This window comes from Streptacidiphilus melanogenes, assembly GCF_000787835.1.
Taxonomy (GTDB): domain Bacteria; phylum Actinomycetota; class Actinomycetes; order Streptomycetales; family Streptomycetaceae; genus Streptacidiphilus; species Streptacidiphilus melanogenes.
Genome location: NZ_BBPP01000040.1, coordinates 1 through 55789, shown reverse-complemented (window position 1 = coordinate 55789; position 55789 = coordinate 1). Strand labels below are relative to the sequence as shown.

60 protein-coding genes and 3 pseudogenes (1 of these 63 cut by a window edge) are annotated in these 55789 nt (G+C 70.6%); 38 read left to right on the top strand and 25 right to left on the bottom strand.

The annotated features are described in order from the left end of the window. The 4 genes and pseudogenes from TR49_RS31170 to TR49_RS31155 all read left to right on the top strand — a co-directional run. A protein-coding gene (locus TR49_RS31170; protein ID WP_042387435.1) for an FAD-binding and (Fe-S)-binding domain-containing protein crosses the window boundary here: on the top strand, positions 1-2035 show its 3' portion. The gene continues 1034 nt to the left of window position 1, outside the view; the window shows 2035 of its 3069 coding nt (coding positions 1035-3069); its start codon lies beyond the left edge, outside the window; the stop codon is at positions 2033-2035. After that, complete coding sequence (locus TR49_RS31165; protein ID WP_042387433.1) at positions 2032-2550, top strand: DUF1360 domain-containing protein; 519 nt, start codon at positions 2032-2034, stop codon at positions 2548-2550. The genes TR49_RS31170 and TR49_RS31165 overlap by 4 nt, the downstream gene beginning before the upstream one ends. After that, complete coding sequence (locus TR49_RS31160; RefSeq protein ID WP_084725624.1) at positions 2547-3674, top strand: enolase C-terminal domain-like protein; 1128 nt, start codon at positions 2547-2549, stop codon at positions 3672-3674. Before TR49_RS31165 ends, TR49_RS31160 begins: the two co-directional genes overlap by 4 nt. Before the next feature lie 345 nt (positions 3675-4019). Beyond that, a pseudogene (locus tag TR49_RS31155) lies at positions 4020-5776 on the top strand (glycoside hydrolase family 15 protein). A 74-nt stretch (positions 5777-5850) separates the two neighbouring features. Here TR49_RS31155 and TR49_RS31150 read toward each other — a convergent pair. Then, positions 5851-6309: an SRPBCC family protein gene (locus TR49_RS31150; protein ID WP_042387432.1), complete on the bottom strand. Its 459-nt coding sequence runs from the start codon at positions 6307-6309 to the stop codon at positions 5851-5853. A gap of 146 nt (positions 6310-6455) precedes the next feature. Between TR49_RS31150 and TR49_RS31145 the strand changes: the two genes are divergently transcribed. From TR49_RS31145 to TR49_RS40475, 11 genes are all read left to right on the top strand, one after another. Beyond that, positions 6456-7538, top strand: coding sequence for an SDR family oxidoreductase (locus TR49_RS31145; protein WP_084725623.1), 1083 nt, complete (start codon positions 6456-6458; stop codon positions 7536-7538). Positions 7539-7540: 2 nt separating this feature from the next. Further along, positions 7541-7864 (top strand): hypothetical protein, encoded by a 324-nt coding sequence (locus TR49_RS31140; protein ID WP_042387431.1) that lies wholly within the window; start codon positions 7541-7543, stop codon positions 7862-7864. Between the two features lie 336 nt (positions 7865-8200). Next, positions 8201-8659 (top strand): hypothetical protein, encoded by a 459-nt coding sequence (locus tag TR49_RS44750; RefSeq protein WP_174501624.1) that lies wholly within the window; start codon positions 8201-8203, stop codon positions 8657-8659. Continuing rightward, positions 8656-8946 carry a monovalent cation/H+ antiporter complex subunit F gene (locus TR49_RS43170; RefSeq protein ID WP_160311662.1) on the top strand — a complete coding sequence of 97 codons (291 nt, stop codon included), beginning with the start codon at positions 8656-8658 and terminating at the stop codon, positions 8944-8946. Before TR49_RS44750 ends, TR49_RS43170 begins: the two co-directional genes overlap by 4 nt. Then, the gene (locus TR49_RS40480) at positions 8943-9251 is read left to right on the top strand and encodes a cation:proton antiporter (protein WP_052434794.1); all 309 of its coding nucleotides are present in this window, start codon (positions 8943-8945) and stop codon (positions 9249-9251) included. The genes TR49_RS43170 and TR49_RS40480 overlap by 4 nt, the downstream gene beginning before the upstream one ends. Further along, on the top strand, positions 9251-9550 hold the full coding sequence (locus TR49_RS31120; protein ID WP_042387428.1) for a Na(+)/H(+) antiporter subunit B: 300 nt from the start codon (positions 9251-9253) through the stop codon (positions 9548-9550). Before TR49_RS40480 ends, TR49_RS31120 begins: the two co-directional genes overlap by 1 nt. After that, positions 9547-10317 (top strand): MnhB domain-containing protein, encoded by a 771-nt coding sequence (locus TR49_RS31115; RefSeq protein WP_236653604.1) that lies wholly within the window; start codon positions 9547-9549, stop codon positions 10315-10317. The genes TR49_RS31120 and TR49_RS31115 overlap by 4 nt, the downstream gene beginning before the upstream one ends. Next, a complete protein-coding gene (locus tag TR49_RS31110; RefSeq protein WP_042387427.1) occupies positions 10318-10665 on the top strand; it encodes a sodium:proton antiporter in 348 nt (115 codons plus the stop codon). Positions 10666-10671: 6 nt separating this feature from the next. Further along, positions 10672-12489: a complex I subunit 5 family protein gene (locus TR49_RS31105; RefSeq protein WP_042387426.1), complete on the top strand. Its 1818-nt coding sequence runs from the start codon at positions 10672-10674 to the stop codon at positions 12487-12489. Between the two features lie 112 nt (positions 12490-12601). Beyond that, a complete protein-coding gene (locus tag TR49_RS31100; RefSeq protein ID WP_236653603.1) occupies positions 12602-12874 on the top strand; it encodes a DUF1801 domain-containing protein in 273 nt (90 codons plus the stop codon). A gap of 610 nt (positions 12875-13484) precedes the next feature. After that, the gene (locus TR49_RS40475; RefSeq protein ID WP_152627539.1) at positions 13485-14330 is read left to right on the top strand and encodes a terpene synthase family protein; all 846 of its coding nucleotides are present in this window, start codon (positions 13485-13487) and stop codon (positions 14328-14330) included. A gap of 12 nt (positions 14331-14342) precedes the next feature. Here TR49_RS40475 and TR49_RS31090 read toward each other — a convergent pair whose 3' ends face one another. After that, a complete protein-coding gene (locus TR49_RS31090) occupies positions 14343-15242 on the bottom strand; it encodes a SigB/SigF/SigG family RNA polymerase sigma factor (RefSeq protein ID WP_236653602.1) in 900 nt (299 codons plus the stop codon). A 103-nt stretch (positions 15243-15345) separates the two neighbouring features. Continuing rightward, positions 15346-15687 (bottom strand): helix-turn-helix transcriptional regulator, encoded by a 342-nt coding sequence (locus TR49_RS31085; protein ID WP_042387425.1) that lies wholly within the window; start codon positions 15685-15687, stop codon positions 15346-15348. 360 nt (positions 15688-16047) lie between these two features. Between TR49_RS31085 and TR49_RS45915 the strand changes: the two genes are divergently transcribed. Further along, positions 16048-16332 (top strand): DUF5808 domain-containing protein, encoded by a 285-nt coding sequence (locus tag TR49_RS45915; protein ID WP_369405349.1) that lies wholly within the window; start codon positions 16048-16050, stop codon positions 16330-16332. Positions 16333-16379: 47 nt separating this feature from the next. Continuing rightward, the gene (locus TR49_RS31080) at positions 16380-16904 is read left to right on the top strand and encodes a DUF6328 family protein (RefSeq protein WP_052434791.1); all 525 of its coding nucleotides are present in this window, start codon (positions 16380-16382) and stop codon (positions 16902-16904) included. 77 nt (positions 16905-16981) lie between these two features. Here the strand turns inward: TR49_RS31080 and TR49_RS31075 are convergent, their stop codons facing one another. Further along, positions 16982-17380, bottom strand: coding sequence for a hypothetical protein (locus TR49_RS31075; protein ID WP_236653601.1), 399 nt, complete (start codon positions 17378-17380; stop codon positions 16982-16984). Positions 17381-18084: 704 nt separating this feature from the next. Here TR49_RS31075 and TR49_RS31065 point away from each other — a divergent pair. Continuing rightward, positions 18085-19356, top strand: a complete 1272-nt coding sequence (locus tag TR49_RS31065; protein ID WP_052434797.1) for a PP2C family protein-serine/threonine phosphatase — start codon at positions 18085-18087, stop codon at positions 19354-19356. A 96-nt stretch (positions 19357-19452) separates the two neighbouring features. Here the strand turns inward: TR49_RS31065 and TR49_RS31060 are convergent, their stop codons facing one another. From TR49_RS31060 to TR49_RS31045, 4 genes are all read right to left on the bottom strand, one after another. Continuing rightward, positions 19453-20910, bottom strand: coding sequence for an MFS transporter (locus tag TR49_RS31060; RefSeq protein WP_042387421.1), 1458 nt, complete (start codon positions 20908-20910; stop codon positions 19453-19455). 490 nt (positions 20911-21400) lie between these two features. After that, on the bottom strand, positions 21401-22231 hold the full coding sequence (locus tag TR49_RS31055; protein WP_042387420.1) for a SigB/SigF/SigG family RNA polymerase sigma factor: 831 nt from the start codon (positions 22229-22231) through the stop codon (positions 21401-21403). Positions 22232-22411: 180 nt separating this feature from the next. Next, complete coding sequence (locus tag TR49_RS31050; protein WP_052434789.1) at positions 22412-23308, bottom strand: Rieske (2Fe-2S) protein; 897 nt, start codon at positions 23306-23308, stop codon at positions 22412-22414. A 404-nt stretch (positions 23309-23712) separates the two neighbouring features. Then, positions 23713-23943, bottom strand: coding sequence for a hypothetical protein (locus tag TR49_RS31045; protein ID WP_152627538.1), 231 nt, complete (start codon positions 23941-23943; stop codon positions 23713-23715). 201 nt (positions 23944-24144) lie between these two features. Between TR49_RS31045 and TR49_RS31040 the strand changes: the two genes are divergently transcribed. Next, positions 24145-24768 carry a TIGR03086 family metal-binding protein gene (locus tag TR49_RS31040; protein ID WP_042387418.1) on the top strand — a complete coding sequence of 208 codons (624 nt, stop codon included), beginning with the start codon at positions 24145-24147 and terminating at the stop codon, positions 24766-24768. A gap of 124 nt (positions 24769-24892) precedes the next feature. Further along, positions 24893-27172 (top strand): SpoIIE family protein phosphatase, encoded by a 2280-nt coding sequence (locus TR49_RS31035; RefSeq protein WP_052434788.1) that lies wholly within the window; start codon positions 24893-24895, stop codon positions 27170-27172. A 115-nt stretch (positions 27173-27287) separates the two neighbouring features. On the opposite strand, the gene TR49_RS31030 is transcribed toward TR49_RS31035, so the two are convergent. Further along, positions 27288-30770 carry a HAMP domain-containing protein gene (locus TR49_RS31030; RefSeq protein ID WP_084725621.1) on the bottom strand — a complete coding sequence of 1161 codons (3483 nt, stop codon included), beginning with the start codon at positions 30768-30770 and terminating at the stop codon, positions 27288-27290. Between the two features lie 335 nt (positions 30771-31105). On the opposite strand from TR49_RS31030, the gene TR49_RS31025 reads away from it, so the two are divergent. From TR49_RS31025 to phoU, 5 genes are read left to right on the top strand one after another with little or no spacing between them, the layout of a single operon-like run. After that, positions 31106-31486 carry an STAS domain-containing protein gene (locus tag TR49_RS31025; protein WP_052434787.1) on the top strand — a complete coding sequence of 127 codons (381 nt, stop codon included), beginning with the start codon at positions 31106-31108 and terminating at the stop codon, positions 31484-31486. A 12-nt stretch (positions 31487-31498) separates the two neighbouring features. Next, positions 31499-31924, top strand: a complete 426-nt coding sequence (locus TR49_RS31020) for an ATP-binding protein (protein ID WP_236653600.1) — start codon at positions 31499-31501, stop codon at positions 31922-31924. A 40-nt stretch (positions 31925-31964) separates the two neighbouring features. Then, the gene (locus TR49_RS31015) at positions 31965-32321 is read left to right on the top strand and encodes a PRC-barrel domain-containing protein (RefSeq protein WP_042387414.1); all 357 of its coding nucleotides are present in this window, start codon (positions 31965-31967) and stop codon (positions 32319-32321) included. Between the two features lie 26 nt (positions 32322-32347). Beyond that, positions 32348-32506: a hypothetical protein gene (locus TR49_RS44390; RefSeq protein ID WP_162484687.1), complete on the top strand. Its 159-nt coding sequence runs from the start codon at positions 32348-32350 to the stop codon at positions 32504-32506. A gap of 42 nt (positions 32507-32548) precedes the next feature. Then, a complete protein-coding gene (gene phoU / locus TR49_RS31010; RefSeq protein WP_042387413.1) occupies positions 32549-33214 on the top strand; it encodes a phosphate signaling complex protein PhoU in 666 nt (221 codons plus the stop codon). Positions 33215-33330: 116 nt separating this feature from the next. Here the strand turns inward: phoU and TR49_RS31005 are convergent, their stop codons facing one another. Further along, on the bottom strand, positions 33331-34827 hold the full coding sequence (locus TR49_RS31005; protein WP_052434786.1) for a CYTH and CHAD domain-containing protein: 1497 nt from the start codon (positions 34825-34827) through the stop codon (positions 33331-33333). Positions 34828-35075: 248 nt separating this feature from the next. Between TR49_RS31005 and TR49_RS31000 the strand changes: the two genes are divergently transcribed. The 4 genes from TR49_RS31000 to TR49_RS30985 all read left to right on the top strand — a co-directional run bounded on the left by TR49_RS31000 (position 35076) and on the right by TR49_RS30985 (position 37495). Then, entirely contained in the window at positions 35076-35426 is a 351-nt protein-coding gene (locus tag TR49_RS31000) for a PRC-barrel domain-containing protein (RefSeq protein WP_042387410.1), read from the top strand. 88 nt (positions 35427-35514) lie between these two features. Continuing rightward, positions 35515-35820, top strand: coding sequence for a WhiB family transcriptional regulator (locus tag TR49_RS30995; RefSeq protein ID WP_042387409.1), 306 nt, complete (start codon positions 35515-35517; stop codon positions 35818-35820). Between the two features lie 239 nt (positions 35821-36059). Beyond that, a complete protein-coding gene (locus TR49_RS30990) occupies positions 36060-36413 on the top strand; it encodes a hypothetical protein (RefSeq protein ID WP_042387408.1) in 354 nt (117 codons plus the stop codon). Positions 36414-36511: 98 nt separating this feature from the next. Then, positions 36512-37495, top strand: a complete 984-nt coding sequence (locus TR49_RS30985; protein ID WP_042387406.1) for a YihY/virulence factor BrkB family protein — start codon at positions 36512-36514, stop codon at positions 37493-37495. A gap of 257 nt (positions 37496-37752) precedes the next feature. Here TR49_RS30985 and TR49_RS30980 read toward each other — a convergent pair whose 3' ends face one another. Then, on the bottom strand, positions 37753-38109 hold the full coding sequence (locus TR49_RS30980; protein WP_042387478.1) for a helix-turn-helix transcriptional regulator: 357 nt from the start codon (positions 38107-38109) through the stop codon (positions 37753-37755). Positions 38110-38269: 160 nt separating this feature from the next. On the opposite strand from TR49_RS30980, the gene TR49_RS30975 reads away from it, so the two are divergent. Continuing rightward, complete coding sequence (locus TR49_RS30975) at positions 38270-38611, top strand: hypothetical protein (RefSeq protein WP_042387404.1); 342 nt, start codon at positions 38270-38272, stop codon at positions 38609-38611. A gap of 107 nt (positions 38612-38718) precedes the next feature. Next, the gene (locus TR49_RS30970) at positions 38719-39087 is read left to right on the top strand and encodes an STAS domain-containing protein (RefSeq protein ID WP_052434785.1); all 369 of its coding nucleotides are present in this window, start codon (positions 38719-38721) and stop codon (positions 39085-39087) included. Positions 39088-39241: 154 nt separating this feature from the next. Here the strand turns inward: TR49_RS30970 and TR49_RS30965 are convergent, their stop codons facing one another. The 3 genes from TR49_RS30965 to TR49_RS30955 all read right to left on the bottom strand — a co-directional run bounded on the left by TR49_RS30965 (position 39242) and on the right by TR49_RS30955 (position 43000). Continuing rightward, positions 39242-40648 carry an IS1380 family transposase gene (locus tag TR49_RS30965; RefSeq protein WP_042387403.1) on the bottom strand — a complete coding sequence of 469 codons (1407 nt, stop codon included), beginning with the start codon at positions 40646-40648 and terminating at the stop codon, positions 39242-39244. Positions 40649-40748: 100 nt separating this feature from the next. Beyond that, entirely contained in the window at positions 40749-42266 is a 1518-nt protein-coding gene (locus TR49_RS30960; protein WP_042387401.1) for a hypothetical protein, read from the bottom strand. Positions 42267-42826: 560 nt separating this feature from the next. Next, a complete protein-coding gene (locus TR49_RS30955; RefSeq protein WP_042387399.1) occupies positions 42827-43000 on the bottom strand; it encodes a CsbD family protein in 174 nt (57 codons plus the stop codon). 609 nt (positions 43001-43609) lie between these two features. On the opposite strand from TR49_RS30955, the gene TR49_RS45910 reads away from it, so the two are divergent. From TR49_RS45910 to TR49_RS30945, 4 genes are all read left to right on the top strand, one after another. Then, positions 43610-43783, top strand: coding sequence for a hydrophobic protein (locus TR49_RS45910; RefSeq protein WP_084725619.1), 174 nt, complete (start codon positions 43610-43612; stop codon positions 43781-43783). Between the two features lie 370 nt (positions 43784-44153). After that, positions 44154-44597 (top strand): STAS domain-containing protein, encoded by a 444-nt coding sequence (locus TR49_RS41865; protein ID WP_160311661.1) that lies wholly within the window; start codon positions 44154-44156, stop codon positions 44595-44597. After that, on the top strand, positions 44594-45070 hold the full coding sequence (locus TR49_RS30950) for an ATP-binding protein (protein ID WP_052434784.1): 477 nt from the start codon (positions 44594-44596) through the stop codon (positions 45068-45070). The genes TR49_RS41865 and TR49_RS30950 overlap by 4 nt, the downstream gene beginning before the upstream one ends. A 510-nt stretch (positions 45071-45580) precedes the next feature. Continuing rightward, positions 45581-45811: a hypothetical protein gene (locus tag TR49_RS30945; protein WP_063770217.1), complete on the top strand. Its 231-nt coding sequence runs from the start codon at positions 45581-45583 to the stop codon at positions 45809-45811. 88 nt (positions 45812-45899) lie between these two features. Here the strand turns inward: TR49_RS30945 and TR49_RS30940 are convergent, their stop codons facing one another. Then, positions 45900-46268, bottom strand: coding sequence for a low affinity iron permease family protein (locus tag TR49_RS30940; protein WP_042387395.1), 369 nt, complete (start codon positions 46266-46268; stop codon positions 45900-45902). 887 nt (positions 46269-47155) lie between these two features. Here TR49_RS30940 and TR49_RS30935 point away from each other — a divergent pair. Further along, positions 47156-48262, top strand: a complete 1107-nt coding sequence (locus tag TR49_RS30935; protein ID WP_236653599.1) for a hypothetical protein — start codon at positions 47156-47158, stop codon at positions 48260-48262. A 67-nt stretch (positions 48263-48329) separates the two neighbouring features. Here TR49_RS30935 and TR49_RS43165 read toward each other — a convergent pair whose 3' ends face one another. The 8 genes and pseudogenes from TR49_RS43165 to TR49_RS30900 form a co-directional block, all read right to left on the bottom strand. Further along, entirely contained in the window at positions 48330-48650 is a 321-nt protein-coding gene (locus TR49_RS43165; protein WP_152627535.1) for a type II toxin-antitoxin system PemK/MazF family toxin, read from the bottom strand. Next, a complete protein-coding gene (locus TR49_RS30925; RefSeq protein WP_084725627.1) occupies positions 48647-48862 on the bottom strand; it encodes a type II toxin-antitoxin system CcdA family antitoxin in 216 nt (71 codons plus the stop codon). Before TR49_RS30925 ends, TR49_RS43165 begins: the two co-directional genes overlap by 4 nt. 325 nt (positions 48863-49187) lie before the next feature. Continuing rightward, positions 49188-49688, bottom strand: a complete 501-nt coding sequence (locus TR49_RS30920; protein WP_042387392.1) for a hemerythrin domain-containing protein — start codon at positions 49686-49688, stop codon at positions 49188-49190. Between the two features lie 359 nt (positions 49689-50047). Next, positions 50048-51411: pseudogene (locus TR49_RS30915) on the bottom strand (transketolase); the annotation flags it as partial. A gap of 129 nt (positions 51412-51540) precedes the next feature. Then, positions 51541-51903, bottom strand: coding sequence for a class I SAM-dependent methyltransferase (locus tag TR49_RS30910; protein ID WP_052434783.1), 363 nt, complete (start codon positions 51901-51903; stop codon positions 51541-51543). Between the two features lie 116 nt (positions 51904-52019). Further along, the gene (locus TR49_RS46835) at positions 52020-52205 is read right to left on the bottom strand and encodes a response regulator transcription factor (protein WP_369405350.1); all 186 of its coding nucleotides are present in this window, start codon (positions 52203-52205) and stop codon (positions 52020-52022) included. 77 nt (positions 52206-52282) lie between these two features. Beyond that, a pseudogene (locus TR49_RS46830) lies at positions 52283-52516 on the bottom strand (HD domain-containing phosphohydrolase); the annotation flags it as partial. A 343-nt stretch (positions 52517-52859) separates the two neighbouring features. Then, the gene (locus TR49_RS30900; RefSeq protein ID WP_369405348.1) at positions 52860-53279 is read right to left on the bottom strand and encodes an integrase core domain-containing protein; all 420 of its coding nucleotides are present in this window, start codon (positions 53277-53279) and stop codon (positions 52860-52862) included. Positions 53280-53503: 224 nt separating this feature from the next. Between TR49_RS30900 and TR49_RS30895 the strand changes: the two genes are divergently transcribed. Together TR49_RS30895 and TR49_RS30890 are read left to right on the top strand one after the other, a co-directional pair. Next, positions 53504-53806, top strand: a complete 303-nt coding sequence (locus TR49_RS30895) for a hypothetical protein (protein ID WP_042387390.1) — start codon at positions 53504-53506, stop codon at positions 53804-53806. Between the two features lie 694 nt (positions 53807-54500). After that, entirely contained in the window at positions 54501-54797 is a 297-nt protein-coding gene (locus TR49_RS30890) for a hypothetical protein (protein WP_042387389.1), read from the top strand. 84 nt (positions 54798-54881) lie between these two features. Here the strand turns inward: TR49_RS30890 and TR49_RS30885 are convergent, their stop codons facing one another. Together TR49_RS30885 and TR49_RS45905 are read right to left on the bottom strand one after the other, a co-directional pair. After that, a complete protein-coding gene (locus TR49_RS30885; RefSeq protein WP_042387388.1) occupies positions 54882-55274 on the bottom strand; it encodes a nuclear transport factor 2 family protein in 393 nt (130 codons plus the stop codon). Between the two features lie 174 nt (positions 55275-55448). After that, positions 55449-55789 (bottom strand): hypothetical protein (locus TR49_RS45905; protein WP_236653598.1); only part of this gene is annotated, 341 nt, incomplete at its 5' end.

Genomic DNA, 55789 nt, shown 5'->3' with positions numbered 1-55789 from the left:
CGACCAGCAGGCCCGCGACCTGCTGCAGTCCCTCGGCCTCTCCGAGGAAGACCCGTCGGTGGCGTTCTCCGACGACCCCGAACGGGAGCAGGAGATGCTCAAGGCCCGGGAAGCCGGGTTGGGCGTGACGGCCCGTCCGCCCGACGGGCGTGAGACGTGGGAGGGCTGGGAGGACTCGGCCGTGGCGCCGGAGAAGCTGGGCGCCTACCTGCGCGATCTGGAGAAGCTGTTCCAACGCTACGGCTACCAGCAGGCGTCCCTTTACGGACACTTCGGGCAGGGCTGCGTCCACACCCGGATCCCGTTCGAGCTGCGCGACGGCAAGGGAATCGAAGCGTTCCGCGCGTTCCTGTTCGACGCCGCCGACCTGGTCTCCTCCTACGGCGGATCGCTGTCCGGGGAACACGGCGACGGGCAGGCCCGCGGGGAACTGCTGCCGCACATGTTCGGGCAGCCCCTCATCGACGCCATGGGCGAGGTGAAGGCCCTGTTCGACCCCGGAGACCGGATGAACCCCGGCAAGGTCGTCCACCCGCACCGCGTGGACCAGAACCTGCGACTGGGCGAGAACTGGCGCCCGGAACCCCAGCCGACGCACTTCGCCTACCCGGACGACGACCACGACTTCACCCGCGCGGTCATGCGCTGCGTCGGAGTCGGGAACTGCCGCACCCACGAGGGCGGGGTGATGTGCCCCTCCTACCGTGCCACCGGTGAGGAGGAGCACTCGACCCGCGGCCGGGCCCGGCTGCTGTTCGAAATGCTCGGCGGCCACGCCGACACCCCGATCCGCGACGGCTGGCGTTCCACCGAGGTCCGCGACGCCCTGGACCTGTGCCTGGCCTGCAAGGGCTGCAAGTCCGACTGCCCGGTCGGGGTGGACATGGCCACCTACAAAGCCGAGTTCCTCGCCCACCACTATCAGGGCCGCATCCGCCCGCGCACCCACTACGCCATGGGCTGGCTGCCCCTGTGGGCTCGTCTCACCCAGATCGCCCCGGGGATCGCGAACGCCGCCCTTCACGCGCCCCTCCTCGCAGGTCTCGGCAAGCGGCTCGCCTGCGTCGCGCCCGACAGGGATGCCCCGCTCTTCGCGGCCAAGACGTTCCAGGAGTCGTGGCAGGCGATCACCCGGAACACGCCCGAGCCCGCTGACCCGCGCACGGTCGTGCTGTGGCCGGACACCTTCACCAACCATTTCCACCCGCACATCGGACAAGCCGCCGCCCGTGTTCTGGAGAACGCGGGCTTCCACGTGGCCGTCCCTGACGCCTCGGTCTGCTGCGGCCTCACCTGGATCTCCACTGGTCAACTAGACACCGCGACACGCATTCTGCGACGCACGACCGCGGCCTTGCGCCCGTGGTTGGAGGCCGGGACCCCGATCGTGGTCCTGGAGCCGTCCTGCGCCGCCGTGTTCCGCTCCGACGCGCCGGAGTTGATGCCAGGGGACCAGGACATCGCCCGACTCGCCGCACAGACCCGCACCTTCGCCGAGCAGCTCGTCAACCACTCTCCCGAAGGCTGGCAGCCACCGCGACTGTCCCGGGCCGCCACCGTCCAGACCCACTGCCACCAGCACGCCGTCCTCGGAGCCGATCCGGACCGCGAACTGATGCGACGAGCAGGAATCGACGCGGACGTCCTGGACGCCGGCTGCTGCGGCCTGGCCGGCAACTTCGGCTTCGAACAAGGCCACCATGACCTCTCGCTGAGAATCGCCGAGCAGGGCGTCCTGCCCGCCGTCCGCGACACCGCTCCCAGCGCCTTCGTCCTGGCCGACGGCTTCTCCTGCCGCACCCAGATCGACCAGGGCGCAACCGGCCGCAGCGCCCTGCACCTGGCCGAGGCCCTCGCCATGGCCCTCGACGGGCCGCCACCGAGCGACCACCCCGAGAAGGCCGCCCCACGTCCTGAACCCCGCCCTATGGCAGGCCGGCTGCTGACAGCGGGCGTCGCCGCGGCCACCGCCTCGGCCGCAGCAGTAGGGCTGGCAGCCCAGCACCGTGCCCGCACCAGGAGGTCCACCCGATGACATCGGCCCTGCACGACCGCATCCACGACGAGGCCCGCGCCTACACGGGCAATGCGGACCGGCCGCTGGCCGCCTACAGCGGCCTCATGGCCCTCTACGCCACCTCCGTGGCCGGCATCAGCGTCGCCGCCCGGCTCACCCGCCGGACCCTTCCCTCTCCCAGCCCGTGGGACCTGATGCTGAACACGCTGGCCACCCACCAGCTCTCCCGCCTGATCGCCAAAGATCCAGTCACCAGCCCGCTGCGCGCGCCGTTCACCCGCTTCGAAGGCACCTCCGGACCCGCCGAGCTGGAAGAGGACGTCCGCGGCACCGGCGCCCGCAAGGCCGTCGGCGAGATGCTCACCTGCCCCTTCTGCATCGGGCTGTGGGCCGCGACCGCATGCACCGCGGGATCAGTGTTCGCCCCGCGCGCCACCCGACTCGCCACCGCCACACTCGCCACCCTCGCCGGGGCCGACTTCCTCCAGTTCGCGCGCGCGGCCGCCCAGCACGCCGCCGAGGAATCCTCATGAGCGCCGCCCAAACCGCCACCGCAGCCCACAGGTCGGCCGTCGATGAGCTGTACGTACAGGTCCTGCGCTTCCCCACCGACACCCCGGAGGCGGACGGCACGCTCGCCTGGGACGAAACGACCATGGTCCTCGTGCAGGCCGGCAGCGGCACCGCATCTGGCCTGGGCTGGACCTACGGCGACCCCGCCACGGCGAATGTGATCACCGATCTACTTCGTGACACGGTCGTCGGCCGTCCGGTCCATGATGTGCCGGCGGTGAACGAGGCGATGAGCCGCGCCGTGCGCAACGCCGGCCGTCCCGGCCTGATCACCGGCGCGATCTCCGCGGTCGACATCGCCCTGTGGGACCTCAAAGCGCGTCTTCTGCAGCTGCCCCTGGCCGATCTCCTCGGCCGTGCGCGCGGCGACGTCCCCGTGTACGGCAGCGGCGGCTTCACCACCTACGACGAGCAGCAGCTCGCCCGGCAGCTGGAAAGCTGGGCGGAGCAGGGCATGAACCGCTTCAAGATCAAAATCGGTGAGGACTGGGGAGGGGCGGAGCACCGTGACCTGGACCGCACCGAACAGGCCCGCAAGCTCGTCGGCGACGACGCCGAACTGTATGTGGACGCCAACGGTGCATACACCCGCAAGCAGGCCGTCCGCATCGGACGGACCCTCGCCGGGCTTGGTGTGAGCTGGTTCGAGGAACCCGTCTCATCCGACGACCTCACCGGCCTGGCCCAGGTGCGCGACGCCATCACCGCCGACGTCACGGCCGGAGAATACGGATACGACCTCCCCTACTTCGCCCGCATGGTCCCGGCGGTGGACTGCCTGCAGGCGGACGCGACCCGATGCGGCGGCATCACGGTCTGGCTGCGCGCCGCAGCCGTCGCCGAAGCCCACGGTCTCCAGTTGTCCGGCCACTGCGCCCCACACGTTCACGCGCACGCGGCCGTAGCGATCCCCAACCTGCGCCACCTGGAGTGGTTCCACGATCACGTCCGAATCGAGAATCTCCTGTTCGAGGGCGCCCTCGACCCCACAGGTGGCGCGCTGCATCCGGGCCAGGACGGGGAACCCGGGCTCGGCCTGACCGTCCGGCCCGACATAGCGGAGCGGTTCCGTGCGCACTCCTGAACTGCGGACGGCAACAAGTGGTCTGCCGCCGGCCCACGGCACACTGCACCTGCTGTGGCCTTGGCGCCAGGGACTGCGGCACAAAAGTGCGGGCTCAGTAGGGCAGCATGCGCCCCGACGGCGTCCGCAGGTCCAGCGGAGGCTGCGGGCGCTGCGGCGCAGGGCGCTTGACCACCTTGACCACCCTGATACCGGCCATCTCCCTCACCTCCCAGGTCACATGAAGCTCTGCCGGGCTTGTTCCCAGACCACCCGGCTTAAACCCTGCCCGGCAGGCCAGTTGAGCCACAGGACGGCCCCTTCCGGACACGGCCGCCTCCCCTACCTGTTCGTGGAGGTGACGCCATGAAAGCCACAGTCAGCGGCGCACCCGCCCCGCACGCCCTGCGGGACTACGCCTTGCTCGCGGACGGGGAACGCGGCGCCCTGGTCGGCCCCCGGGGTGAGATCGTATGGATGTGCGCGCCAGCGTGGGACAGCGACGCCGTCTTCGCGGCGCTGATCGGCGGCGACGGCTGGTACTCCGTCACTCCGGTCACGCCGTTCGTGTGGGGAGGCTACTACGAGCCCGGAGGTCTGATCTGGCGCAGCCGCTGGGTCACCACGACCGGGATCACCGAGTGCCGCGAGGCCCTGGCCTACCCCGGTGACCCGCACCACGCCGTGCTGCTGCGTCGGCTCATGGCGGTCGACGGCCATGCCCGTGTGGAGGTGGTGCTGCGCCTGGTCTCAGGCTTCGGCAGGCACCCCTTGCAGGACATGAAGCGCGACCAGCACGGCATCTGGACAGGCAGGTCTGGTGACCTGTACGTGCGTTGGAGTGGCGTGCCCGACGCGCAACCGGCCGAGGGAACGCTGCGCGCCGCGCTGGCACTGGATCCCGGAACGCACCACGACCTCGACCTGGAGATCTCCGACCGGCCCCTCCCCGAGCGGGAACCCACCGACATGCTGTGGCGGGCCACCGAAACACGCTGGGCCGCCGCCATCCCAGGCCTGGACCAGACGCTCGCTCCACGCGACGCCCGGCACGCCTGCGCAGTCCTGGCCGGCATGTCCGCGGCCGGCGGAGGCACCGTGGCCGCAGCCACCACCAGCCTGCCCGAGCGCGCCGAGCAGGGCCGCCACTACGACTACCGCTACGTGTGGATCCGCGACCAGGCCATCATCGGCCAAGCCGCCGCTGCCGCCGGGGCGCACACTCTGCTCGACAACTCGGTGCGGTTCGTGACCGCCCGCCTCCTCGACCACGGTCCCGCGCTCACACCCGCCTACACCGCCACCGGCAAGCCACTGCCCGACCAGCGCAGTCTCGACCTCCCCGGCTACCCGGGCGGCTTCGACGTGGTCGGCAACCAGGTCAACCACCAATTCCAGCTCGACGGGTTCGGCGAGGCCCTGCTGCTGCTCGCGGCGGCCGCCCGCCACGACCGGCTGGACACGGACGGCTGGAGAGCCGCGGTCACCGCCGTCGACGCGATCGCCGCCCGCCGCCACGAGCCGGACGCCGGAATCTGGGAACTGCACGCCGACCGCTGGACCCACAGCCGGCTCACCTGCGCCGCCGGACTGCGCGCACTGGCCACCGCCGCCCCTCGCGCGGACCGCGGTCGAGCCGCCGGCTGGGAGGCGCTGGCGGACCAGATCGTCGCCGAGACCGCATCCGACTGCCTCCACCCCACCGGCCGGTGGCAGCGCTCACCCACCCAGGCGGGCGTGGATGCGGCCCTGCTCCTGCCAGCCTGCGCGGCGCCCTGTCCGCCGACGACCCGCGCACCCTGGCCACGTTGCGTGCCGTGCATCAGGAGCTGGCGGTGGACCACTACGCCTACCGCTTCCGTCACGACCGACGCCCGCTCCAGGACGCGGAAGGCGCGTTCCTGCTCTGCGGGTTCCTCGTCGCAGCGGCCGAGCACCAGCAGGGCCACCACGTCCCGGCGGCACGCTGGTTCGAACGCAACCGCGCCGCATGCGGGCCCCCAAGACTGTTCGCCGAGGAGTTCGACGTCGCCCAGGGCCAGTTGCGCGGCAATCTGCCGCAGGCCTTCGTCCACGCGCTGCTGCTCGAGACAGCCACCCGCCTCGCCCGCCCGACCGCCTGACGAAGCCGCCCATCCCTGCGTGATGTCAGCGGTGAGGGTGCCGACCACATGGCCGGCACCCTCACATCCGGGGTTCAGGCTGGCGTGATTCGGCCCCGCCACGCCCCGCTTTCCATGCCGCGGTCCTCGACGAAGGACTTGAAGCGCCGCAGGTCACCCTTGACCCGCCGGTCGACCATCCCCATCACGTCCGCCGCCTTCTGCGCCACGCCTTCCGGCTCGAAGTCGATGGCCAGACGGACGGCGGTACGCCGGGCGTCCAGGGGCTCGAACGTGACGACCCCCATCTGCTGGACGTCCCCGCCGATGGTGCGCCAGGCGATCTTCTGATCGGGCATCTGGTCCACGATCTCGGTGTCGAACTCGCGGGTCGCCCCGCCGACGCGGGTCTTCCAGTGGTTGTGCCGGGCGTCGATCTGGGTGACCTCCTCCACACCCTCCATGAACCGGGGGAAGTCCTCGAACTGCGTCCACTGGTTGTAGGCGGTGTGCAGCGGCACCTCCACCTCAACGGATTCCTGCACCATGCTCATGCCGCGCCTCGATTCGCTCGACTTTGCGCTGACGCTGGCGCGTGTGCCCCCGAAGGCCGGGACCTAACACCCTCCGCATGCCGTGCCTTGTCGCACCCTGGGGCAGCGGTGCGTTTGCTGCGGTGGATCCGGGAAAGCCGCCCCTCATGGAATCTGTGGAGATCGCGCCTCGCACCATAGTCGTCACGGGGGCCAGTGGAGGGATCGGGCGGGCCTGCGCGATCGCATTCGGCCTGCGGGGCGACCGGCTCGCGCTGGTCGCCCGGGGCCGAGCTGGCCTGGACGCTGCCGTGCGGGAGGTGGAGACGGCCGGTGCATCCAAGGTGATCGCCATCGAGGCCGACGTCACCGACCCCGACGCGGTCGACGCGGCTGCCGCGCGAGCCGAGGCCGAGCTGGGCCCGATCGACGTGTGGGTCAACGACGCGTTCGCGTCCGTCTTCGCGCCCTTCACCGAGATCACGCCCGACGAGTTCCGGCGGGTCACCGAGGTCACCTATCTCGGCTACGTGTACTCCACCCAGGCAGCGCTGAGGCGGATGCTGCCGCGCAACCGAGGCGTGGTCGTGCAGGTCGGCTCCGCGATCGCCTACCGCGGCATCCCGCTGCAGACCGCATACAGCGGCGCCAAGCACGCCATCCAGGGCTTCAACGAGGCCCTGCGCTGTGAACTCCTGGCCAGCGGCACCCGGGTGCGGACCACGATGGTGCAGATGCCGGCTGTGAACACCCCGCAGTTCGACTGGGTCCGCTCCCGCCTGCCCGAGCGCGCCCAGCCGGTGCCGCCGATCTACCAGCCCGAGGTCGCCGCCCGTGCCGTGCTGTACGCCGCCGACCATCCTGGGCGGCGCGAGTACTGGGTCGGTGCCAGCACCGTGGCGACGCTCGTGGCCAATGCCATCGCCCCGGGCCTGCTGGACCGCTATCTGGCCCGCACCGGGTTCGCCTCCCAGCAGGACGGACACCGGCAGCCGGGAAGGGAAGCGGGCAATCTGTTCGAACCAGTGGACGGTTTCCGGGACTTCGGGTCCCACGGCCGCTTCGATGACCGCGCCCACGGCTTCAGCGCCCAGCAGGAGGCCGCACACGCGCTCGGCACCCTCGCGACGCGGGTACGCCAGGGCGCCGAACGGGTGATAGCCCGTGTGGCGGGCCCCTCCAGCGGGTCCACGTCACCGAGTGGGGGTACACGACGAGTCCCGCAGCCAACGGACACAGACAGGGAGTGAGCATGCCCCGTGGATCATCCCCCAAGCGGGAACAGCAGTACGAGCACATCAGGAATAGCGAGCTCGACCGCGGCGCGAGCGAGAAGGGCGCCGAGGAGATCGCGGCCCGCACCGTCAACAAGGAACGCGCCCGGCACGGGGAGTCGAAGACCGCCAGCCGCACCTCGATCGAGGACATCTCCTCCTCGCGGCGCGGCGGGCTGCGCTCCCACAGCGGAGCCCAGGGGCGCACCAAGGAGCAGCTGTACAACGAGGCCCGGCAGCGCAACATCCACGGCCGCTCGAAGATGAACAAGAAGCAGCTCGAAGAGGCCTTGGGCCGATAGGAGCCAGCGATGGGCACCGTCCCTGTACCGCCCGACCCCGATATCACCCCTGTGCCGCCGCCTGATCCCCCGTCACCGCCCGGCCCGCCGGATCCGGTGAAGCCGCCGGTGACACCGGATCCGCCGGAGCCGCCTGGCCGGCCGGTTCCGCCGCCGGAGCCCCGGGGCCCGGGCGAGCCCGCCCCCGGCCCCGAGCCCGGTCCGGCCCCTGAACCGCCCCGGCCCAGCGAGGCGCACCCGCAGGAGCCACCCGACTGAACCCTCGACGACGGCGCGGCCTGTCGGCCAAGGCGAGGTAGGGCAATGGTCGAGTGTGGTGGGGTTGGGAGGCTTGGGTTGCGTGCGGTGGTCGAGTTCGTGGTGTGGTGGGCGGTGCTGGCCGGGCTGACGGTGGTGTTCATCAGTTCCGTCACGCCGGTCGAGCTGCTGGTCGCGGGTGTGGCGGCCGTGGGCGGGGCCCTGGCGGCGGTACGGATGCGCCGCATCGCCGGAGTTCGCCTCACAGGTGTCCGCGGTGCGGTCGCGGCAGTGCTCGCACTGCCACGCGCGGTCCTGCGCGGCCTGGCCGTACTCGTCGCCGCGCTGGCGAATCCGGCGGATGCGGCTGTGCGCCGTATCAGGTTGCGGCCGGGCGCGGACGCCGGCTGGGCCGGTGTGCTGCTCGGGGCCTCCCCGGACACCTGCGTGGTCGACGTGCCGTGCCCGGACGAGGTGGTCGTGCACACTCTGCGTCCAGGCAAGGGCCCAGTCGAACGCGCCCTCGCGGAAGACCGCGATCCGGGAGGGACTCGGTGAACGCCTGGGCCGCGGCCGCCCTAGTCCTGCTGGCCGTTTCGGTTCCCGCGTGTCTGTGGGTGGTGGCGCGTGGAACGGCGGTGCGCCGTCTAACCGGGGCGTCGCTGCTGTCGACGGTGATCGGCGCCGTGTTCCTGCTGCTGCCGCAGGCCTACGACCGGCCCTCTTACCAGGACCTCGCGTTGATGCTGGGCGTTCTCGCGCCCGCCGGCACGCTGGTCTTCACCCGCTTCGTGATCGGAGCGCGCCGCGACGTCCGCCCCGCTCGTGAAGGAGAACGACAGTGACTGCGCGTCACGATGTTGTCCTGTTCCTCTTGTGGGCGGGAGTGGCGTGCGTGCTGCTCTCCGCGGTGGCCGTGGTGCGGCTACGCGGGACGCTGATGCGGCTGCACGGCCTGGCTCCGGCGTCGGTGGCCGGAGTCCCCCTGATCGCTGCGGCCATCGCAGTCGACCAAGGGGCAGGCCGGTCCGCGGTCAAGACGCTGTTCATCGGGCTGCTCTTCGCCGTCGGAGGCACGGTCACCACGATCGCCATCGCACGTGCCTCCCGCCAGGCCGAAGGCGACGACCAACAAGAGGAGGGGACATAGTGGACCAGTGGCTGATCGGGATAGCTGTCGTCTTCGTCGTACTCGCCGCCACCCTCGCGGTGCTCACACGCGATCCGGCCCGGCAGGCGGTGGTCCTGTCCGCGCTCGGGCTTGGCCTTGCGGTGCTCTTCGCCGTGCTGCAGGCCCCCGACGTGGCGCTGTCCCAACTCGCCGTCGGCACCGCGCTGACCCCGCTCCTGATCCTCCTCAGCGTCCGCAAGGTGACCCGCCGTCCCGACGACGGGAGCAGCGACCTGTCCAGTAATCGCAACGAGGGCTCGGACCCGGAGAGGACGTGACGGCGCGCGCCCGGCTGCTCATGTTCCTGGCCGCCGCCGCGGTGATCGCGGTCTTCTTCGCTGTCGCGTGTGTCCGGCTCCCAGCTTTCGGGTCGGCCAGTCACCCCTACGGCGACCGCGCGGTGGCAGCAGCACTGGAGCACCGGACCGCGAACGTCATCTCCTCGGTCAACTTCGACACCCGGGCCTTCGACACCCTGGGCGAGGAGTCGATCCTGTTCGGGACCGTGCTCGGCGCGACGCTGTTGCTGCGCCGGGCCCGCGACGAACGCCACGTCCGCGCGCAGGCCGAGGATGTCATGACGACCACCCGCCTGTTTGGGGCGCTGCTGCTGCCCGTCGCCCTGATCGTGGGCGTCTACATCGTCGCGCACGGCCAGCTCAGTCCCGGCGGCGGCTTCCAGGGCGGCGTCGTTCTGGCGACCGCCCTGCACCTGGCCTATGTCGCCGCCGACTATCGCGTCCTCAAACGCCTGCGGCCGCTGGCCGTTCTGGACGTCGCGGACTCCATTGCCGCCGCTTCCTACAGCATCATCGGCCTGACCGGGCTGATCGTCGCTGGTGCGTTCCTGAAGAACATCGCGCCGCTGGGCACGTTCAACGAGATCACCTCCGGCGGCACCGTCCCGGTCCTCAACGCCGCGGTCGGCGTCGAGGTCGCCTCCGGCCTGATCGCGCTGCTCGCCCACTTCCTCGACCAGGCCGTCGAAATCGGTGACCCCGAGCAACGAGACACGCCTGACGCCAATGCCCAGGGAGGCACCTGAATGGGCATCGGGCCTTACCTCGCCGCCGGATGGGTCCTGCTCATCGCCCTGTACGGGCTGGTCACCAGCCGCAACCTCATCCACGCCATCGGCTGCCTCGCCGTCGCCCAGTCCTCCACCTACCTCCTCCTCCTGGCGGTCGGCTACCGCAGCAACGGCACCGCCCCCGTCTTCTCGGACCTCACCCCCGGAACCCGGCCCGTGGTCGACCCCGTCGTCCAGGCCCTGGCCCTGACCGATGTCGTCGTCGGCGCCACCGTCACTGCACTGCTGCTCGCCCTGACCATCCAGCTGCGCAAACGCCACCACACCGTCGACCCGCAGGCCCTGACCGGCCTGAAGGGTTGACGGACCGTGACCGCAGCCCATCTGCTGCCGCTGGCCGTCGCGATCCCGCTGCTCGGCGCCACGCTGCTGGCCGTCGTGGGCCGCTGGCTGCCACGGACCGGCTGCGACATCGTCGCGACGACCGCCGCCACCGCCGAACTGGTCTGCCTGGCCCTGGTGTGGACCCGCAGCGGCGACACCGGCGTCTCCGCTCTCGGCGGCTGGCCCGCCAGCGTGGGCATCGTGCTGGCCGCCGACCCGATCGGGGCCGGGCTGGCGGTTCTGGTCGGAGTGCTGGTCCTCGCCGTGATCGTGTACTCCTGGCGGTACTTCGAGGAACCGCGGGGCGAGCACGCCGGCGTCTTCCCTGCCCTGATCCTGCTCTTCGAGGCCGGCATGGCCGGGTTCGCCCTCACCGGCGACCTGTTCAACGCCTTCGTGTTCTTCGAACTCATGGGCGCCGCCGCCTACGCGCTCACCGGCTACCACATCGAGGACCCCCGACCGCTCCAGGGAGCGCTGACCTTCGGCATCGTCACCTCCTTCTCCGCCTACTGCTCCCTGCTCGGCATCGGCCTGCTGTACGCGCGCACGGGCGAGCTGAACCTCGCCCGCCTCGGCCAGCACCTGGCCTCCCACCCCACAGACGTACTCACCGTTGTCGCGTTCGTGCTGATCTGCACCGCGCTGCTCGTCAAGGCGGCCGTCGTGCCTTTCCACTTCTGGCTGCCCGACGCCCACGCGGTCGCGCCGACTCCGGTCTGCATGCTGATGTCGGGCGTCATGGTTGAACTCGGCGTCTACGGCGTCGCCCGCGTCTACTGGACCGTGTTCGCAGGGCCGGGCGGTATCCCGCATACGGCGTTCCGGACCACCTTCGCGGCGCTCGGAGTGCTCACCGCCCTGGTCGGCGCGCTCATGTGCTGGCAGCAACGGCACCTCAAACGCCTGCTCGCCTTCTCCACCGTCAGCCATATCGGCCTCTTCCTGACCGCCGTCGCGCTGCTCACCCCGGCCGGCGTCGCGGGCGCCGCCGTTTACGTCGCTGCGCACGGCTGCGTCAAAGCCGCGCTCTTCGCGCTGACCGGCGTGCTGCTGGACCGCTACGGCTCCGTCGACGAGCACGGTCTGCACGGCAGGGCCCGGGGGCTGCGCGCCGTGGGCGTGCTGTTCGTCGTCGGCGCGCTGGCCTTGGTCGGCCTGCCGCCGTTCGGCACCGGGCTGGGCAAGGCCCTCAGCGAGGACGCGGCCTCACGCTGGCAACCGTGGCTGCCGGTCGTGTTCGTGGTGGCCTCGGCCGTCACCGGGGGAGCCGTCCTTCGTGCAGGCCTGCGGATCTTCTGGGGCGCTGGCCCCGTGCCCGCCGATGCGCCGGACTCGGAGGAGACCACGGGTGAGGGCGAGGAGCCCGAGATCCGGTCCCCCGAGCGGACCCTGCCCGCGACGTTGACCCTCGTCCCGGCGCTTCTCCTGGTTCTCGCTGCCGTGGCCGGTTGCTTGCCGGGCTTCGCCGCCGCGCTCGCGCACGGCGCCGCGGTGTTCACCGACCCTGCCCACTACACAGCTACGGTCACCACCGGGCACGCCGGTCCCTTGGCCGTGCCCGCGCCGGCCACGGGATGGACGGTGGCCGGTGTTCTGCTGGGCCTGCTGTCCACGGGGCTGGCCGTCGCCCTGGCGGCGGCCGCCGTCCACGCGCGCGGCCCTCGTCTGCGCCGCTCCCACCCGGCCGCCCGCACCGTCCGCGCGCTGCGCCGCTTGCACTCCGGACACCTGGGCGACTACCTGGCGTGGCTCGCCGTGGGTGTCGCGGCCCTGTGCGCGGCACTCGCCGTGCAACTGTGACCGCCACAATCTTCAGCTGGCCACGCAGCAGGACGGCCAGAATGGTGGGTATGGACGCTGTGCAGGAGTACATCGACGCCATCGCGCCTGATCACCGCCCCTCTTCGACCGGGTGAGCGGGCTGATCCTGGAGAGCTTCCCGGGGGCGAGCCCAGTGCTGTCCTATGGCATGCCGACCTACCGGGTCGGAAAGCGCAAGCTGCATGTCGGGGCCTGGCAGCACGGCATCTCGCTCTACGGGTGGGGCACGGACCGCGATGGCGGCTTCACCAGACGGCATCCCGAGCTCGTCACCGGGAAGGCAACCATTCGCCTGCGCTCGACGGACGTGGGCGTCACCGACGCCGAACTGCGCGAACTCATCCGGGCCGCGCTGAGGGCGTGAGCCATATCCGTCCCCACGTGCGGACGCCGGTTCACCGGCGCCGACGGCATCCACAGGTTCGCCAGGACAGACTGGAGGCAGGGCCGGCCCGGCGCCGCGATCATGCGGGGATTCTTGCCCTGGCGGCGTGATGGGACTGCCAACAGCAGCCGGGCTTTGATGATGTGCCAGGATGTCCGCCACTTCGAGCCGGCCGCCCCGCTTGAGCGCAGCGGTCTGCCACGGCGCCGCACCCCGTCAGCGTACCTTCGCCTCCTCTGCCGGCGCCCACACCGGAGAGAAGCAGACGGCGCCAGCGCAGGGTGACCTGGCCAAACCGCCTTGTGAAACCGGTCGGGAACACCGCGTGCGCCCCAAGCCGCTCCGCCCGTGCAGTGGCCTACGCTCGTGCCATGCACCCGGCCGCTCTCACCACCGTCCAACTCGACGAACCGGCGGCACGGTCGCAAGGACGCCAGTGGTGACGGGCCATCAAGGTACCGCCGCAGACTCAAACAGCGACCCCACCGACCCGGCAGAGACGCGACGGCAGGTGGGCGGCCCTGCGGTTCTGGAGTCGCTGCAGGCTCGGATCCCGCTCCTGTCCGGGCCCTCGCCCGTGCATGACGACGTGGCGGAGATCGAATCGGCGGTGGGCTCCTGGGCGGCGGACGCCGGCTTGGACGGCACTTCGACCTTCGGCACGCTCGCCTCCTACTGCCTCCCCGACGCTGCTCCCACCGCTGCGGTCCTGTTCGGCCAGTGGGCCGCATGGTCCGCCACCCTGCACCCCGACCGGCAGGCTCTGGCCGCCGACGGCCGGAGCCTGCCGGAACTGTTCGAGGCGTGGCTGGCGGCCTGCTCGGCCGGTGCCGCCTCACGCGACCGGGATCCAGGCCACGCCGCGGGTGGGCTGTGGCAGCGCACCAGGCCGCTCCCCGACGGCATGTGGGCGCGCCGGTTCCGTTACCACCTGCGCCAGCACCAACGGGCACGTGCCCAGCAGGCGCACTACGCGGCGCTGAGGCGGATCCCCGCGCCGGACCGGTACCCGGCGCTGCGGCGTGCGGTGAACTGCCCATGGCTGTTCGACCTGCCCGAGGTTCTCCTGGGCGTGCCGGTGCCGGCGGATGTGTACCGGTCCAATGCCTGGCGGGCCCTGGTCCACGGGGTCAACGACGTCACGGCCTGGTGCCAGGACATCGCCGCGGCCGAGGCCGGTTCTGGTGTCACCTGGGTCGTGAACCACGTGATGGCGGTCGCGCAGCAGGCGAGGTTGCCTCTCGACGCGGCGGCCGAGCGGGTGGTTCGCCGTATCGAGGTCCGTTGCGGACAGATGGAGCGGGAGGCCGAGCGGCTGCCCGAGGTGTTCTCGGTCCAGTCCCTCGCCTCGTCCGAAAGGGACGGCCTCGTACGGCTGGCCCAGGTGCTGCTGGGGTATCCGCGCGCCTATCTGGAGTGGACGACGGTGGTGTGAAGGGTTGCGTGGCTACCGCTCGTCGTCGAGTTGGGCGCGCAGTTCGGCCAGGATGCGGGCGAGGAGCCGGGAGACCTGCATCTGGGAGCAGCCGATGCGGTCCCCGATCTCGCTCTGGGTGAGGTCCTCGGCGAAGCGCAGGGCGAGGATGCGCTGGTCGGTCTCCGGCAGGGTGGGGAGGATCTGCCGCAGCGCGGTGAGGTCGACGATGTTCTCCAGGTCACGGTCAAGTGCGCCGAGGCGACGTTGGAGGGGGCTGTCGCCTTCCTCGTCCCCGGCTGGGGGGTCCAGGGTGCCGGCGGTGTAGGCGTCGCTGGCGAGGAGGCCTTCGGTGACCTCTTCCTCGGTGGTGTCGAGGCGGGCGGCGAGTTCGTGGCGGGTGGGTTCCCGGCCCAGTTCGTGCTCCAGCGCCTCGCCGGCCTTGGCGAGTTGCAGGCGCAGCTCCTGGAGGCGTCGCGGTACGTGGACCGCCCAGCTGGTGTCGCGGAAGAAGCGCTTCATCTCGCCGGTGATGGTGGGCAGGGCGTAGGTGACGAATTCGACCTCTCGGTGCGGATCGAAGCCGTTGATGGCTTTGATCAGCCCGATGACACCGACCTGGAGGACGTCCTCTACCGATTCACGGCGGTGCGCGAACCGCTGGGCTGCGGTGCGGACCAGGCTCATGTTGAGTTCGACCAGGGTGTTGCGGACGTAGGAGTAGGTGGCGCTGCCCTCCTCCAGCTCGCGAAGCCGCAGCAGCAGCACGTCCGTCAGCGCCCGGATCTCCATCACTTCAAGCGTCACCGGGTCGCAGGAGATCGGGGCCGTCCCAGCCACCGCCTCGCGGACTTCGTCCTGGGCGGCAGCGGGCAGCGTCGTGAGCGAGCGGTCGGAGCTGTTGTGTGTCGGATGGGCGGATGCCGTGGACACGGTCTCTCTTCCCTCCTCGATGCTGATGCGGCTCCGCGTGCATGGGCCGCGAAAGTGTGCCCGCCGCCATGGGCTTCATGCCCGTGACGGCTGGTGGCCGGTCTCATGGGTGCCGCGGCGCCAGAACGTCGTCGGGTCGCTGGGCTTGTGCGGTCAGGACAGCCAACAGGTCGTCCACCGTGGGGCCGGCGTCGGCGGGGTGCCGAAGCCTGGTGCCGTGCTGGACCCGGTACCGGTTCCCACGTCCGTTGCGGGCATGGCTGAGGTAGCCGCCCGTTTCAAGGTCGGCGATGATGCGCTGCACCGCCCGCTCGGTCAGCAGACAGCGCGCAGCGATGTCGCGCACCCGGATGCCGGGGTCGCGGGCGATCTGGGCAAGGACCCGTGCATGGCTTGTCAGGAACGTCCACCGGGTCGCCCGAGGCGTGGTGGTCTCCTGCTCCATCCCCCCACAATGACCCGATTATCACGGCATTGCAAACGCGACATCCATTTCGTGTCATGAAGGACGCGCAGACGCCCCTGGCCAAACGCCCCGCCCCCGCCCAGCGATCGGACCTCAATCTTGCATCGAATCCGTGACTAACGCCCGGACCGGAACTGGCCAGGCCTGGGCACGCATGGTGGCTCCACTCCGCTGGCCCCTCCGCCTCATCCGCATGCCTGCGCCAACGCGGCAGGCCCAAGACCACGACCTGGACCGCGCTGTCCGTCCGCCAGGCCAGGCACCGATTCGCGCCGTTCGCCCCTGATCTCCGGTTCGGTCCTGACCGGCCACTCATGGCGCGTCCCCCCGGACGGCGCGGTGATCGGCTTTGCGGCCGGGGAGCAGCATGTGAACTGGGACGACGACCGCTGCTGGAAGGCCGGCCAGTTCTACTTCAACCGAGACGACCGGCGGCTTCTCGTGCCCAAACGGATCGGGTTCGGCCGGACCCTGAACTTCGCGCAGCCTGTGTCGTGGTCCTGTTCGCGCTCCCGATCGTTATCGCCCTTGCGGCCGGCGCACCCAAGGGCTGACCAGGACCCCGAATCCCCTGGGCCTGCAACGGGAGCGGCACGTGGGCGTGGCTTCGGGCTTTCGGGTTAGGAGCCTGTCGTAGCCCGCTGTGACGGGTGGAGTCAGGAGGTTGCGCCGTGAGTGACGAGGAGGTGGGCGCGCGGGAGCGCCATGAGACCCAGGCGCAGTCAGCGGACCGGCGCTGGTCGGATCTGACGCAGGAGGTGCGGATCGCCCAGACCGGATCGCAGATCATGTTCGGCTTCCTGCTCTCGGTGGCCTTCACCGATAGGTTCGCGCGGCTGCATGGTTTCGACCGCGGCCTGTACGTCGTCGTGGTCGTCCTCGGCGCTCTCGCGACCGGCACTTTGATCGCGCCGGTCACCTACCACCGGCTCCTTGCCGGGCACCACGTCAAATCACACATGGTCGGAGCAGTCAGCCGTCTGGTGGCGGTCGGGGTGTGCCTGCTGGCGGCCGCGATCGGGGCGGCGCTGCTCCTGCTGCTTCGCGTCGCCGGGCTGGGCTGGGCCGCCTGGCCGATCGTCGCCGCAGTGCTGGTCTGGTTCGCGCTGTGCTGGCTCGCCCTCCCACTGCACCTGCGCCGGCGCGACGCACCCGGCCGTGACGACGAAGCTCCGCCTGGCGGAGCAAGCCGGTAACCGACGGCGTGCTGGCCAGACGGAGCGCTCATCCCGGCTGCGACCCGGCTCGCGGGCGCCGTCTGCCCGGATCGGGATCAGTGTCCGAACAGATGACGATGCGGACGGTGCGAACGCGCCGGTGTACCGGCAGCCGTCCCGGCCGGGGTCCCGGTCGCTTCGTCGACGGCTACGTCGGTGTCGGCCCGAGCGGTCGTGGCGTGCGGCGTGGCCGCGTGCGCACCGTGCGAGCTGCGCAGCAGGGCGCGGCGTCGACTCGACAGCCGTCCGCCGATGCCCATCAGGGCGAGGGCGAAGCAAAAGATCAGCGCCAGGGCCAGGCCGGAGAGGAAGATCTCCAGGCTGTTCATGGTCGCGATCGTGTTCCCGAGGATCGTGACCGAGTAGTCCGGGCCTCCGGACAGGTTGTCCGCGATGAGCAAGCCGGTGAAGGCCGCGGTGCCGCAGAGCAGGAGTAGGCCGAGCAGGAGCAGCATTCCGGGTTCCTTCCGTCAAAGGTTTTCGAACGGTCCGTCATGACCGCGTGTGACCCGTCGGCGAGAACACAAACCGGGGCGAGGCGGCTCGTGGGAGTGGAGATGTTCGTGTCCCAACGGGCGGGCGGCGGCGGGCGTCGACGAGCGGGGCAGGGACGGTTCATCCATTCCGGTTGGCGGAGCGCCCGCCTCACCTGGCACTACTGCCCTGCCCGCGGCCGTCACGCCGGCTGCGCCGCCGCAGGGAACGCAGCCACCGGGGCCGAGGCAATCGCATGGTGCGCAGTGACTGGTCGAGTTCCTCGTCTTGCTGGAGCTCGCGCTCGATGTCTGTCAGCGCCTGTTGCTCGCGCCGCGAGAGTGCGGGCCCGTCCCTTGCCTCCATGACAGGCCTCCTCATGGTCGGTGTCGCTGCGTCTTCCCTGCGGGCGATCGCGTATGCGTCGATGGCGACGCCCGCACCCCCTACGGTCGGGGGCAGCTGACCAGATGGGTAGCAGCCACGGGCAGGTGCAGAGTCAACGAGGGCACCGGCCATCCACCACGAGGGGGTGCTTCCGTGCTGGTTGTGCCATCGGTGGCGAAGGCCGCAAGCGAGGGTGCCGCCCCGGCCTTCGGCCCGCATGCGATCCCGGGTGCACGACAGCGCGCCGACCGGAAGACTGAAGGGCGAACGTGCGCCCTCACCTGTGGCGGTGATCGAGATGACCGTGGCCGAGACGAACCAGTGGGACGGCCCGGCCCGGCGGATGCTGTCGGGCCTGCTCTCGGCCAGCCACCTGATGCCGCTGGAGACCCTTCCCGAAACTCTGGACGGCTGCGCCGCCCTGGCCGGATTCACGCACGTGCTGGTCTACCTGGCGGACCTGGAACTTCGGCACCTGCGGCTGCTCACCGGCAAGGGCCAGGACGCGGGCCAGGACCCCGGCAGTGATCCCGCCGAGCTGCGGATCGACGGGACCCTCGCGGGCCGCGCCTACCAGGTCGGGGAGATCCTCGCCGCCGGCTCGGAACAGCCCGGCGGCCCGCGCCGGTGGTGGGTCCCCATGCTCAACGGCACCGAGCGCCTGGGTGTCCTGCAGGTCAGCACCGCGCGCGAGGACGATGCTGTCCGCGGGGACATCGAGGCCCTGGCGGCGCTGACCGCCCTGGCCGTCGCGAGCAAGCGCGACCGAAGTGACTCCTATGCCCGCCTGACCCGCACCGCCCCGATGTCGGTCGGCGCCGAGATGCAGTGGCATCTGATGCCCCCGCGCACCTACGCCGACGGGCGCGTGGTCATCGCCGCGGCCCTGGAGCCCGCGTACCAGGTCAGCGGCGACGCCTACGACTACGCCACGGCCGGCACGCACGTCCACCTGTCGATCTTCGACGCCATGGGCCACGACACCGCCGCCGGACTGACCGCGAACCTGGCCATGGCCACCTGCCGCAGCTCCCGACGCCAGGGCTGCTCCCTGGTGGAGACGAGCGAACGGATCGAGGCAGACCTGCTCGAACAATTCCACCGCAGCCGCTACGCCACAGGCATCCTCGCCGACCTGGACACCACCAGCGGCCAGCTCACCTTCGTCAACCGCGGACACCACCTCCCGTTGATCATCCGAGCCGGGCGCTGGACCGCCAGCCTGCGGTGCGAGCCCGCCCACCCCATGGGCACGGACCTCGGCCTGCCCCTCACGCTGTGCCGTGAGCAGCTCGAACCAGGCGACCGGATCGTGATGTACACCGACGGCATCACCGAGGCCCGGCGCGCGGGCGGCCCCGAGTTCGGCCTCGCGCGGTTCGTCGAACTCCTCTTGCGTTATCACGCCGACGGCCTTCCCGTGCCCGAGACGCTGCGCCGCATTGTGCACGCGGTCCTGGACTACCACCACGGCGAACTGCAGGACGACGCGACCATCCTGTTCTGCGAATGGCTCGGCACCGACCCGCAGCCCTCCACCCAAGCAGCCGACCTGACCGGACTGCCCTGACAGACAGGCGTGCACGCGAAGACCGGCGGCGGCACCACCGAGGTGGTGCGGGTCGTGCCCCTCGGCCCTAGGACGATGCCGGGCTGATCCGGCGGCTCAAGCCTCTACTCCGGATGCAGAGGCCGGCACGGCGCTGAGCGGTGCGGCCAGGTCTTCCAGGCTGCGGCGCTCTGCGCGCACCCCGATCGCGGCCTCCACCAGGCCGGCAGCGCACATCAGTCCTGCGCCGATGCAGAACGCGAGGGTGGTGTCGGCCGGTTTGCCGCTGCTGACCAGGCCGTTGAAGAGCAGGGGGCCGGTGATTCCGCCGAGCGCGGTACCGACCGCGTAGAACAGGGCGATGCACAGCGCCCGGGTCTCCAGGGGGAAGATCTCGCTGACGGTCAGGTAGGCGGCGCTCGCCCCGGCGGAGGCGAAGAACAGCACCACGGTCCAGCAAGCCGTCATCGTGGCCGCCGTCAGTATGCCGTTCTGGAACAGGGCGGCGGTGCCGAACAGCAGCAGGCCGGAGAGGATGTAGGTGCCGGCGATCAGAGGCTTGCGGCCGACGGTGTCGAAGTACCGGCCGAGGAGCAGTGGGCCGAGGAAGTTCCCGATCGCGATGACGACGAAGTAGTAGCCGGTGTCGCCGGTCGGGGTCTTGAAGAAGGTGGTGAGGATGACCGCGTAACCGAACGTCACCGAGTTGTAGAGGAACGCTTGGCCGATGAAGAGGGCGAGCCCGAGTAGGCCCCGTCGCGGGTAGTCGCGCAGCACAGTGCGGGCGATCGTCGTGAAGCCGATCACGCCGCGCTGCTGCACGGCCAATTCATCGCGGACGGGCTCCAGGTCGTGCCCGGTTTCTTCGCTGACCTCGTGCTCGATGGAGTCGACCAGCCGCTCGGCCTCTTTGGCGCGGCCGTGTGTGAGTAGCCAGCGCGGGCTCTCGGGGACCTGGCGGCGCACCAGCAGGATCACCAGGCCCAGTACGACGCCGATGCCGAAGGCCAGCCGCCACCCAAGGTCGGTGGCGAACAGCGCGGTGTTCAGCAGGACGATGGAGGCAAGCGCACCCACGGCGGCGCCGATCCAGAAGCTGCCGTTGATGATCAAGTCGATGCGGCCCCGGGCGCGCGCCGGGATGAGCTCGTCGATCGCGGAATTGATGGCCGCGTACTCCCCTCCGATGCCGAGGCCGGTCAGGAAGCGGCACAGGAAGAAGAACCAGGCCGTCCAGGACAGGGCCGTCAGTGCGGTGGCCGAGAGGTAGACGGCAAGCGTGATCATGAACAGGCGCTTGCGTCCGAAACGGTCGGTCAAGTGTCCGAAGAACAGGGCGCCGCAGCAGGCGCCGGCGACGTAGAGGGCCGCGGCCCAAGTGGTGACCTGCGCGGCGCTGATGTGAATGCCGCTACCCTGCTCGGCCAGGCGGGACGCCATGTTGCCGACGATCGTCACTTCCAGCCCGTCGAGGATCCATACGGTGCCCAGGCCGATCACGATCCGCCAATGCCAACGGGACCAGGGCAACCGGTCCAGGCGGGCGGGGATCTGGGTCCGGACGACATCCGTCACGGTTCCGCTTGTGCCGCCGCTCGCGCCTGTGGGCGTCCGGGAGGGCGGGGTGTGTTGCGCGTCCACGGTCGGGCCTCCTGCCGATTCGGGATGCCGGTGCGACGCGCCTGCCCGCAATCGCCTGGAGTACACCCAGTCAGCATCCTGGCGGGGATGGAGGGTTTCCGCCGAAGGATGCCGGTTAGGCGCAGCCAGGTGCACCGCCCCGCCACCGAGGCTGTGTCCACAGCAGTCCAGCGAATGAGGAGGCAGCCGTGTCCGCCACCGCGCCCGCCTCGGTGCCGCAGCCGGGACCTGACCCGAACCCCCTGCCCTACCCCGACCCGGATCCACCCAAGCCGACGGCGCCCGAGCCGCGACCAGCCCGACAAGGCCACGTATGACGCTGAGATCCCGCTCCGCCGCGATCCCGCTCAGCGCACGGCGCGGTGGGCCTTCCGGTTCCACGGGGTGAGTGACGATGGCTCAGATCTCCTGCCGGGACGGGCGGTCACTGTTCGGCCAGGAGTGCCTCGCGCAGCTGTGCCAGCACGCGCGACAGGAGCCGTGAGACGTGCATCTGAGAGATGCCCAGGCGTGCGCCGATCTCGGCTTGGGTGAGCTCGCCGGTGAAGCGCAGGGCAAGGATGGTGCGCTCGCGTTCGGGCAGCTGGGCGATCAGCGGCTTGAGGGACTCCAGGTTCTCGACGCCCTCCAGTGCGGCGTCGGTGTAGCCGAACCGGCGGCTCTGCGGGCCCTCGCAGTCGGTGCCGTCGTCGGGGGCTTCCAGGGTCCCGGCGGTGTAGGCATTGCTCGCGGTGCGGCCCTCGGCGATCTCCTGCTCGGTCACGTCCAGGGCGGCGGCCAGTTCCGCGTCGGTGGGTTCGCGCTCGAGCTTCTGGGAGAGTTCGTCGGTGGCCTTAGCGAGGCGCAGGCGCAGCTCCTGGAGTCGGCGGGGCACGCGGACCGACCAGCTGGTGTCGCGGAAGAAGCGTTTGAGTTCTCCGGTGATGGTCGGCAGGGCGAAGGTGGAGAATTCCAGGTTGCGGTCGGGGTCGAAGCGGTTGATCGCTTTGATCAGGCCGACGATGCCGACCTGGAGGACGTCGTCGGTCGGTTCGTTGCGGTGCCGGAACTGGGCCACGGCGTAGCGCACCAGGGCGAGGTTCAGCTCGACCAGGGTGTTGCGCACGTAGGAGTAGTCCGCGGTGCCTTCGTCCAGCTCGCGAAGGCGCGTGAACAGCTGCCTGGACAGCTCGCGGGCTTCTTCGGTGTCGACGGCGTGCGGCGCGGGCAGCCGCGCGGGTGCCCGGTCGAGTGCGAGTGTGCGTGAGTGGGACATGGAACGGGTCCTTGGGCGGAGTGCACCCGCACGACTGGATGTGGTGGGGGCCGTCCCTTCTTCGGGGCGTTCTGCCAGCGGTTACCCCGCAACGCATCCCCCAATCGGACTGAACCTCGAGCTGTTTGCGTGCCGACAGAATGTAGTCGTCCGCTCACCGTGTCGGTACCTTGGGCACGGTCACGCGCCGGGGGCGCGTATCAGCAGGCAGCCGGCGATGACCCGGGTGGCAAAGGCGGGCTGGGGCGAGGTGGCAGGGCCTTCCAGGACCTCGCCGTCGCTGAGCCGGAACAGGCTGCCGTGCCAGGGGCAGCGCAGGCAGTCGTCCTCGAGGGTGCCCTGCGACAGCGGTCCGGACAGGTGGTTGCAGTGTTCCGCCAGCACATGGACGGTGCCGTCCTTGTGGTGCAGCACTACGACCGGGATGTCGCCGACGTCGCGGCGGACCGGCTCGCCGACCGGCAGCTCGTCGACGGGCCCCACCGTCTGCCAACCGGGCTCTGCGAGCTGCGCCACGTCGCCCGCTTGGTTCATGCCGGTGCCCTGCCGGTAGGCGAGGTGCCCGCCGATGATCCCGCCCACTGCCGCCACGGTGAGCCCAGACCAACCCAGGATCCGGCCCCGGACCGGGCGACCGCCCAGGCGTGCCAGCAGGGACGCGCTGTAAAGGCCTGTCGCGGTCAGGTTCGCGGCCGCGTGGACCAGCCCTGTGCGTTGCTGCTCGGAGCTCTGCTCTGCCCAGTCGACCCAGCCCGCCACCGCGCCTGGGCCTGCTCCGAGCAGGCCAAGCCCGACCAGCGCGGCGGCCGCGCGGCGGTTGCCCGGCACGAGGTCGAGCACCGCGGCGCTCATCCACGAGCCGAGCGGGACCTGCACGAGGGCCGGATGCACCGGGTGTCCAAGCCAGGTCCCGTGCAGGACCTCCCGGGACTGTCCGAGCGGAAGTCTGCGGACGGCTGCGCGTGCCGCTCGCGCCAGCGGGTCGAGCACGCTGAGCTCGCCCAGAGCATCGAGGGCCTTGCGTGCGGAACGGGAGCCGAGACCGGATGCTGCCGTAGCCGAAGTGATCTCTTCCATGGCCAGCGGCTGTCCCCTTCCCGGCGGCTCAAACCGGCAGCTGGTCTGCTGTGCCAACGCTGTTCGAGATCACCAGGAGCCCGTCGGAGCCGGGGGCGTCGTCGAAGTACCTGCCGGTCTTCTGCCGGTAATCGGCGAAGGCGTCCGCGGAGGCGGCGCGGTACTCGGGTGCACGCTTGAGGCTCTGCTTGCCGCAGCGCTGGGCGGACGGTGCCGCTCGCGTCTTCGGCGATCAGACCCGCGGGTACGGCCAGAAGCCTGCCGAAGAACCAGGGCCCGGTGGTGACCACGAGCAGTCCGGTGGAGACGTCGTCGACCGTGCGCAGGGCACGGCCCAGTCCCCCGTCCACGGCCGGTGCGATGACCAGCTGTGCCTGCACGCCGGGAGCTCCCACGGCTGGTGCTCACGGGCCTTCGGCATGCGCCGCGGCCTCGGTGGACACGGCGATGCAGTCCACGTCGATGCGGTCGGCCAGGCTGTCCAGCATGTCCTTGACCGCGCTCACCGTACGCGGATCACCCTCCCGGGCGGTCCAGCCGGACATCTCCTCGCTGACACCGCGGAGCAGGGAGGTGAGGGTGAGCGCGGGCACCATCACTTCGCCGTCCGTCAGGCAGACCAGTTCGATCGTCATCTGCTTCACCGTGATCACTTCCCCGGTGCACTGCGCGAGGGGTTTCGCACTGTCGCACGTCGGCTACCCCTCCGCACGCCCCGCACACCTTGTCAGTACGCGCGGGCTCCCGGGGTGTGGTGATCGCCGGGTGTGAAGCCGTCGCCACGGGGCATTCTCCTGGCCCGGACCCCGGTCCGGCGCAGCACCCTAGGAGACGCCATGGTCACCAAAAGGCAGGACGACGCTGACACGCTTCCGCAGCACTACGGCGCGGCCCTGGACCACTTCGGGCACCTGCTCCGGCAGGTCGAGCCCCACCAGTGGGGTCACCGGACACCGTGCCGACACTGGTCGGTACGGGCCCTGGCCAACCACGTCATCGTCCAGCACCTGTGGGTGCCGCCGCTGCTGGCCGGGACCCCTGCCGTCGCTCTGGCGGATCGGGAGGGCACCGACGTGCTCGGCGCGGCCCCGGTCCTGGCCTGGAAGCGGGCCGCGACGCTCGCCGAGGAGGCCGTGCACACCGGCGGCGCCCTCGATCGCACCGTCGTGCTGTCGGCGGGGCCGGCGTCTGCCGCGCACCTGTGCAGCCAGATCGCCATGGACACCGTGGTGCACGCCTGGGACCTCGCCCGTGCACTGGGTGCCGAGGAACGGCTCCCCGACCCGCTGGTGGAATTCGCCCTGCGTGAGTTGTCCGGCTACGCCGACCGGCTGGCCGCCACCGGGCTGTTCGACCCGCCGCTGCCGGTGCCGGTGCCGCAGGGCGCCGACCCGCAGACGCGCCTGCTCGCGCTCACCGGCCGTAGCGCCGAGGACAGTGGCTCGCACCGACCCACGTGAGTGACCGGACCTGCCCAATCCCTGCACAGCAGGTCGCCGCGGGACCAGCCGGTCTCCTCTGCAACACCTCAGACGGGCAGACTGGAGAGGTCATTCTCGTCGCGAGGCCGTCAGGGGAGGCGTCATGGCACAGGACAGCGATGTCCCGTCGGACCGGTCCGCGCCAGACGCGCGGTCTCTGCCGGCGGCGTACCTGGACCTGGCGGCCGAGCTGGCGCGGAGCGAGGATCGCCATCTGCTGGATCTCGCTGCCGGTGTTCTCGTGGCGCAGCAGGCGATGGAACCCACGATGGCGGCCCAGTCCTTGCGCCAGCTCGCGGCGCGGGCCGGGGTCCCGGTCCGCGATCTGGCGGCGGACCTGGTCAGCGGCGCGTGCGGGGCCTCCATCGAGGCGCCCGAGGCATCCGAAGCGGCGCTGGCAGGCTCGCGGGCCCGGCTGGAGGCTACGACGGCGGCGGAGGTCAGCCGAGATCTGGACGAGGTCACGGGCACGCTCCTCGGCGCACTGCGGCCGGTCGGGGTGCGAGGGCTGATGGTGTGGCGGCGCACATCGAGCGACTGTCTGCGTCTGACCGCCTCCGCGGGGTTCACGTCCCTGGACCGCGCGCAGTGGTCGCAGATTCCGCCGCAGTGGCACGCCTTGCCGCAGCGGGCGCTGGCCGAGGCGGAGCCGATCTGGCTGCCGCGCGGCGTCGGGGACGCGGGTGAGCTGCCGGGACCGGCTCTGGAGGCGGCGCGCGCGGTGTTGCCGCTGCGGCACGAGGGGACTTCCTGCGGCGTGGTTCTGGTGGCCTGGCGCGAGGCCCGCGAGCTGGACCGGGAGTTGCGTCTGCGGGTGAGCGGCCTGCTGGATGTGCTGGCCCGGGTACTGGGGAGTGTCCGGCACCTGACCGATCCCGGCGCAACCCTGCCGGTGCTGGCCTCCACGCTCGATCTGCTGGCCGAGCCGGCGATGATGCTGCGCAGGGCACGCAATGAGACCACGGACGGATCGCCGGTGCTGTTCGTGGAGCACATGAACGCGGCCGCGCAGCGCAGGGGCAGTGGAGTGCCAAGGCCCGTGGGCAGGCCACTCGCGCATGTCCTGCCGCAGGTGGCGGACGACCTGACCGCGCTGGTCGGTGACGCGTACCGGCACCGGGCGGTGCAGCGGGTGCCCCGGCTTCCCGTCGCAAAGCAGCCCGGCACCGTGCCGCTGTTGAACGTGCGTGTGCTCGCGGTCTCCGCCGAACGGTGTGCGGTGCTGTGGCACGCGGAGGGACGCGACCACAGCTTCTCGGTGCTCAACCGCGCGGGGCGTTTGGGTTCCCTAGCCGCGTTCGAGGACGACCGGGCCCTGGGGGTGACGCAGTGGAGCGAGCAGGTCGCCCCGCTACTGGGTCTGCCCGCCGACACGGAGCCATTCCCGCTCGAGCGGCTGGCCAACCTGGTCGTCCCCGAGGACAGGCCGGACCTGTCCCGGATGCTGGAGGCTTTGACGTCTCGGCTGGAGGGCGTCTCGGGGATGCTGCGGGTCCCCCGGCCGGAAGGGGGTGTGCGCCACATCCGGCTCATCGCGGACCCGCTGCTCACCCACGGAACGCTCACCGGCCTCACCGGGTTCTTCCAGGACGCCTCCGCCCAGCACCAGACCGAGGTGGCGCTCGCGGCGACGTTCGACCGGCTCGGCTCGGTGCAGGCGCAGGCGGATCTTCGGCACAAACTCGCCCTGCAGTTGCAGCAGGCGATCGTCCCCGAGCAGTCCGGCCTGGACGCGCTGCCCGGCCTGCGGGTCGCGGCACGCTACCGCCCGGCGGCCGAGGAGTACCGGGTCGGCGGCGACTGGTACGACGTGCTGCACCTGCCCGACGGCCGGGTCCTGATCGCGGTCGGCGACGTCGCCGGACACGGCATCGACGCGGCCACCGGCATGGTGGCACTGAAGAACGCCCTGCGGGGGCTCAGCTGCTCCGGCGGCGAGCCAGGTGACGTGATGCGTTCGCTGAACGAGGCGGCGCTGCGCACCACCGGACACCCAACGGCGACCACCATCTGCGCCTACTTCGATCCAGAGCGGCAGACGCTGCGGTGGACCAGCGCCGGGCACCTGCCCCCGCTGCTGCTGCGCGACGGGCGAGCGCGGCTGCTGGAGTCCGCACCCAACCTGCTCCTCGGGGCGGTGCCCGGCACCCGGTACCAGGAGTCACAGGTCGACCTGCGCGACGGCGACCTGCTGCTGCTGTGCACGGACGGGCTGATCGAGCGCCGCCGGTCCTCGATCGACGACGCCCTGGCCATGCTGGCCCGAGCCCTCGAGGGGTTGAATCACGCCGACGACCTGGAGACGGGCGCCGACACGCTCCTGGCCGCAGCTCGGGGCGACACCGACGACGACGCCAGCCTGGTGCTGATCCGCGTCCAATAGGGCCCGCAGATCAGTACCCCTGAGCTGCCATCCTCCTCTTCTGCGGCCCCGGTCGGTCGCCCCGGGGCAGCGGTCAGACTGGCGATATCGGCGCTCCAGGCACCAATAGCGCCAGTCAGGCCAGCACCCGGAGGATCCGGCGCAGGAGGTCGTCGGCGTCCAGCGGCTTCACGATGTAGTCGGTCGCGCCGGCGGCCAGGATCGCCTCCCGGTCCGCGGGCATCGCCTTGGCCGTGACCGCAATGATCGGCAGGTCCGCGAAGCGAGGGGTGGCTCTGATCCGGCGTGTGGCCTCGTAGCCGTCCAGCTCGGGCATCATCACGTCCATCAGTACGACGTCGATGTCGTCCCGAGCCTCCAGAACGTCGACACCCTCCTGGCCGTTGGAGGCGCGCAGGACATGCGCGCCGTGCAGCTCGAGGACGCCGGTGAGCGCGAACACGTTGCGCTGGTCGTCGTCGACGATGAGAGCGACCCGGCCCTCAAGGCCGGTGCCGAGCCGGGCGTCTTCAGCGGACGCGGGGGCCGGGGCCCGGGATGCGGTCGTGGGCTCGGATGAGGTGGGCCCGGCGGGGGTGCGGACGGGGATGAGGAGGGTGAACGTGCTGCCCTGGCCCGGGGAGCTCTGTGCCTGGATGACGCCGCCGAGCAGGTGGGCGATCTGGCGGCTGATCGACAGGCCGAGGCCGGTGCCGCCGTAGCGGCGGCTGGTGGTGCCGTCGGCTTGGAGGAAGGCGCCGAAAATGGTCTCCAGGTGCTCCTCGGCGATCCCGATGCCGGTGTCCTTGACGTGGAAGGCCAGCACCGGGATGCCGGGCGCGGGCAGTTCGTCGGGCAGTGAGTCCGGTGTGGCGATCTCGACGCGCAGTTCGATGCTGCCGCTCTCGGTGAACTTGACCGCGTTGGAGAGCAGGTTGCGCAGGACCTGCCGCAACCGCTGCTCGTCGCTTACGAGTTCAGCGGGGAGGTCGGGGCCGGTGCTGACGTGGAACTCCAGTGCCTTCTCGGCGGTGAGCGGCCGGAAGGTGGTCTCCAGCGCGTCCAGCAGTGGGCGCAGCGCGAAGGGTTCGGGGTTCACGCCGAGTTTGCCGGCTTCGACCTTGGACAGGTCGAGGATGTCGTTGATGAGCTCCAGCAGGTCCGAGCCGGCGGAATGGATCACGGTGGCGTAGCCGACTTGTGTGTCCGTCAGCGTGCCGCCGGGGTTCTGTGCGAGCAGTTGCGCGAGCACGAGCAGGCTGTTGAGCGGGGTGCGCAGTTCGTGGCTCATGTTGGCCAGGAACTCCGACTTGTACATCGACGCTGTCGACAGCTGGTGCGCCCGCTCCTCCAGTTCCTGCCGTGCCTGCTCGATCTCGAGGTTCTTGGCCTCGATGTCGTGGTTGCGGTCGGCCAGCTGGGCCGCCTTCTCCTGCAGTTCCGCGTTGGAGCGCTGCAGCTCCTGCTGCCGCTCCTGGAGCTGGGCGGTCAGCCGGCGCGACTGGGTGAGCAGCTCGTCGGTCCGGGTGTTGGCCAGAAGGGAGCTGACATTGACGCCGAGCGCCTCCGTCACCATCCCCAGGAAGTCTCGGTGCAGCTGGGAGAAGCCAGCCAGCGAGGCGAGTTCGACGACACCGAGGAGCTGGTCCTCCATCACGACCGGCAGTAGCGCCAGCGAGGCAGGGGTGGCGCTGCCCGCGCCGGAGGAGACGGTCAGGTAGCCCGGCGGCAGGTTCTCGATCACCCGGGTTCGGCGGCTGCGCGCGCACTGCCCGACCAGGGACTCGCCCATCGCGAAGCGGACCGGCTGCCCGGCGGGTGCGCCGTAGGCGCCGACGCGGACCAGTTCCGTGCCCTGCGGGGTTTCCTCTACGAGGTAGAGGGCGCCGAACACCGCGTCGACCAGCGGTGTCAGCTCCTCCAGCACCAGCTCGGCCATGGCGTCCAGGCTTCGGGGGCCCTGCATCAGGGCGGAGATCCGGGCCAGGTTGCCCTTGAGCCAGTCCTGTTCCTGGTTGGTACGGGTGGTCTCACGCAGCGACTCGACCATGGCATTGATGTTGTCCCTGAGGTCGCCCACCTCGCCCGGCGCTTCGACGGTGATCGAGCGGGTCAGGTCGCCCTCAGCGACGGCGCTGGTCACCTCGGCGATGGCGCGGACCTGGCGGGTGAGGTTCCCGGCCAGTTCGTTGACGTTCTCCGTCAGCCGCTTCCAGGTACCGTGGACGCCCTCGACCTCGGCCTGGCCGCCGAGCCGGCCCTCGCTGCCGACCTCGCGGGCGACGCGGGTCACCTCGGCCGCGAACGAGGAGAGGGTGTCGACCATGGTGTTGATGGTGGTCTTCAGCTCCAGGATCTCGCCCCGGGCGTCGACGTCGATCTTGCGGGTCAGGTCACCGCGGGCGACGGCCGTGGTGACCTGCGCGATGTTGCGGACCTGGCCGGTGAGGTTGGTGGCCATGGAGTTGACGTTGTCGGTCAGGTCCTTCCAGGTCCCGGCGACGTTCGGGACGCGAGCCTGACCGCCCAGGACCCCCTCGGTCCCGACTTCACCCGCGACGCGGGTGACCTCGTCGGCGAAGGCGGAGAGCATGTCCACCATGGTGTTGATCGCCTCGGCCAGAGCGGCCACCTCGCCGCTCGCCTCCACGGAGATCTTCCGGGACAGGTCCCCACGCTCGACCGCCTGGGCGACCTGCGCGATCGAGCGGACCTGGCCGGTCAGGTTCGAGGCCATGACGTTGACGTTGTCGGTGAGGTCCTTCCAGGTCCCGTCCACCCCGCGGACGGTTGCCTGGCCGCCGAGCTTGCCCTCGGTGCCGACCTCGCGGGCGACGCGGGTGACCTCGTCGGCGAAGCCGGAGAGCTGGTCGACCATGGTGTTGATGGTGGTCTTCAGCTCCAGGATCTCGCCCCGGGCGTCTACCGCGATCTTCTGTGTCAGGTCGCCCGTTGCTACCGCGGTGGCGACCTGCGCGATGGCGCGCACCTGGCCGGTCAGATTGCCTGCCATGGAGTTGACGTTGTCGGTCAGGTCACGCCAGGTTCCGGCCACGCCGGGCACGCGGGCCTGACCGCCCAGCACCCCTTCGGTGCCGACCTCGCGGGCGACCCGGGTGACCTCGTCGGCAAACGCGGACAGCTGGTCGACCATGGTGTTGACCGTGTTCTTCAACGCCAGAATCTCCCCGAGGGCGTCGACCTCGATCTTCTGCGTCAGGTCGCCCTTGGCCACCGCCGTGGTCACCTGGGCGATATTGCGCACCTGGTCGGTCAGATTGCGGGCCATCGCATTGACCGAGTCGGCGAGCTCCCGCCATACCCCGCGCAGTCCCGGCACCTGCGCCTGCCCGCCCAGTCGCCCCTGACCGCCGACCTCCTGGGCCACCCGGGTGACTTCCGAGGTGACCAGGGTGAGCCGGTCCAGCATGTCGTTGAAGACCACGGCGATCTCGCCCAGCAGCCCGTCCGAACCGTCCATGCCCGGCGCCAGTCGCGCCGAGAAGTCGCCGTCGCGGACCGCGGTCAGGCCCGCGAGCAACTGCGCCAGACCCTCACGGTCCCGCTGATCGGAGCCATTGCCCGGCACGGGGGCACCGGTTGTCGGATGACTGTCCATCTGCGGCCTCTCACGGCTGGTCGGCCCGCCGCCCTAAAATCGACGGCCCGGGAGTCAGAAGCTGGCTCGCTTTCATCGTTCCACGCCTCCCGCCAGGACAGCACCGAGGCCCTGACCGTTGCGCCAGGGAACGGAATCTGGTGAGGGGGTTCTGCCGAGGTCAACCCGGGGCACCCGGCGCGGCATAGTGTCGCGGCCGGTGGGCAGAAGCGACGACACAGCCGGTGGACACGCCAGGACCGCCCGGAAGCCGGGCTGCCCGACCACCGAAGCCGGGAGATGATGGCGCCAGACAAGATCTTCCGACGCGCGCACCGGAGGGAGAGGGAGTGGCCATGCCGTCCGAAATCCCAAAGCCCGGCGAAGGCGACGGCGAGCACCTCACGGTCGCGGAGACCCTGGCCGAGCAGGTGGCGGTCCTGTGCCTGGCCGGCGAACTCGACCACGACACCGCCCCGATACTGCGCGATGCCCTGCGGCGCTGCGAGGAAACCGGATCCAAGCGGGTCCTGGTGGACCTCTCGGAACTCGGCTTCTGCGACTCCACCGGGCTCAACCTGCTGCTGGAGGCTCGCCTGAGGGCCCAGGAACGCGGAGCGCTGGTCGCCCTGGTGGGCATGCCCGCCCCGGTCGCCCGACTGTTCAAGACCACCGGGGCGGGCACGCTCTTCCCGCAGTACGCGTCCCTGGCGGACGCCCAGGTCGACGGCGGCTGAGAGGGGGCCCCGGTGGCCAGAGTGATGTATTCGGCGGAGGGTCCCCGGGTGGACCGGATGGTCGTGTCCGAGGGCCGCGGGGTGGTGGGCCGCTGCCGTGACTTCGTCCGGGCATGCCTGGACGAGCGCGGCTGGCTCGACGGCCCCGGTGACGAGCAGCGCGCCGTCGTCGAAGACGTCCTGCTGATGACGTCGGAGCTGGTCACCAACGCATGCCTGCACGCCGGCGGTCCACGTCAGCTGGTCGTCTCCAGCACTGGCGGGCGGCTGCGGGTCGAGGTCGAAGACGGCACCGACCAGCCACCGGTGGTGCGTGCCGCAGTCCCAGCGCACCCCGGCGGCCACGGCCTGCGGGTCCTGCAACGGCTCTCCCATGCGTGGGGCTGCGAGCCAAGGAAGGACGGCAAGGCCGTCTGGTTCGAGATCGACCGCGCCTGACCTGCAACCGCACACCACGATCCATGAAGGAGGCCGAGCGATGATCACGATGGCTGATGTCCGCGAGTGGCGCATGCACGACGTGGTGGATCCCGACGGCAAGAAAATCGGCACGCTCGAGTCCGTGTACGTGGACACCGCCACCGACGAACCCTTCTTCGGGACCGTGGTCGTCGGCCTGCCCACCAGGCACCGGCTGGTCTTCGTCCCCCTGGACGGCGCGCAGGTCGGCCCCGGCTACGTGAAGGTCGCCTACCCCAGATCCCTGGTCAAGGACGCGCCGACGATCGACACCGACGGTGTGCTGCCCGCCGAGGAGGAACCCGCGGTCTTCGCCCACTACGAACTGTCCTACACCGCCGGTGCCGGCGGCGAGCGCCGCCTGGCGCGCCGATAGCGGACGGGAGACGTGACATGGTCCTCGTGCTGCTTCTCATCCTGGCGGCCGTCGCGCTCGGCATCATCGGCGCGGTCGCCAAGGGTCTGCTCTACCTCCTGGTCATCGGCGTGATCATCTTCCTCGGCGCGCTGCTCCTGGGCGCGCTCAGGTTCCGCCACGGGGCACGCCGCCCCACCCGCTGAACACATGGAGCAGTGGCCGCAGGAACCACAGGAAGGGGCGCGATGCGCGAGGTGCACCACGGGGAGCTCGAGTCGATCACCGGCGGCCTGGGGCAGATGGCCCGGTTCGCGGCCTCGGCGATCGGCCGCGCCACCACAGCCCTGCTCGACGCGGACCTTCAGCTCGCCGAGAGTGTGATCGCCGCCGATGACCGGCTCGACCGGAAGCAGCGCGACCTGGAGGAACGCGCGATCGCCGTCCTGGCGCGCCAGCAGCCGGTCGCCACCGAGCTGCGCACCGTGGTGACCGCGCTGCGTATCAGCGCCGAACTGGAACGCTCCGGCGACCTGGCCCTGAACGTGGCCAAACTGGCCCGACGCCGCTTCCCCGACCACGCCGTCCCGGGCGAGCTGTACGCGACCGTGCGGGAGATGGGAAACGTCGCCCAGCGCCTGATGGCCAAGGCCGCCGACGTCATCGCCACCCGGACGCTCGAGACCGCGCTGGAACTTCAGGGCGACGACGACGCGATGGACGACCTGCACCGCGCCCTGTTCCGCCAACTCATGGACGACCGCTGGCACCACAGCGTCGAAGACGCGGTCGACGTCGCCCTGGCCGGCCGCTTCTACGAACGCTTCGCCGACCACGCCGTCTCCGTCGCCGAGCGCGTCGTCTACCTCGTCACCGGCACCTACCCCGACAGCATCCCGGCAGCGTCGCGCTGAGGCAGCACCCCTGGCGGCGCCGCCCCGGAAAGGCAGCCCCGCACCGCTTGCTCAAGGAGGCAGGCCCTTCCGGCAGCCTCCCGCAACAGCACGTCCGGCCCGACAGCCCGAAGCACTCACAGGCCGGCCGCGCGTCGTGCTGCCTCTATGTCGGCCGCCGAGCTGTCACGCTGCCGCGCCCGCAGGACTCCGAACGCGAAGGCTTCGCTGGAGCGGGTTCCTCCGGCATGCGCCAGTTCGGCCAGCGCCTGCTCCGCGCTGCGGGCGTCCTGATGCCGCCCGAGCCGCTTGTGGATCTCCTTGTAGCGGGCTTGTTGCTGCTTGGCTGCCGACCCGAGCACGGGCTGGAGGGCGTCGGCGACGTAGCGGGTCCGCTTGGCCGCCTTGCGGGCGCGGTGCAGAGCCTCATCGCGGCGCCGCCCCAGCGGCAGGCCGATGGCCGTGCGCAGCCTCCGCCGGGCGCGGCGCCGCTCGCGCCGCAGAATCCTGGAGGCTCGGGCGCGACCCGGGTGCTGGCCGGCGGCCAGAGGCGGGTCGGCGACGAAGGACTCCAGACGGTCCAGGAGCGTGTAGTAACGGCGCGAGGACATCGCGGCCACCAATACACGGTGGGCGTGGCGGCACCGCCTGCCGAGGACCTTGCGCAGCTTGCGTTCGGCTTCTCCTGGTGTGCAGTCGGCAGGAAGTTCCCGAGCCTGGGCCGTAAGGCGTGCGCGGAGTGCCTCGGGTTCGCGGTAGGCGCCGAGCTGGTGTCCGAGCCAGCGCAGGTCCGCGGCCAGGTCGCCGGCCATGTGGCCGCCGAAGAGGCGCTCGCATGCGCGCAGGAGGCTGCGGAGCCGGCGGGCGGTGACGCGCATCTGGTGTACGGCGTCTTCCTCGTCGAGGCGGACGGCTGGGTCGAGGCTGGTGAGGTGGTCCGTCAGTTCCCGCAGGGCGGTGACCACCGCTCTGGCCGTCTTCCCGGCGCCGGCGAGGTCAGCGGGCGGCGCCGGGCGGGTGTCCAGCCCGGCGCAGTGCAATGCCCGGGCGAGCTTGATGCCGTGTTCGGCCGGGAAGATCCCCCGTTCGGCCAGGTGACTGGCCGTGTCGTCCAGGAGGCCTGGGCCGCCGCCGGTCAGCTCGATCTCCGTTTCGTCCCACGTGCTCAGTTCGGCCGCGGGCGCACCGCGGCCGAGATGGCCGTCCAGGACGCGGGCGGCGACGTGGTCGGCGGCCACTTCGGCGAGCGGATGGGAGTCCGCGTCGAGCCAGACCCGGCGCCGCCGGTGCGTCAGGAGGTGGGCCACCGGGCGCAGGGTCTGGCCGCGTGCATATGCACGTGCGAGGTTTCCCGGGCCCTCGGGCACCTGCTCGGTCGACCCCGCGTCGAGCGGCCAGCCGAACTCGCGCCGCCCGCCGTGCTCGCCGGGGATCTTCAGATGCCAGCCCTGGTCCTGGCCGCCTGCCCGGCGGCGCAGTGTCACACCCCGCCGGAGCAGTCCGTGGTCCGGGGTGTCGAAGTAGACCGCGTCCAGCACCTGCGTCCCGCCGTCGGTGGACTGCGCCACCTCGCGGGGCCGGGCGTCGGTCAGGTCCTGGACGAGCGCCCCGTCGAATGTGATCTCACGCTCCATGTGCATGTTCCTTGGCATGCCCCGCGTGTGCCCCGCGCGCCCGCAGCTACTCCACCACCCCCGCGACTCCCGAAGCGCACTGAATCATCGCGGGACGGACAGGCTCCCCGGGTGCTGCTGCGTGTCCGTGGGTTCACCCGCGTCCCAGCGTTCCGCACACGGCGGGGTGTGGAAACCGCCTCGTGGGGCAGGCGCTGCCTACGGGCGCAGAACAGCGCCCGCGTTCACGTCCCGAAGGAGGAGTGCGCGTGGAGAGCAGCATCTGGACCTACCGTCAGGGCACCGGCTACCAGCCGGGCATGAACCTCGCCGGGTTCGAGGTGGAGGCGACCGACGGCAGGATCGGGAAGGTCGACAAGCACACCGACGAGGCCGACGCCGGCCGCATCGCCGTCGACACCGGCGTCTGGATCTTCGGCAAGCGTGTGCTGCTGCCCGTCGGCACGATCGTCAGGATCGACCCCCTCGACCGAGTTGTGTACGTCGACCGCGGCAAAGACGAGATCAAGAACGCCCCCGAGTTCGACCGCGACAAGCACGACGACGACCTCGAATACCAGCAGAAGATCGGCTCCTACTACGCCCCCTGGCCCCTGTAGCACCTCGCCCGGTCTCTTCACATGACCAGCCCGCCCCATCGCGGATGCGAGGCGATGACACAGGGATGAAGGCGAGGAGGGATAACTGATGGGACGCAAGCCGGAACTGCCCGGGCCGATGGAATCGGCGTGGTCGTGGCAGGAGAAGGCCGCGTGCGCACGGCAGGAGGCCCGGCTCTTCTTCCACCCGGCAGGTGAACGCGGCCGGGACTTCGAAGACCGGGAAAGGGCCGCGAAGCGCGTCTGCGCCGAGTGCCCCGTCATTGCGAGGTGCCGCGCGTACGCGCTGGCCGCCCGAGAGCCCTACGGGGTGTGGGGCGGACTCAGCGAGAACGAACGTGCTGCTGCGCTGCGCCGTCGCCGGCGTCGCGGCCCCATGCGCGTCGCGGCCTGAAGCCAACCAGCCGACCGCTCCCGGAGACGAACACGCCGGTAGGAAGTAAGTCGACGGACGGGCTGCTTCGGCTCTCACCGGGGCAGCCCGTCCGCTCATACCCACAGCAACTCCAAGAACCGCCGCCGACGTGGACAGGCGTCTGGCCGATCGACCGTTGGTGAGTCATTCGCGTAGAAAGCGCCGATTTGGGATAGACGCTCGTCGACCAAGCGCAGCTTTCAGGAAAGGGGACACTCGTGCGCAAGCACACCCTCGCCCAGACGCGTCTGCAAGACGCCACGCACGCTGCCGTCGGCGCGGTCGAGGCCGCGAGAGCCCACACCGGGCACGCCGCGGAATCGGCCCGCTCGGCCGCGGGCCACATCAGGGACACCGCCTCTCAGGTGCGCGGGTCGGCCCAGGAAGTGACTGCGGGCGCGCGGCGTACGGCCGGAAGCCTCACGGCCCGGGCGAAGCCGTCGCCGACGCGCCGGCGCTGGCCGGTTGCACTGGGCGCCGCCGCGGTGGTGGGGCTCGCGCTCGCAGTGTGGCGGCTGGCCCGCGACCCCGGCCACCGCGAGCGGTGGCACCCCGGCGTCGCAGCGCTCTGACCGCTGAGAGACGTAAGGCGGACGGCCGGCGACGAACCGCCGGTCGCCCGTCCCGGGCAGCCTCCGGAATCGCGCCGGACAGTATGGAAGGAGTGGCGGTGAACAAGGTGGAGCGGGCGCTGCGGGGTGTGGACCGCTGGCAGCAGCGGCATACCGGGGCGGGGTTCGCGTTCGGGGTGGTGAAGAAGTTCGGCGACGACCGCGGCGGGCAACTCTCGGCGCTAATCGCCTACTACGGGTTCGCCGCCCTGTTCCCGTTGCTGCTGTTGCTCACCACCGTGCTCGGCTACACCCTGCACGGGGACCCCGGGCTGCAGCAGCGCCTGCTCAACTCCGCGCTGGCGGACTTCCCCGTCATCGGCGACCAACTGCACAGCAACGTGCACTCCCTGGGCGGGAGCGTGCCGGCAGTGGTGCTGGGATCGCTGGGGCTGCTGTACGGGTCGCTCGGGATCGCCCAGACGTTGCAGTTCGCGATGGCGCAGGTCTGGAACATCCCCGGCGTGAAACGCCCAGGATACTTGCCGCGCCTCGAGCGCTCGGTCGCGCTGATCGCCGTGCTCGGGATCGGGCTGCTCGCCTCTTCCACCGCGACCGGCGTCGTGGCCTCCATCAGCGCCGGGCCCGCAGTCACCATCGGCGGGCTCGCGGCCTCGGCGCTGGTGAACACCGGGCTGTACCTCGCCTGCTTCCGCATCCTGACCCCGCGGGAGATCCGGTGGCGGTGCCTGGTCCCGGGCTGCCTGATCGCCGGGCCGGCCTGGACCGCCCTGCAGGCCTTCGGCGGGATCCTCGTGGCCCACCAACTGCGTCACGCCACCGCGGTCTACGGGCTGTTCGGGACCGTCCTGGGCCTGCTGTGGTGGATCTACCTCGGCGCCCAGCTGACCGTCTACGCCGCTGAGGTGAACGTCGTCGCCGAGCGCCGCCTGTGGCCCCGCTCCCTCCTCCAGCCGCCCCTCACCCGGTCCGACCGGCAGGTCCTGGACAGCATCGCCCGACAGGAAGAGCGACGCCCCGAGCAGCACGTCAACAGCCGGTTCACCGCTCGGGCCCGACGACACCCACGCCCCCACCGATGACGTCAAGACCCCGCGACGCTCCGGCCGGATGAAGAGGGACCGCTCTGCGCCCGGCCCCACCGGCGCCCATCCATGTGAGAAACGACGACGTGACCCGCACCCAACAGGAGCAGCTCCCAGCAGCACATCCATGGCCGGAGCCGTTGCGAGATGCAATCGCTCGATAGCGTCGGTCGGCTGGCAAGCCCCGCCGCGCCATGACGACCGCCAGGCCATACGGAGACCGGCTCGACAGCCGCTGTCACACCGGACAAGCGTCAGGAATCGCTGCCGTCCTCAACGGCGGGTACGCCGTCCGCAAGCCCGGCCGTGGCCGGTTCGTGCGGGGTCAGGAGCGCGAGGAGGTCGGCGACCCGGGGGCCGGCGTCAGCGGGGTGCCGCAGTGGGCTTGAAGCCGTGACCTGGTAGTGGTTGGTGCGCCCGACCCGGGTGTGGGTCAGGTAACCCCCGTCTTCCAGGTCAGTGATGATCCGCTGGACGGCACGTTCGGTCAGCAGGCAGCGGGCCGCTATGTCGCGGACCCGGATCCCTGGATCGCGAGAGATCTGCACCAGCACCCTCGCGTGGTTGGTCAGGAACGTCCAGGTGGCGCGGGGACCGGGCACTTGCTCCATGCCCACCATCGTACGACCAGCGTTTCAGGCTTCGTAAAGACTGACAATTCTTTCGTGCAATGCTTGACAGGCTCGCAAACAGGGGCAGAGCCTGGGACCAATAGCAAACCGTCCGCATGTTCCCATCCGCATGCGCACGCGTCCCGGAGGAAGTGCCACGATGACCAGGGACGAACTCGACCTCCTCGCCCGGTTTCTGCGCAGGCACCTCGGCGCCCGCGCGCTCCCCGTCACGGGGACGCCCGGACGCGGCGGTCTTCACCGCACCGTCGAGCAGGCCATTCTCGGCATCGAGGCCTACCTCCAACTCGCCGACCAGCATCCCGCACCCCGGGGGCTTGCGGCCGAACGGGAACGCGCCCAGGCCCTGTGGGAGCGACTGCAGGAGATCGCCGCACAGTGGCCGAACGCCCCTTACCCGCACAAGGCTCCGCCCGCGCCACGGCAGGCCGGGGCGACGTCCGCGCTCCTTGCCGCGCTCCCGGCCCCATCCGAGCGTTGACCCGCTCCAAGCCGGCCGGGCTCGGCCGGCCGAACACCGGAGACGCGGACAGCCCCTGTACCTCTGCCCACCGAGACCCTCCACGACGCAGAAGAGAGCGTAAGCCGATGGACGATCCGCCCGACCGCGAGGAGCATGCTGCCGGGTGCTCGAAAGAGCTCGTCGGCGACGACGTCCTGGTCTATCGGCTGACCGGCGACCTGGACATGGGCGCCCGCGACGCCCTCGCGTTCGACGCACCCCTGGACGCGCTCAGGGCCGTCGTCGTCGACCTCGCCGACGTCACCTTCTTCGACTCCACCGCCCTCAACGCCCTGCTGCGCCTGCGCGCCGCAGCCACAGAGCACCAGGTCACCGTCCACCTGGCCGCGCCGCCCGCCAACACCGCGCGGGTTCTGGAGATCACCGACACCGCACCGCTGTTCCCCCGCCACCCCAGCCTGGCATCCGCTCTGAAATCCCTCGTCGCCGACTAGCCTCGCTGTTTCGGTTCACCTCGGCTGATCTGGTGTGATCCGTGTGCTGGAGGTCCTGGGGCTGCGGTCGGATGGTCGGCATGCCGAAGGCCCGGCGCTGTGGCCGGGTGCTCCTGGGTCCTCGGGTCGTGGGTGGTCAGCGGCGAGTCGACGGTCACGTGGCCGGTCGGGGCAGCGCCGCCAGACGGCGGAACGCCGTGGTCAGTTCGTGGCGCCAGGGCCAGGTGGCGGCGATCCGCAGGTGGAGGCGGCGGGCTCCGCGGGTGATCCGGGCGGCGGCGTGCAGCACGCGGTAGCGCAGCCTCTTGGGCTCGGCGGTGGCCAACTCCCCGTCCAGCAGAAGGCTCCTGGTCCACGCGAGCAGGTCGATCGCGGTCAGGGAGAGCTCCAGCCAGGCCTGGTTGATCGCGAAGCGGCGGGAGGGGAAGCGCCCGAAGCCGGTGGTCTTGCCGCAGCGGATGTGGTCCTCGACCCGGGCGTGGACCCGGTGGCGGACCTCCAGGTGCTGGAGCGAGCCGGTGCCGGCGACGGGCGTGCCGGTGAGGAAGACCTGGTGGCGCATGCCTTCGTTCTGGTCGAACAGGGACAGCTGGGCGCCCGGGTGCGGGCGCTCGCGGCGGACGATGATGCGGGTGCCGTCCGGATATCCGCTGAGGTCGACCAGGCCGGTCAGCTCGGCGACCTCGGCACCTGAGCGCAGGGTCCCGTCCTGTTCCAGGGCGGGGTGCCAGACCTGGTCGGGCAGGACCCGGATGGCCTTGCGGACCGGTTCGGTGACGGCGTGTCCGACGGAGAAGGTGGTGCGGATCCCGCGCTGCCGCAGCCCACGCAGGTGGGCGAGGAAGGCCTGCGCGCCGCCCGCACTGTCGGCGCGGATCAGAATCGGGGTGCCGTGGCGGTGGGCGTCGGGGATCTGCGCGAGAGCCTGGTCCAGGACGGTGATGTGGTCGGCCGCGGTGTTCGCTCCGGCGTTTCCCGCCCGCAGGAGACCGGCGAGGGCCTCGCCGGTGTTGTCGAGGAAGCAGAGCAGCGGGTGGTAGCCGAAGCCGCGCTTGTAGGTTGCCGCGGCCTGTTCCTTCTCCGAGTGGCAGGTGACCAGGGTCGCGTCGATGTCCAGGACCAGGCCCGGCAGTTCACGCCCTCCGGCGCGGGATGCGGGGATCGCGCGTCCGGTCTCGTCGGCCTGCAGCCACGCGACCTCGCGGGCCTGGGCCCTGGCCGCCCGCAGTGCGTTCAGAGCCGCCTCGTCGATGCCGGCCAGCACCCGCCAGGCGGTCGGGGTGGAAGCGACGGGACCGAACACCTCGCGCCGGTCGCGCAGCACAGCCAGGTCGGCGATCGCTTCGCCACCGTCGGCGAGCATCACCGCCAGGTCCACCGCGACACGGCCGGGATCGTGCCCGGTCCCGCGCGGCCGCAGCCGGCACAGAGCGTCGGAAAGGGCACTGGTCAGCGAGGTGGCATCGGCCAGATCCGCGAGCAGCCGCGAGCCGGCGTGGCTGACCACCCCGTTCCCATCGGCAGTGACGACGAGCCTGGGGCGAGACCGGGTAGTGAGCACGCAGAAAGTGCCTTCCCTCTGGAACGATCGAGACCCTAGACAAGCCTCATCGTCGCAGCTCAGAAGGCACTTTCGCTTTTCCGATCATGATCCGGACGCGTCAGAAGCCCGTGTGCTCGTATTCGACGCTCTCCAGCCAGCCGGTCAGCTCGGCCAGGTGGTCGCGGGTGAGACCGTGGGCTACCCATTCGTCCTGCCGGTCGAGCCGGAGGAAGCCCTTACCCGCGAACGCCCTCCGCAAGTAGTCAGTGAAGCTCAGGAAATGTTCTTCTTCACGGACGAGCGGATCGGCGCCTGTGTGCGGAAGCCAGACGGAGTATGGGGCCCCGCCGCTGATGTTCGCCTTGTGGAGGTAGTCGGCGGCAATGGTCAGTTCCAGCGGGCCGGCGATTTCGGGGTGCACGTCTGCAGACTCGTCCTGCCACTCGTCGACCGAGAACCACGCGGTGGTGAGGTCGAGGATTTCCAACGGGTCGGCGACGGCAAGCTGTTCTGGCACGCCGGGCGGAAAGGGGGCGTTCCACGTCTCTCGCGGAACGAGGTCGATTGTTCCGACGATGCGCCAGTAGGCGGCCAGGGCCAGTGGCGCCGGCGAGCCTGTGATCTGTTCCAGGTGCCTCAGGTGGTCCTCGACGTCCGGAGCGGGTCCCGGCAGCGCCTGGTCCAGGGTGACCGGCCAGCCGCGGGCTATGAGAGCGCCGGCGAGGCTGTGAGCGTTTCGTCGAACACGCTCCATGGTCATGGCGGCCACCTGCTCGGCCTCGGCGCGCTGCGAGCCGTCCAGGTGATCGAGGGTGCCGAGCTCGCGCCAAACGCCCTGGTGGTCCCCGTTCGCATAGCGCGCAACGAGATCCCCCGCCCGCCACTGCGGGCGGGCAGACCGAGGCTGCGTCGCGCGCGCCGCTCTGGCTGCGTCCAGCGCTGGGCCGGTGACAGCAGGATCGGCATACTTGAGCACCTCGCGGGCCTGCCCGCCCAGGACCTCGTGGTCGCGGAGGCCCACGCAGAGGTCAAGCCAGCGGCGATCCCGGGACACCAGGTTGCGGAGATCCTCGGAGTGCCATTCGGGACCGGACTGGGAGAAGCTCCATGGTGACAGGAGCCCGAGAGCCTCGACGGCAGCGATCTGACCGGGCGCACCAGTCAGACACTCGTCGGCGAACAGGTGGCTGACGTTGTCCCAGGCCGCCCCCTCGTCGGTGAACATGACCTTCAGGGCCATGAACCGGCCGAGGTGATCGTGATCGTGGATCCCCTTCCGCAGCGTGTCGCGGGCCTCGGCGGTCCCGATCTCGAACAGTGCATGGGCGGCAGCCACCGCGACCGGTTGGACCGGGCACTGCTCCCACAGCCCGATCAATGTCGAGACGGACGGCTCGTAGTGCAACCGCCCGAGTGCCCGGATCTGGTCAGAAACCGCCCGTCCACCGGCAACGCTGCGGACGGCGGAGATGCTGACATCCTGGTAGGCCTTCGCTTCGTCCGCAGTGAGGCTGCTCCACTGCTCGACGCTGAGGCGCGCCCTGATTCCGAGGTCCGGCCACGCGACAAGAGCCTCCAGGAGGGACTCCAAAACTCGCGCGCCGGCGATCTCATCTGTGTTCACGTTCTCCGCCACGCGCGCAGTATGACACCCCGCCAAGTGACGTGAGCCGGCGTGGCTGACCACCCCATGCCTGTCGGCGCCGACGACGAGCTGGGGCGCGACAGGGTGGTCTGCACGCAGAAAGTGCCTTTCCGCTCGAACGACTGGGACCTTAGATAAGCCTCATCGTTGCAGCTCAGAAGGCGCTTTCGCTTTTCCGATCACGATCCGGACGCGACCCCAGATGAAACGCGCAGGCTAGAGACCGCTATCGGCGGGGTGGAGGGTGGAGGCCTGGCCCGGTGCCCTGGCATCCACGCGGGCGGCGGCCGCCCGGCGGCCTGCATCAGCTGCCCCAGCAGTCCCGGGCGCACGCTCATCCACCTCCCCGCGGCCGGACTGGTCGGAACGTAGCCGGCGCCGACGACTGCGGCCAGGTCACGTTGCTCTGGATCCGTCCTGCTGGCGGGACGTTCGGGCTCGGTCCCGAAGGCGCCGCACGCGAATGACTGTGCGTGACCGCTTGCCGGGTAGTTGCGCGCGTCGGCACCGCCTTCCCCGCGTGGAGATGGCGGTGCCGACCCGGTGGGGCCTCAGTGCTCGAAGGCGTCCTTGGCCTTCTGGCCGGCCTGCGCGACGTCCCCCTTGATCTGCTCGCCCTTTCCCTTGGCGACCAGCCGCTCGTTGCCGACGGCCTTGCCTGCCGCCTCCTTGGCCTTGCCCTTCGCCGTCGTTGCCGTGTGCTTGATCTTCTTTCCCGCGCTCATGGATTCTCCTCTCCTCCCAGGATCGGGTTCATCCGTGAGCGTCTGCCCCGTGGTCGGCGTTCTACCCTCACCACCGATGCCGCGGCCCCAGGAGCGGTCCGGCCGGGCCTTGGACACCGTACGGTCGCTCACCGCGACCCTTCGGGTTGGACCAGGGCGGGTCCAGGCCCGGCTGCCGCGTGAATTCGGCTACACCGGCCACGCCGTCGGCTTGCCCACCAGCTTCCGGCCTCATCGCCACTAAGTAGCCTCCGGCGAACCGTTCTTCGCATACCGCACTGACCGTCATATGTGCTCCATCGCATACGTTTTTCAGATCGCCGGGACAACTTGAAGCGACCGCCTCTTCCTTGAACCAGGACCGGTCGCAGCGGATGGTTGCGCAGTGAGGTGACGGGTCTTCGAGGGCCGAAAGCCATCCTCGGAGGACGGACTGGGCGCCGATAGCCAGAGCACGGCCCGTGGCGGAGCGCGTCACGGCGTGCGCGCCGGATCCAGCTCGGTCCATTCCCTCTGGTTTCGGCGCGGACGGTGACGACGCCGGCGCGCGGGTCGCGTGCATGGACGCGTCGACGAGGGGCAGACGCGCGCCTAGGAGGTTGATATCTCATGGTTGTCGTGATTCTTGTTCTGTTGCTGGCCCTGATCCTGGGTGGCGCCGGGTTTGCCGTACATGTGCTGTGGTGGGTCGCACTAGCAGTCCTCGCCCTGTGGCTCCTCGGCTTCCTCTTCCGAGCGGGAGAAGGAGTGGGAGGCGGACGCCGACGCTGGTACCGGTGGTGAGCCGCCCCTGAGAGCGACTCAGCCGCGTCACGCGCGGGTCCTCTGACACGCAGCTAAGACCAGGGCGGTGGTCAGCCGGGGACACGCACGGCGCGACGTCCTCGGCGCTCCCGCCGACCACTCCCGCTGGCAGACATCTCCTCGATCGATGCTGTCATCGGCGTTGCTGCTGGCCCTTCGGCCCGCTGTCCCCCAGCCGCACCTCGAGACGACTTCGCACGGGACCGTTTCAGGTCGGGCGTCGGGGTATCCGCCCCAAGACATCGACGATCGGAGGCGGCTGGCATGGACAAGGCCACCGGACGGCCCAGGAGGCGCTCACCTGCGACCCCGGGCCCGGACGACGAACAGACCGCAGGGGAGGTTTTCCGTGCGTGACGTCGAATTTCCCACCTCTCTTGCCGGATTGCACGCGGGACCTCGGCTGAAGGCCGACGTCCACGAAACCGCCGGCACCGTCCTGTGCCTGCTGAACGGCGACCTTGATCTGCATACGCGATCAATCGTCCAAACCGCGGTCAACGACGCCCTCACGAGGCCTCCGCCCGTGCTCTGCATCGACATGGCGGGTGTCCACTTCTGCGACTCAGCCGGTCTCGCGCTGCTCCTGTCACTGCGCGCACAATGCCACAGCCGTGGAGGAACGCTCGCGCTCGTGGCGCCCAGCGCACGCGTCAGGAGACTGCTCGAACTCACCGACGCCGCCTCGCTGTTCCCGGTCTACCCCGACTGGCAGGCCGCGAGCGCCGGCACTGCGTCATTGGATCTGAAGCCTCGCGGCCTGGAGCACGGACGCACAGGGAGAGCGCCATGAGCCGCGCGCGGGCGACCGCGCCCTCACCGGGGCATCGCCACCTCGCCTTCTCGGACATCGAATGGCATGAGGGCCACGAGCGTGTCGCCGAAGGGATCGACTTCGTGCGCCGGGCCGTGTCCGAGTGGCAGGTAGGAACAGAGGCGCTGGGGGGTGATGAGGAGCAGGCAGTCGACGTGCTCCTCGTCGCCGCCGAACTGCTCAGCAACGCCGAGCGTCATGGCGGCGGCGCGACCGCGATCGACATCGAACCGCGAAGCGGCGCGCTGTGCCTGACCGTCACCGACGTCAGTCCCCTGCCGCCGCGGCAGGTGCGGCCGCACCTGCCGGAACGCACGAGCGGTCACGGCCTTTACATCATCGACCGTCTGTCGACCGCCTGGGGCTGGGTGCCCTGCCGCTCCGGCAAAGCTGTCTGGGCGGAGCTCCCTGCCGGCTCTTTGCAGGCGAGGTGCGACCGGGCGGCTATGTGATCTTGCTGGGCAGGAACGGCGAGGGGCACCCGAAGATCCCCAAGCTCCGCGGCCAGGCGTTGGTCCGCCCCTCACCCGCGCGGGCGAGCTGTTCACCGACCCAGCCGACTACCTGGCGGCAGCCGGGCCCGCCGACCCGCCCGCACCCGCCACGGCGGCCAGGTGGACCGGCGAAGGCACCGCGCTTGGAGTGCTGTCCACGCTCTTCGCGGTGGCCCTCGCCGCGATCGCACTCCGGGGACCTGGCCCTGCCCGGTATCCCCGTTCACCGCCCGCGCGACCTCGCCGCAGCCGGCACACGACGCCTGATCGTGCCGTTGCGCCGCCCGCACTCAGGGCGACTGGGCGACAACGCCGCCTGGCTCGCCACCGGCGTCACCCTCCTGGCGGCGTTCACCACCCTCACGAAGCGGGCCTTCTCATCCGCTGGCGGAGGCGAAAGGCACCGTGCAGGGCTGCGGCCTGGTCGGGTGGGGATGCGCTGGGCGCGGGCGGGAACGAACCTGGGACATGAGTGAGTCAAACCCAGGTCATCACGCACACGTGGTCGTGCACGGTGTGGAGACCGAGCCCATGGCGGGCCCGTACCGGCGCGTCGACATCCTCGGTGAGGAGGTCGGCAAGGCGTACGAGCTGGCGGACGTCGCAGATTTGTGCCGCCGCGCGGGTCTGGACGAGTTGGACCTGGAGGCCGACGACATGGTGAAGTGGATCGGTGGCGGACCCCAGGTGTGGGTATGAGCCAAGCGGCACCGCCGGCCGGATAGTTACTGGCGAGAACACTGGCACCTGAGCACGTCTCCCTGCCCCAGTGGTTCCCGGGGGCGGTTCACGAGTCCTCCTCCATGCGAATCGCCTCCTCCAAAGACTCGACGGACTTGTCGGTGTGTCCACTGCCCCGCTCCAGGAGCGCGGCTGCGATCGCGTCGAGTTTGCGCTGGATGGCGTGTTCGGCGCGGCGCTCCGTGTTCTTGAGCAGGGCGAGCAGCAGGAGGGTGACGGCGGTCATCAGGTCTCCGGCGAGCAATTGCCAGCCGAGCGAGAGCCCAGCGGCGTGGACCGCGACGAAGGCCGCCACCAGAAGCAGACACACGAGCAGAAAGACGGGCGAGCTGGTGAAGTTCGAGGCCGCCTCAGCGGTGCGCTCGAAAGCACCGTGACCTCCGTCCGCACGCTCGGCAGGGTGCCGGAGAGACATCAGCGCCTCCTCCTGAGGAAAGGCTCGGGGCCATCGCGGTCCCGGAACTGCCTCGCGGCTACCCCGCCCCCAAGCGCCCACCCGCGACGCCGGAGACAGACGCCCCCGGTCGGTCCTCGAACCCGACGCGTCGGTTCTGGCAGACAACAGCGCCGACAAGCCGAGACCCCGCTGTCACCTACCCGGCCAGGCTTCGCGGTCCGGGTGGCTCAGTCCAGCCAGGTGGTCATGGCGTTGACGGCGCGGCTGTCGTCCAGGTCCGTCAGTGCAAAGCCGATCGTGTCTACCCGGACTGCGCGACCCGATCCCCGATGATGGGAAGCCCATGGGTGACGGATCAAGGAACTGGGGAAAGTGCGCATGACGGCAGAGACGGGCAGCCGGCAGACCCAGCGCGTCAAGGGACGGGTGTGGATGATCCGGGAGCCTACGGGCGCCCGTCCGCCGGGCAGGTCAAGCTCACCTGCTCCCGCCCCACCTGCCCAGATCAGCGCATTCCTCACGGCGCGAGCGCCGGACGCAAAGCCGTCGGCCACGTCAAGCAGCACCTCGCCCGGATCCGCGCGGGTGGCGGCCCGAACGGCGAGGCGTGGTGTGCCTGCCGCTCCGCCGGGTGTGCGTGGCACACCCCCGACCCGATCGCCGGAGCCCACGGCAGGCCAGCGGCCCCCACATCGACGGGGACGGGCAAGTGCGGGGGCCCGGTGGTGCTGATCGGGTACGCGGACCGCGCGGGCAGGTTCTGGCGGATCGCGGCGACGTGCTCACGCTGCGCCGCTGCCACCCCCGACACCCAGGTCCTGGATGCCGCCCCACCGCCGGCGCGGCCAGCCACCGTCGGCAGCGGACATACGCCGGCAGGGCCGCCTGCGGAAGGCGAAGTGCCCGTGACGGCGCTCTTCTCCGGCGCCAATCCCGCCTCGGCGGGTGGCGATCCGTCCCCGGACACCACGCCGCTCATCCCGCAGGCGCGCACCGCCACCGCACGGGTGTCGCGAAGGAACGGGCAGCGGCAGTGGGGCAAGGTCGGGCAGTGGACCGTGCCGGCCGGCCTTCAGCCCACGGTCCTGCGGGACGAGTTGATCGAACTCGGGGACGCCTTCCGCGCTTACCAGGTCGGCCGTCCCGACCTCTCGGTCCTTGCCACTCTCCTCGAGCGCAGGGCGCGCGCGTTCAACTCATGGGCTGACGTCACCGGCGATGACGCACTGCGCCAGGAATCACAGCGCGCGCAGAAGGCGGCGCAGGAGACCCACCGCCAGGGCGCCGGCCCCCGCGCGCTGGCAGGTACCGCAGACGCGGCGGGTGCCGTGGCCGTCGACGGGCCGGTGGTGGAGCGCCTGCTGACCGCAGGCCAGGCAGCCCACGCGCGCGACGTCCTGGACTACGCCGCCGCCCACGCCCCCGGCCCGCAGCCTGAGGTGCGCCTTGCGGTGCTCCTGCTCGCCCTGCGCGCGGCACGCGCCGGCGCCGGCAACGTCAATGGCCAGGACCTGGCGGGCTGGCTCGGCGGTGACGCGGCGCAGGTTCTGGACCAGATGGTCGACACCGACTGGCTGCGCCTGCCCGGCACGGTGCAGGAGGTGATGGCCTCCCGGCCGGAGGACCCGGCCGCGCTCACCGTCCCCTCGCTGCTGCCCGACCAGCCCCGGCTGCTCGGCTTTGGCAAGGCCACCCGCTCCAAGATCTCCGGCTGGGCCCAGAAGGTTGTCGGCGACCGGAAGATGCGCAAGAAGAAGGCCGGCGTCCAGACAAAGCTCCTGGCCCTGTACACCGCCGCCCACACGCGCCCCGACGGGCACCTCGGCCGCGACCAGGGCAGCGGACTCGGCCTCGCCCAGGCCGCAGCGTTCTGCGCCCTCCCCGAGGACGGGATCGCCGAACACGTCGACGTGTTGGTCGCCGCCGACTGGCTCACCGACGCCACTGCCCGCGACGGCCGCCTGCCCGGCCGGCTCACCGAGCGCGTCCTGCCGCTCGGCGGACTGCTGTAGCGGACGCCCTGCCACAACAGCAGCCCGGACAGGGGGCTCACCAGGCAAGGACTCGGGTTCGCCGGCATCAGGTCAGGTCGAGCGTCACCCGCAGCGCCGCGGAAATGCGTTCCATGGTCGCGGCGTCGACCACGCCCAAGAGCTCCCCGGCCTGAAGCCGCTTGTCAGTCAGCGCGGTGAGGTCGACCGAGACGGCGGCGCCGCGAACGGGGTGCGTCATGGGGATGGTCACCACGGTGTCCGGCGCGCCCAGGGTCTCGTCGATCATCATGCAGACTGCGGTGCCGGGCAGAGCGTCCAGGGCGGCGTTCGACTCGACGACGACCACGGCGCGGGTCTTGGTCGCCAGCTGGACGCGCCAGACCTGGCCGCGGGCCAAACCGGTCACGCGACGTCCTCGCCGAACAGGTCGGAGAACTCCTCCACGTCCGCGACGCCCCGATCTCCCCGCCAGGCCTGTACGACGGGGGCGGCGTCGCGCAGTTGCTGGGCGCGCAGCGCCTGCTCGATGTACGCCGACAGGTTGCCGCCCGACGCGCTTCGGGCGTGGGCCAGCAGATCATCCGGCAGCGTGACAGTGGTCCGCGTACGAGTAGCCATACGCGAGAGCATACAGGCGTATGCGCGTCCCGCCGCCCAGGCGGCCGGGGAGTCGACTTCGTCCGCGCGCATCGGGCGCCGAAGCCGCGTTCCCGCGACTGCCGGACTTGTACCTCCCGGCGCCAAGCTGTGCCACCCGCCTGCGCCGGACCCGCCGTCGCCAGGCTGCTGGTCGCGCTGACCTCGCGCGCCGCCACCGGTTCTCACCAACGTTGAATCGTCGCGCACGGTGGCGGCGAAGAGAGCCCGCTGCGGCAGGCGCCCGGCGTGCGTTGCGCGGTCGTTGACGGTAGGGGCGAGGAGCGCGGCCCGAGGCGGGGTGTGATCATCCAAGGAGCGCGTCGGCGGCCTTCCTGAGAACGCCGGGCTGCTCGGGCCGGTGCGGTGCCCTGGCGCGGGCGTCCAGCAGCTGGGCGCCGATGTCCTGGAGCTCCTTGCGGCCGAGCGCGGCGCGGACCTTGGGGAACCAGTCGTCCTCCTCCTCTTCGATGTGGCGGCTGACGGCCTCGATGAGGACGAACGTCTTGGCGTCGTAGCGCTCGTTCTCCGGGCTCATCAAAGCGAGCTCCTGGCACAGCACGTCGGCGACGTGGTGCTCCTCGAACGATTCCAGGATCTCTGCCCGAAGCTCTGGCACGAGCTCGCTCACCCGCGGGTACATCACCTCGTTCTCGACGTAGGTGTGCACGGTCAGCGCTTCGAGGATCTTGTCGGTCAGGTTGGCCCGGGTCGCGTGTGCGTCCGGACCGGTGGCCTTGAAGGCCCGGAACAGTTTCCGGATCTCCTTGTGGTCTTCCTTCAACAGCACGATCGCGTCGGTGGACACCTCGTCACCCCTCATCGGACGTCTAGCTAGCGGATGATCCGCTCACGCAAGCACGGCGGACGGAACCCCCTTGTTGCCATCCTCGCGCGGCCATCTGCCTGACGCGACCCGGCTCCCTGCAGGAGCACCCCAGCTCTTTCGCCGGCCTGGAGATTCCGGTCGGCTTCGCTATCAAGGCCCCCCTGTTCGAGCGCTGGTAGGTCTACGAATCGGCTCTGGGTAGGCCCAGGGCGGCGGGATCCTCGCCAGGGGGCCAGGCGCCATCTCGTCGAATTTCGGACGTCCGGCCCGGATTCAACGACTCTGCAGGAGGAGGTCCCGGACGGCTTCCTCGACGGACCCCTGAATGGTTGCCGCGTTCACAGCCCGCGTCCTTGCGCGATGACCAGGCCGGCGGCCGCGCGGGTGATGCTGTCGGCGCCGATGCCGGCAGCGGCGAGGAGTTCGTCCGGGGTGCCGGATCCGGGCAGGTTACGGACGGCCAGGTGCGCGACGGTGGGGTTGCTGCCCACAGCCGCGAGCACGGACTGGACCCCCTCGCCCAGGCCGCCCTCTGGGTGGTGGTCCTCTGCCACGACGAAGGCGCCGGTCTCCCGTGCGGCCCGCAACAGCGTCTCGGCGTCCAGGGGTTTGACGCTGTACAGGTCGATGACGCGCGCGGTGATGCCCTGGCTGGCGAGTGCGTCGGCGGCCTTGAGGCATTCGTGGACGGTCACTCCCGCCCCGAGGAGGGTGACCTGGTCCCTCTCGCTGCTGCGCAGGGTCTTGGATCCGGCGATCGGGAACTGTTCACCAGGCGGATACAGGACGGGGTACGCGCCGCGGGTGGTGCGCAGGTACGAGACGCCGTCCAGGTCGGCCATGGCCATAGTGAGCGCGGCGGTGCTGGTCGCGTCGCTGGGGTACAGGACCGTGGAGCCGTGGACGGAGCGCATCATGGCCAGGTCTTCCAGGCCCATCTGCGATGGTCCGTCCTGGCCGATCTCCACCCCGCAGTGGGTGCCGCACAGCGCCATCGCGACATGGGAGACGGCCGCCATGCGGATGAAGTCATGCGCACGGGTCAGGAAGGCCGCGAAGGTGGTGGCGTAGGGGCGGTAGCCGCGCACGGCCATACCTACGGCGGTGGCGACCATCTGCTGCTCGGCGATGTAGGACTGGAAGAACCGGCCAGGGTAGGCCTGCCCGAACTCCTCGGTGTGGGTGGAGTTGCCGACCTCGGCGTCCAGCACGACGACGTCCGGGCGGGCGGCGCCCAGGGCGACCAGGGCCTGGCCGAACGCGGACCGGGTCGCGATGCTCTGCCCGGTCTCGAACCGCGGTCCCTGGACTGGACGGGGTGGTGCGCCGGCTGTCCGGATCGCGGTCCGGCGGCGGGCGGCTGTGGGCCGGACACGGTCAGATGCCGTGGGCCGCCGAGCTCTTGGATGGCGCGGTCGGCCATCTCGGCGGGCAGCGGTTTGCCGTGCCAGCCCTCGGCGTCCTCCACCTCACGTACGCCTCGGCCCTTGACTGTGCGGGCCAGAATGACGGTCGGGCCCTGTGCCTGTTGGGCGGCGGTCATGGCCTCGTCGACGGCGGCCAGGTCGTGGCCGTCCACGATGAGGGCGCGGCACCCGAAGGCCTCGACGCGGCCGGCGTATGCGTCCAGGTCCCAGCCGAGCTCGGTGGGTCCGCGCTGTCCCAGGCGGTTGACGTCCACGATCACGGTGAGGTTCGCGAGCCGGCCCGGGCAGCCGCGGTCCCCGACCGCCCCCTGCCGCCGCAGCCCGCCCCCGAGCCCGCCTCAGGGCCCGCCCCGGCGGGCGCGAGTGCCGGCTCAGGGGCGACCAACTGGACCGCGACAGCACAATCACGCCTGCTCCGGAGGCCGATCCACGGCACAAGGACCGTCGTGGCCCTGGCCGACGTCGAGGCTGTCGTCCTCGAACGGAAGGTCCTCGGCCGGGGCCCGCAGGACCGTGGTGCGCGGAGCCCGCTCCGCGACGTGCCGCTCCAGCCGGCGGACCATCGCCGGCTCGGGCTCGGTGACCGTCAGCGACTCGACGCCCTCGCCGTAGAGGGCGAGGTTGGCCCCGGTGCCGCCGCCGATCTCGAGCACCCGGCCGCCCGCCTCGGCGATCAGCCGGCGACGCAGATCGCTCAGGCCCTGCCGCTCGGCCTTGGCCATCATCCGGTCGTAGGTCACCGCGAACAGTGTGCTTCTGACACCCATGACTGCCTCGATTCACGGTCCGACGTTCTGCCTCGACGCTAGGCCCGCGCCGTGCCCGGCACATGGGGCGGATGCCCCATCTTCGGCGCCGTCGTTCACGGAGCCGTCCCCCGCTCTCAGAGCAGACCGTTCTGCAGCGCGAAGAGGCAGGCCGAGGCCCGGCTAGAGGTCCCGATCTTGGCGTAGATGTGCTCGATGTGGTTGCGCGCGCTCTTGGGCGAGACCACCAGCCGTACGGCGATCTCCTTGCTGGAGCAGCCACGAGCCAGCAACCGCAGCACATCGATCTCACGGGTGGCCAGGCCAGCGGGCCCGGCGCCGCGCCGCGGCCTGCGGTCGCCGCGGCCGCGAGGACCGCGGCGACCGCCTCTCCGTCCAGGCGTCCGGCGGCGACCTCGGCGTGCAGCTGCGCAGCGGCCTGCGCCGCCTGGAGCGCCACCCGGTGCGGGCGCGGCTCGATCAACGACTGGTACGCGTCCGCGACGCCCAGGATCCGGCCCGGCCAGGAGATCGCGCCGCCCGCGAGCCCGCGCGGGTAGCGGAGCCGTCCAGCCGCTCGCCGTACTGCACCGCGCTCGCCCCCAGGGGCGAGCGCCGGGGACAGCCGGAGCATCCGCTCCGTCAGATAAGGCTGCAGCCGCACTCGTTCCCACTCCCCGGGCCCGACGGTCCCGGCCTGTCCCAGATTGGAGACGCCAAGGGCGGCCCAGGCCGCGCCAAGCCGGCGCGTAGGCGGGCCTCGGTTAGGCAGCCCTCCGCGAATTCCGTGACGCCCCGGCGCAGCCGGGCCCGGTGCCGAGTGGACAGCCCGGCGTCGAGACGGGTCAGCATGTCCGTGATCTCGCCCAGGTAGCCCGATTGCGGGGCCAGGCTCTCGTTCTCCAACAGTGCGGTGAACGGACCGAGGAGTGGTTCGGGCCCCGACCCTGTGGGGCTCGAAAAGTCATCGCCATGGCTCAAGCCACGTACCGATACTGGTTGATGACTCCGCCGAGGATGCGCGTCCGCAGGAGCTTGCCCGGCTCACCTGCAGGCAGGTCCGGCTGCTGGTGCGCGGCTTCGGGTGGCCGTTGGTCTCGTGATCGGTGCGGTCGGTGGGCGTTGTAGTGGTCCTGGTACTCGGCGAGGACGCGTCGGGCGTGGGCCTCGTTCATGACCAGAACATGGTCGAGCACCTCGCGGCGGATCGTGCCGATGACGCGCTCGCAGTAGGCGTTCATCCGCGGCGCTCGGGGTGCGCTGAGCAGCACATCGATGTCTTCGGCCTCGAAGACGGCGTCGAAGGCCTCGGTGTACTTGCTGTCGCGATCGCGCAGCACGAATTGGGATCGACCCGACGCGGGTGTCGAGGTCGGCGGTGAGGCCAGGCCGCGCACGGGACCTCCCGGTTGGTGCGAGCGGTACGGCACTCGAACCTCACTCCCTCAGCCTAGGCCCCGGTTGCCGCCGCGGCACGTTGCCCGACGTCGCCCCCGGCGCGACGGGCGGCCCGAGCGACATACAGCGTTCTCGCGCGAAGGCATTCGCCCGGCGTGCCGCACCCCACCTGTTGCTATCTGCTGTCCAAGGGGGACCTCAACATGGAAGGAAGATCATCGATATGGCTGTCGTGATGACGATGCGCTGGGCCGGCGTCACACCCGAGCAGTACGACTCGGTGCGCGACATGGTCCGCTGGGAGCAGGACACGCCCGCTGGCGCGTTCCTCCACGTCGCCTCGTTCGAGGGCGGCGCGCTGCACGTGACCGACGTGTGGCAGTCGCAGGCAGACTTCGAGCGGTTCTTTGCCGACCGGCTCGCCGCCGCGGTCAAGGAGGCCGGCATCGAAGGGGAACCGGAGACCAGCTTCCGGCCCCTTCACCGCCGCTTCATCGCCCCAGGCGTAGCCGGCGCGGACAGCTGAGCCGACTGTTCGCCGAGCCAAACGGCGCGGTGGGGCGTCGGCCAGCGCGTTGGCCCTGGGGTTCATGGGACCGGACTGTGTCACGGGGCGCAAAGAGGTTGGTGCGGGGCCAGGTCTCATCTCCGCCGGTCGGCGGGGCAGATCCCACCGGCCAGTGGTACCCGCGGTCACCTGCCTCAGCGAGCATCACGTAGGACCTTGGCTCCATGAGCCGAGGTCGCCCCGGCCGTCGTGCTCGGCCGGGGCTTTCCACGCATGCGGGCCGAGCGCGGGGGCGGCCCGCATGCCCGAGAGGCCCGCCCAGACAGGAGAGCCGGGCGGGCCTCTTCGTTCCTCACTCACCACTGCCGCCAACCACTGAAATACGCAGCAAGCGCTCTCACAGGGCAGCGCCGTCCGAGCCTCGCGGACCATCCATTCGCACAGGGCTGATGGAGCCTCAACGGCGGCATCCAGGGACGAGCCACCGAATCGGCGACGCGCCCCGGCAGTTTGACACCGGATTCCCCGTCCCCCACGCCGCCACCGCGGACTGCTGCCGGATAGCCCTTGGCGGGCCGAACTAGGAAGTCGCACGGGCCAGAGATCGCGCCCCAGCTCGGGTCACTCGTCCGTCGTAGACCAGCGCGCGACGGGACCGGCTGCGTGCTCGACTGGGGCTCGTCCAATCCCACCCTGACACAGGAGAGCCACCATGGCGATCATCGCCGTCTTCGATGCGCCCGGCATGACCCAGGCCATGTACGAGCAGGGCACCAACCAAATCACCGGCGGGCACGGGGGCGTCAAGAAGGTGTCCGACTGGCCCGTCCCAGGCCTCATCTCTCACGCGGCCGCCCCCACGCCGAACGGCTGGCTCGTCGTGGACGTCTGGGAGTCAGAGGAAGCCTTCCGAAAGTTCGGCGAAGTCCTCATGCCCATGCTCAAGGAGGTCGGTGCACCGGAGGTCCAGCCGAAGATTTACCCGGCCTTTAACGTCGTGACATCCTGACCACACCCAGCGCCAGATCTTCTCACCCCGAGCAGTCCGTGTGACTGCCGGGCCTGGCCCTTCGCTCCTGCGGGCGGCGGCGATTCACGAGGACCAGAAAGCGTCCTCGGCTTCCTCGTCGCCCTGGAACTCGCGGAACTCCACGGCCCGCCCGGCAACGACACGCCAGACGTGGACCTCCGGGGAGGACCAGGACTGCCCGTGGCGCTCGGCTGACACGTTGCTGAGCACGACGACGCGTTCTCCGTCGGCGAGGATCTCGTCGGCCGGGACCTTGAGAGTTCCGCCGGAGAGCTCCATGCACAGGCCGAAGAACTTCAAGACCCCCTCGGGGCCGTGGTAGTCACCGGACAGCGGGCTGTGCCCCGGAACATGCCAGGTGATGTCGGGATCAAAGAGCTCAAGGACAGCGGGGATGTCGCCTTCGGCGAAGGCACGATACCCCTGTCCGATCAGTTCAGCATTCGCGTTCGTCATGGTGGATCCTTTGATTCGGTTCCCCCTGCGATTCCGGCGGGTTGAATCGCCTGCCGTGTGCAGCACTTGCTCGCACCAACCCCGGGCTTCTGCGCCAGCGGAATTTCGCGGTCGGCATCCCGGGCTACCCGAGACGGCACTCCGCAGATCGGCCCTTCTCAGCCTACGTGGCTGTCATGCGGCGAACATCCGGAGGCACCCTCCGAAGCATCCGACGCTTGCCGCGCTCGGCCCTGGCCACCAGCATGCTGAACAGGAACGCAGGGTCGGGCCGAAACAGCCAAGCTGCTCGTCCAAGGTCAGCCGGTCGCAATCGGTCCAGTGGGTCGGCGGCGTGCCGAGGATCGGGCGTCTGTTGGCTTCGCGGACAGGGTCGCCGCTGCTCGCGGCTGTCGGCCCTGGATTGGCCCTGAGAGCTTTCTCGTCGCCGTTGAACGCCGTCCCGACTTCGACGTACTGCTGGGAAAGACCCCAGATAGCTGGGGTTCCGGCTGCTGCGTCGCGTTCGCAGACTG

Bases quoted from the DNA above. Each gene is read 5' to 3' on its own strand.
- TR49_RS30910 (WP_052434783.1), bottom strand. From the start codon at position 51,903: ATGGGTGTCAGAAGCACACTGTTCGCGGTGACCTACGACCGGATGATG.
- TR49_RS30885 (WP_042387388.1), bottom strand. From the start codon at position 55,274: ATGACGAACGCGAATGCTGAACTGATCGGACAGGGGTATCGTGCCTTC.
- TR49_RS31040 (WP_042387418.1), top strand. From the start codon at position 24,145: ATGGTCACCAAAAGGCAGGACGACGCTGACACGCTTCCGCAGCACTAC.
- TR49_RS31015 (WP_042387414.1), top strand. From the start codon at position 31,965: ATGATCACGATGGCTGATGTCCGCGAGTGGCGCATGCACGACGTGGTG.
- TR49_RS31035 (WP_052434788.1), top strand. From the start codon at position 24,893: ATGGCACAGGACAGCGATGTCCCGTCGGACCGGTCCGCGCCAGACGCG.
- TR49_RS31140 (WP_042387431.1), top strand. From the start codon at position 7,541: ATGCCCCGTGGATCATCCCCCAAGCGGGAACAGCAGTACGAGCACATC.
- TR49_RS30945 (WP_063770217.1), top strand. From the start codon at position 45,581: ATGAGTGAGTCAAACCCAGGTCATCACGCACACGTGGTCGTGCACGGT.
- TR49_RS30980 (WP_042387478.1), bottom strand. From the start codon at position 38,109: ATGGAGCAAGTGCCCGGTCCCCGCGCCACCTGGACGTTCCTGACCAAC.
- TR49_RS31165 (WP_042387433.1), top strand. From the start codon at position 2,032: ATGACATCGGCCCTGCACGACCGCATCCACGACGAGGCCCGCGCCTAC.
- TR49_RS30890 (WP_042387389.1), top strand. From the start codon at position 54,501: ATGGCGATCATCGCCGTCTTCGATGCGCCCGGCATGACCCAGGCCATG.
- TR49_RS30970 (WP_052434785.1), top strand. From the start codon at position 38,719: ATGGACGATCCGCCCGACCGCGAGGAGCATGCTGCCGGGTGCTCGAAA.
- TR49_RS31050 (WP_052434789.1), bottom strand. From the start codon at position 23,308: ATGGAAGAGATCACTTCGGCTACGGCAGCATCCGGTCTCGGCTCCCGT.
- TR49_RS31055 (WP_042387420.1), bottom strand. From the start codon at position 22,231: ATGTCCCACTCACGCACACTCGCACTCGACCGGGCACCCGCGCGGCTG.
- TR49_RS45910 (WP_084725619.1), top strand. From the start codon at position 43,610: ATGGTTGTCGTGATTCTTGTTCTGTTGCTGGCCCTGATCCTGGGTGGC.
- TR49_RS30995 (WP_042387409.1), top strand. From the start codon at position 35,515: ATGGGACGCAAGCCGGAACTGCCCGGGCCGATGGAATCGGCGTGGTCG.
- TR49_RS30950 (WP_052434784.1), top strand. From the start codon at position 44,594: ATGAGCCGCGCGCGGGCGACCGCGCCCTCACCGGGGCATCGCCACCTC.
- TR49_RS30895 (WP_042387390.1), top strand. From the start codon at position 53,504: ATGGCTGTCGTGATGACGATGCGCTGGGCCGGCGTCACACCCGAGCAG.
- TR49_RS31110 (WP_042387427.1), top strand. From the start codon at position 10,318: ATGGGCATCGGGCCTTACCTCGCCGCCGGATGGGTCCTGCTCATCGCC.
- phoU (WP_042387413.1), top strand. From the start codon at position 32,549: ATGCGCGAGGTGCACCACGGGGAGCTCGAGTCGATCACCGGCGGCCTG.
- TR49_RS30975 (WP_042387404.1), top strand. From the start codon at position 38,270: ATGACCAGGGACGAACTCGACCTCCTCGCCCGGTTTCTGCGCAGGCAC.
- TR49_RS30955 (WP_042387399.1), bottom strand. From the start codon at position 43,000: ATGAGCGCGGGAAAGAAGATCAAGCACACGGCAACGACGGCGAAGGGC.
- TR49_RS31025 (WP_052434787.1), top strand. From the start codon at position 31,106: ATGCCGTCCGAAATCCCAAAGCCCGGCGAAGGCGACGGCGAGCACCTC.
- TR49_RS31005 (WP_052434786.1), bottom strand. From the start codon at position 34,827: ATGGAGCGTGAGATCACATTCGACGGGGCGCTCGTCCAGGACCTGACC.
- TR49_RS30940 (WP_042387395.1), bottom strand. From the start codon at position 46,268: ATGTCTCTCCGGCACCCTGCCGAGCGTGCGGACGGAGGTCACGGTGCT.
- TR49_RS31030 (WP_084725621.1), bottom strand. From the start codon at position 30,770: ATGGACAGTCATCCGACAACCGGTGCCCCCGTGCCGGGCAATGGCTCC.
- TR49_RS31045 (WP_152627538.1), bottom strand. From the start codon at position 23,943: ATGACGATCGAACTGGTCTGCCTGACGGACGGCGAAGTGATGGTGCCC.
- TR49_RS31145 (WP_084725623.1), top strand. From the start codon at position 6,456: ATGGAATCTGTGGAGATCGCGCCTCGCACCATAGTCGTCACGGGGGCC.
- TR49_RS31075 (WP_236653601.1), bottom strand. From the start codon at position 17,380: ATGCTGCTCCTGCTCGGCCTACTCCTGCTCTGCGGCACCGCGGCCTTC.
- TR49_RS31065 (WP_052434797.1), top strand. From the start codon at position 18,085: ATGACCGTGGCCGAGACGAACCAGTGGGACGGCCCGGCCCGGCGGATG.
- TR49_RS31150 (WP_042387432.1), bottom strand. From the start codon at position 6,309: ATGAGCATGGTGCAGGAATCCGTTGAGGTGGAGGTGCCGCTGCACACC.
- TR49_RS31085 (WP_042387425.1), bottom strand. From the start codon at position 15,687: ATGGAGCAGGAGACCACCACGCCTCGGGCGACCCGGTGGACGTTCCTG.
- TR49_RS31160 (WP_084725624.1), top strand. From the start codon at position 2,547: ATGAGCGCCGCCCAAACCGCCACCGCAGCCCACAGGTCGGCCGTCGAT.
- TR49_RS30925 (WP_084725627.1), bottom strand. From the start codon at position 48,862: ATGGCTACTCGTACGCGGACCACTGTCACGCTGCCGGATGATCTGCTG.